At 56.7% G+C, this 57208-nt stretch carries 55 protein-coding genes (1 of these 55 cut by a window edge); 26 read left to right on the top strand and 29 right to left on the bottom strand.

Features of this window, described 5'->3' with window-relative positions:
* Positions 1-415 carry the 5' portion of an acyltransferase gene (locus tag N879_RS13275; protein WP_021447103.1) on the bottom strand. Its footprint begins 596 nt before the window's first position, so the window shows 415 of its 1011 coding nt (coding positions 1-415); its start codon is at positions 413-415; its stop codon lies off the left edge, out of view.
* Positions 416-693: 278 nt separating this feature from the next.
* Here N879_RS13275 and rmuC point away from each other — a divergent pair, with 278 nt between their 5' ends.
* The gene (gene rmuC / locus N879_RS13270) at positions 694-2061 is read left to right on the top strand and encodes a DNA recombination protein RmuC (protein WP_021447102.1); all 1368 of its coding nucleotides are present in this window, start codon (positions 694-696) and stop codon (positions 2059-2061) included.
* A 6-nt stretch (positions 2062-2067) separates the two neighbouring features.
* Here the strand turns inward: rmuC and N879_RS13265 are convergent, their stop codons facing one another.
* From N879_RS13265 to N879_RS13255, 3 genes are all read right to left on the bottom strand, one after another.
* Positions 2068-2439 (bottom strand): helix-turn-helix domain-containing protein, encoded by a 372-nt coding sequence (locus N879_RS13265; protein WP_021447101.1) that lies wholly within the window; start codon positions 2437-2439, stop codon positions 2068-2070.
* A gap of 2 nt (positions 2440-2441) precedes the next feature.
* Positions 2442-2744: a type II toxin-antitoxin system HigB family toxin gene (locus N879_RS13260; RefSeq protein WP_009460162.1), complete on the bottom strand. Its 303-nt coding sequence runs from the start codon at positions 2742-2744 to the stop codon at positions 2442-2444.
* A 61-nt stretch (positions 2745-2805) separates the two neighbouring features.
* Entirely contained in the window at positions 2806-5361 is a 2556-nt protein-coding gene (locus N879_RS13255) for an EAL domain-containing protein (protein WP_235484308.1), read from the bottom strand.
* Positions 5362-5553: 192 nt separating this feature from the next.
* Between N879_RS13255 and N879_RS13250 the strand changes: the two genes are divergently transcribed.
* From N879_RS13250 to N879_RS13230, 5 genes are all read left to right on the top strand, one after another.
* A complete protein-coding gene (locus N879_RS13250; RefSeq protein ID WP_009460160.1) occupies positions 5554-5832 on the top strand; it encodes an acylphosphatase in 279 nt (92 codons plus the stop codon).
* Positions 5833-5996: 164 nt separating this feature from the next.
* Positions 5997-6890 carry a MurR/RpiR family transcriptional regulator gene (locus N879_RS13245; protein WP_009460159.1) on the top strand — a complete coding sequence of 298 codons (894 nt, stop codon included), beginning with the start codon at positions 5997-5999 and terminating at the stop codon, positions 6888-6890.
* Positions 6891-6959: 69 nt separating this feature from the next.
* Positions 6960-7958, top strand: coding sequence for a TAXI family TRAP transporter solute-binding subunit (locus N879_RS13240; protein ID WP_009460158.1), 999 nt, complete (start codon positions 6960-6962; stop codon positions 7956-7958).
* Positions 7959-8160: 202 nt separating this feature from the next.
* Positions 8161-10791, top strand: a complete 2631-nt coding sequence (locus N879_RS13235; RefSeq protein WP_039942216.1) for a TRAP transporter fused permease subunit — start codon at positions 8161-8163, stop codon at positions 10789-10791.
* Between the two features lie 100 nt (positions 10792-10891).
* Positions 10892-11818 (top strand): pseudouridine synthase, encoded by a 927-nt coding sequence (locus N879_RS13230; RefSeq protein ID WP_031232796.1) that lies wholly within the window; start codon positions 10892-10894, stop codon positions 11816-11818.
* A gap of 131 nt (positions 11819-11949) precedes the next feature.
* Here the strand turns inward: N879_RS13230 and N879_RS13225 are convergent, their stop codons facing one another.
* From N879_RS13225 to N879_RS13200, 6 genes are all read right to left on the bottom strand, one after another.
* Complete coding sequence (locus N879_RS13225) at positions 11950-12939, bottom strand: asparaginase (protein WP_009460155.1); 990 nt, start codon at positions 12937-12939, stop codon at positions 11950-11952.
* Between the two features lie 63 nt (positions 12940-13002).
* Positions 13003-13686, bottom strand: a complete 684-nt coding sequence (locus N879_RS13220) for an ABC transporter permease (protein ID WP_021447100.1) — start codon at positions 13684-13686, stop codon at positions 13003-13005.
* On the bottom strand, positions 13683-14396 hold the full coding sequence (locus N879_RS13215) for an ABC transporter permease (protein WP_009460152.1): 714 nt from the start codon (positions 14394-14396) through the stop codon (positions 13683-13685). The genes N879_RS13220 and N879_RS13215 overlap by 4 nt, the downstream gene beginning before the upstream one ends.
* Before the next feature lie 18 nt (positions 14397-14414).
* Complete coding sequence (locus tag N879_RS13210; protein ID WP_009460151.1) at positions 14415-15224, bottom strand: transporter substrate-binding domain-containing protein; 810 nt, start codon at positions 15222-15224, stop codon at positions 14415-14417.
* Positions 15225-15313: 89 nt separating this feature from the next.
* A complete protein-coding gene (locus tag N879_RS13205) occupies positions 15314-16093 on the bottom strand; it encodes an ABC transporter ATP-binding protein (protein ID WP_009460150.1) in 780 nt (259 codons plus the stop codon).
* A gap of 159 nt (positions 16094-16252) precedes the next feature.
* Positions 16253-17542 carry a Glu/Leu/Phe/Val family dehydrogenase gene (locus tag N879_RS13200; protein WP_009460141.1) on the bottom strand — a complete coding sequence of 430 codons (1290 nt, stop codon included), beginning with the start codon at positions 17540-17542 and terminating at the stop codon, positions 16253-16255.
* A gap of 194 nt (positions 17543-17736) precedes the next feature.
* Here N879_RS13200 and N879_RS13195 point away from each other — a divergent pair, with 194 nt between their 5' ends.
* Together N879_RS13195 and N879_RS13190 are read left to right on the top strand one after the other, a co-directional pair.
* On the top strand, positions 17737-18441 hold the full coding sequence (locus N879_RS13195) for a YggS family pyridoxal phosphate-dependent enzyme (RefSeq protein WP_031232795.1): 705 nt from the start codon (positions 17737-17739) through the stop codon (positions 18439-18441).
* 133 nt (positions 18442-18574) lie between these two features.
* On the top strand, positions 18575-19543 hold the full coding sequence (locus N879_RS13190; RefSeq protein WP_009460137.1) for a Bug family tripartite tricarboxylate transporter substrate binding protein: 969 nt from the start codon (positions 18575-18577) through the stop codon (positions 19541-19543).
* A 29-nt stretch (positions 19544-19572) separates the two neighbouring features.
* On the opposite strand, the gene N879_RS13185 is transcribed toward N879_RS13190, so the two are convergent.
* On the bottom strand, positions 19573-20259 hold the full coding sequence (locus tag N879_RS13185; RefSeq protein WP_009460136.1) for a Crp/Fnr family transcriptional regulator: 687 nt from the start codon (positions 20257-20259) through the stop codon (positions 19573-19575).
* Between the two features lie 175 nt (positions 20260-20434).
* Between N879_RS13185 and N879_RS13180 the strand changes: the two genes are divergently transcribed.
* From N879_RS13180 to N879_RS13145, 8 genes are all read left to right on the top strand, one after another.
* Positions 20435-22402 (top strand): AMP-dependent synthetase/ligase, encoded by a 1968-nt coding sequence (locus N879_RS13180; RefSeq protein WP_021447098.1) that lies wholly within the window; start codon positions 20435-20437, stop codon positions 22400-22402.
* Positions 22403-22416: 14 nt separating this feature from the next.
* Positions 22417-23202, top strand: coding sequence for an ABC transporter ATP-binding protein (locus tag N879_RS13175; protein ID WP_009460135.1), 786 nt, complete (start codon positions 22417-22419; stop codon positions 23200-23202).
* 11 nt (positions 23203-23213) lie between these two features.
* Positions 23214-24143, top strand: coding sequence for a branched-chain amino acid ABC transporter permease (locus N879_RS13170; protein ID WP_009460134.1), 930 nt, complete (start codon positions 23214-23216; stop codon positions 24141-24143).
* A 12-nt stretch (positions 24144-24155) separates the two neighbouring features.
* Positions 24156-25220, top strand: coding sequence for a branched-chain amino acid ABC transporter permease (locus tag N879_RS13165; RefSeq protein WP_009460133.1), 1065 nt, complete (start codon positions 24156-24158; stop codon positions 25218-25220).
* 137 nt (positions 25221-25357) lie between these two features.
* The gene (locus N879_RS13160; RefSeq protein ID WP_009460132.1) at positions 25358-26626 is read left to right on the top strand and encodes an ABC transporter substrate-binding protein; all 1269 of its coding nucleotides are present in this window, start codon (positions 25358-25360) and stop codon (positions 26624-26626) included.
* A gap of 50 nt (positions 26627-26676) precedes the next feature.
* A complete protein-coding gene (locus N879_RS13155; protein ID WP_021447096.1) occupies positions 26677-27510 on the top strand; it encodes an ABC transporter ATP-binding protein in 834 nt (277 codons plus the stop codon).
* Positions 27511-27763: 253 nt separating this feature from the next.
* On the top strand, positions 27764-29044 hold the full coding sequence (locus tag N879_RS13150; RefSeq protein WP_021447095.1) for a phenylacetate--CoA ligase family protein: 1281 nt from the start codon (positions 27764-27766) through the stop codon (positions 29042-29044).
* A gap of 89 nt (positions 29045-29133) precedes the next feature.
* Positions 29134-30150 carry an amino acid ABC transporter substrate-binding protein gene (locus N879_RS13145; protein WP_021447094.1) on the top strand — a complete coding sequence of 339 codons (1017 nt, stop codon included), beginning with the start codon at positions 29134-29136 and terminating at the stop codon, positions 30148-30150.
* 245 nt (positions 30151-30395) lie between these two features.
* On the opposite strand, the gene N879_RS13140 is transcribed toward N879_RS13145, so the two are convergent.
* The 3 genes from N879_RS13140 to dprA form a co-directional block, all read right to left on the bottom strand.
* Positions 30396-30863: a hypothetical protein gene (locus N879_RS13140; protein ID WP_009460130.1), complete on the bottom strand. Its 468-nt coding sequence runs from the start codon at positions 30861-30863 to the stop codon at positions 30396-30398.
* Complete coding sequence (locus N879_RS13135; protein WP_009460129.1) at positions 30863-31783, bottom strand: hydroxymethylglutaryl-CoA lyase; 921 nt, start codon at positions 31781-31783, stop codon at positions 30863-30865. Before N879_RS13135 ends, N879_RS13140 begins: the two co-directional genes overlap by 1 nt.
* A 106-nt stretch (positions 31784-31889) precedes the next feature.
* Entirely contained in the window at positions 31890-33044 is a 1155-nt protein-coding gene (dprA, locus tag N879_RS13130; protein WP_009460128.1) for a DNA-processing protein DprA, read from the bottom strand.
* A 168-nt stretch (positions 33045-33212) separates the two neighbouring features.
* On the opposite strand from dprA, the gene def reads away from it, so the two are divergent.
* Complete coding sequence (def, locus tag N879_RS13125; RefSeq protein WP_009460127.1) at positions 33213-33731, top strand: peptide deformylase; 519 nt, start codon at positions 33213-33215, stop codon at positions 33729-33731.
* A gap of 5 nt (positions 33732-33736) precedes the next feature.
* Positions 33737-34678 (top strand): methionyl-tRNA formyltransferase, encoded by a 942-nt coding sequence (gene fmt / locus N879_RS13120; RefSeq protein WP_009460126.1) that lies wholly within the window; start codon positions 33737-33739, stop codon positions 34676-34678.
* A 16-nt stretch (positions 34679-34694) separates the two neighbouring features.
* On the opposite strand, the gene N879_RS13115 is transcribed toward fmt, so the two are convergent.
* The 8 genes from N879_RS13115 to N879_RS13080 form a co-directional block, all read right to left on the bottom strand.
* The gene (locus tag N879_RS13115) at positions 34695-35630 is read right to left on the bottom strand and encodes a DMT family transporter (protein ID WP_021447093.1); all 936 of its coding nucleotides are present in this window, start codon (positions 35628-35630) and stop codon (positions 34695-34697) included.
* Between the two features lie 70 nt (positions 35631-35700).
* Positions 35701-37056, bottom strand: coding sequence for an amidase (locus N879_RS13110; protein WP_021447092.1), 1356 nt, complete (start codon positions 37054-37056; stop codon positions 35701-35703).
* A 42-nt stretch (positions 37057-37098) separates the two neighbouring features.
* Complete coding sequence (locus N879_RS13105; protein ID WP_009460123.1) at positions 37099-37782, bottom strand: DUF2848 domain-containing protein; 684 nt, start codon at positions 37780-37782, stop codon at positions 37099-37101.
* A gap of 33 nt (positions 37783-37815) precedes the next feature.
* Complete coding sequence (locus tag N879_RS13100; protein ID WP_009460122.1) at positions 37816-39099, bottom strand: TRAP transporter large permease; 1284 nt, start codon at positions 39097-39099, stop codon at positions 37816-37818.
* On the bottom strand, positions 39096-39716 hold the full coding sequence (locus tag N879_RS13095; RefSeq protein ID WP_009460121.1) for a TRAP transporter small permease subunit: 621 nt from the start codon (positions 39714-39716) through the stop codon (positions 39096-39098). The genes N879_RS13100 and N879_RS13095 overlap by 4 nt, the downstream gene beginning before the upstream one ends.
* Positions 39717-39807: 91 nt before the next feature.
* A complete protein-coding gene (locus tag N879_RS13090; RefSeq protein ID WP_009460120.1) occupies positions 39808-40854 on the bottom strand; it encodes a TRAP transporter substrate-binding protein in 1047 nt (348 codons plus the stop codon).
* 113 nt (positions 40855-40967) lie between these two features.
* Positions 40968-41771: a putative hydro-lyase gene (locus N879_RS13085; protein WP_031232790.1), complete on the bottom strand. Its 804-nt coding sequence runs from the start codon at positions 41769-41771 to the stop codon at positions 40968-40970.
* 98 nt (positions 41772-41869) lie between these two features.
* Entirely contained in the window at positions 41870-42769 is a 900-nt protein-coding gene (locus N879_RS13080) for a LysR family transcriptional regulator (RefSeq protein WP_009460118.1), read from the bottom strand.
* A 124-nt stretch (positions 42770-42893) separates the two neighbouring features.
* On the opposite strand from N879_RS13080, the gene waaC reads away from it, so the two are divergent.
* The gene (gene waaC, locus N879_RS13075) at positions 42894-43895 is read left to right on the top strand and encodes a lipopolysaccharide heptosyltransferase I (RefSeq protein WP_009460117.1); all 1002 of its coding nucleotides are present in this window, start codon (positions 42894-42896) and stop codon (positions 43893-43895) included.
* Between the two features lie 185 nt (positions 43896-44080).
* A complete protein-coding gene (locus N879_RS13070; RefSeq protein ID WP_009460116.1) occupies positions 44081-45406 on the top strand; it encodes a 3-deoxy-D-manno-octulosonic acid transferase in 1326 nt (441 codons plus the stop codon).
* A 155-nt stretch (positions 45407-45561) separates the two neighbouring features.
* On the opposite strand, the gene N879_RS13065 is transcribed toward N879_RS13070, so the two are convergent.
* The 4 genes from N879_RS13065 to N879_RS13050 form a co-directional block, all read right to left on the bottom strand.
* Positions 45562-45771, bottom strand: coding sequence for a cold-shock protein (locus N879_RS13065; protein WP_026483779.1), 210 nt, complete (start codon positions 45769-45771; stop codon positions 45562-45564).
* Positions 45772-46025: 254 nt separating this feature from the next.
* Positions 46026-46856: a UTP--glucose-1-phosphate uridylyltransferase GalU gene (gene galU, locus N879_RS13060; protein ID WP_009460115.1), complete on the bottom strand. Its 831-nt coding sequence runs from the start codon at positions 46854-46856 to the stop codon at positions 46026-46028.
* Between the two features lie 343 nt (positions 46857-47199).
* Positions 47200-48036, bottom strand: coding sequence for a type III pantothenate kinase (locus tag N879_RS13055; RefSeq protein WP_009460114.1), 837 nt, complete (start codon positions 48034-48036; stop codon positions 47200-47202).
* A 38-nt stretch (positions 48037-48074) separates the two neighbouring features.
* Positions 48075-48944, bottom strand: coding sequence for a biotin--[acetyl-CoA-carboxylase] ligase (locus N879_RS13050; protein ID WP_009460113.1), 870 nt, complete (start codon positions 48942-48944; stop codon positions 48075-48077).
* A gap of 57 nt (positions 48945-49001) precedes the next feature.
* Between N879_RS13050 and N879_RS13045 the strand changes: the two genes are divergently transcribed.
* The 5 genes from N879_RS13045 to lipB all read left to right on the top strand — a co-directional run bounded on the left by N879_RS13045 (position 49002) and on the right by lipB (position 52854).
* The gene (locus N879_RS13045) at positions 49002-49652 is read left to right on the top strand and encodes an alpha/beta hydrolase (protein ID WP_021447090.1); all 651 of its coding nucleotides are present in this window, start codon (positions 49002-49004) and stop codon (positions 49650-49652) included.
* A gap of 125 nt (positions 49653-49777) precedes the next feature.
* Positions 49778-51007 carry a D-alanyl-D-alanine carboxypeptidase family protein gene (locus tag N879_RS13040; RefSeq protein WP_031232789.1) on the top strand — a complete coding sequence of 410 codons (1230 nt, stop codon included), beginning with the start codon at positions 49778-49780 and terminating at the stop codon, positions 51005-51007.
* 24 nt (positions 51008-51031) lie between these two features.
* Entirely contained in the window at positions 51032-51904 is an 873-nt protein-coding gene (locus tag N879_RS13035) for a D-amino acid aminotransferase (protein ID WP_009460109.1), read from the top strand.
* A complete protein-coding gene (locus tag N879_RS13030; RefSeq protein WP_009460108.1) occupies positions 51901-52173 on the top strand; it encodes a DUF493 family protein in 273 nt (90 codons plus the stop codon). Before N879_RS13035 ends, N879_RS13030 begins: the two co-directional genes overlap by 4 nt.
* Positions 52174-52191: 18 nt before the next feature.
* Positions 52192-52854 carry a lipoyl(octanoyl) transferase LipB gene (lipB, locus tag N879_RS13025; protein ID WP_009460107.1) on the top strand — a complete coding sequence of 221 codons (663 nt, stop codon included), beginning with the start codon at positions 52192-52194 and terminating at the stop codon, positions 52852-52854.
* A gap of 72 nt (positions 52855-52926) precedes the next feature.
* Here the strand turns inward: lipB and N879_RS13020 are convergent, their stop codons facing one another.
* Positions 52927-53718, bottom strand: a complete 792-nt coding sequence (locus N879_RS13020; RefSeq protein WP_009460106.1) for an enoyl-CoA hydratase — start codon at positions 53716-53718, stop codon at positions 52927-52929.
* A 199-nt stretch (positions 53719-53917) separates the two neighbouring features.
* Here N879_RS13020 and lipA point away from each other — a divergent pair, with 199 nt between their 5' ends.
* A complete protein-coding gene (gene lipA, locus N879_RS13015) occupies positions 53918-54922 on the top strand; it encodes a lipoyl synthase (RefSeq protein WP_021447088.1) in 1005 nt (334 codons plus the stop codon).
* A gap of 221 nt (positions 54923-55143) precedes the next feature.
* On the opposite strand, the gene N879_RS13010 is transcribed toward lipA, so the two are convergent.
* Together N879_RS13010 and N879_RS13005 are read right to left on the bottom strand one after the other, a co-directional pair.
* Complete coding sequence (locus tag N879_RS13010; protein ID WP_021447087.1) at positions 55144-55497, bottom strand: hypothetical protein; 354 nt, start codon at positions 55495-55497, stop codon at positions 55144-55146.
* A gap of 30 nt (positions 55498-55527) precedes the next feature.
* Complete coding sequence (locus N879_RS13005; protein ID WP_021447086.1) at positions 55528-56322, bottom strand: uracil-DNA glycosylase; 795 nt, start codon at positions 56320-56322, stop codon at positions 55528-55530.
* Positions 56323-57208: the final 886 nt, after the last annotated feature.

The following is a 57208-nucleotide window of genomic DNA, read 5'->3' as shown; positions in this document are numbered from 1 at the left end:
AGGGCGTGAACAGGTACAGGAACACAATCATGTACAGAAACCAGAGATGGAAATAAGGCCGACCCTGTAGCAGCCGCTCCAGATAGGGATAGGGGTCCGCGTCCGGCGTCCACCAATGCTGCTTGAAGGCCGTCCAGCCCAAGTAGAAAGCGGTCCAGAACAGCAGCGGAAGCAAGACTCGCGATGCTCGCTTCCGATAGAACAGCTTCATGCCTTCCTGGGGACGAGGCTCGAGCAAGAGTGCGCCGCTGACCATGACGAATACCGGCACACACCAGCGGGTGGCGGCATCGTAAAGGTTGCCACTCCACCAGTTGGCGGTGCCCAACTCGGCGTTCAGGACGGCATAGGCGGCGATATGCAGGCAGACGACAGAGAAAATCGCCACGATCCGTGCATTGCTGATCCAGTTCATGACAAGACAGAAAAATCAGAGACCTCCCCATCCTAACGAGCAGACGTTTCTGATTTGTCCCCCAAATACGGGATTTAGCGTCCAGTTTTATCTGGATGTGACTGTATGGCTGAAGGTGGTATGTGAATGCGGATTGGATGAAATCATCCCGCTCCCTTTCGAGAGAGACTGTAAAAGGGTGTATAAATTACCAGCGTTATACGGTTAAATAGCAGGCTTAGCCAGACAGACCCGCCAGGGCATTCCTGAGCGGGCGGTGCTGGGCAGGAGTACGGTGGATGGAGCTGGATTTGAGGGGCTTGGATGTGCTGATTGCCCTGGTCACCTTGGCGCTGGGTTTGCTGATCGGGCTGTGGCTGAGGGCGCGCATGAGTGCGCCTGTCGAGCAGGCCTTGGCGGATCGCTGCGCACGTCTGGAACAAGACTTGGCCCATGCACAGGAGCAGACTCAGGATGCGCAGGATAGGGCAGTGGAGCTGGACAAAGAGCTGATACGCCGCGATGCCCAGTTGCAGGCTCAGGAGATGCGCAATCAGGCCATACAAGAGGACCTGGAGCATAGCCGCGAGCAGATGCGTTTGCAGTTCGAGTCTTTGGCCCAGCAGATTCTGGAGGCTAAAGGACAGACCCTGCGTCAGGATAGTCAGCGCACTTTGGATGAAATGCTGCGACCATTCCGGGAGCAATTGGCAGGATTCCAGCTGCGTGTGAATCAAGTGCACGATGAATCCGTCAAAGGCCAGACTGCCTTGAGTCTGGAGCTGCAGCGCATGCAGGAAATGGGTCTGCGCATGAGTGCCGAGGCTCACTCCCTGGCGGTGGCGCTGAAGGGCGACAAAAAGACTACTGGCAACTGGGGTGAAACTCAGCTGGAAAAAACGCTGGAAGTGGCCGGTTTGGTACGAGGTGTCCACTTTGACACACAATGGCAGGCCCGCGACGAGCAAGGCCGCTTGCGATACCCTGACTTCGTGGTGCACCTGCCTCAGGACAAGCATCTGGTGCTCGATTGCAAAGTATCCCTGGTGGATTACGACCGCGCTATTCGCGCTGAGACTGACGAGGAACGTCAACAAAGCCTGCAAGCGCATGTGCAAGCGCTACGCAATCATATTGATGATCTGGCCTCCAAGGATTACAGCGCCTTGGCAGGCTTGAACAGCCCCGGCTTCGTGTTCATGTACGTGCCCATTGAAGCGGCCTATATGCAGGCTTTGCAGCAGCATCATGGCCTGTTTGACTACGGCCTGGGCAAGAACGTCCTGATGGTCTCGCACACAACCTTGCTGCCTATTTTGCGTACCGTAGCCAATATCTGGATGATGGTGCGCAGCAACGAGCAAGCCCATGAATTAAGTCAGCGCGCAGGTGATATCTACAACCAGGTATCCATCCTGGCCGAGCGCCTGAAAAAGCTGGGCGAAACCTTGGGGCAGGCGGGCAAACACTACAACAGCACGGTGACTGCACTGGCCGGCCAGCAAGGCTTGTACGGCAAAGTCAGCCGCTTTGCCGAGCTCTCGGCCAGGGCTAAACGCACTCAACCTGGCATTGAGCCCTTGCATACGGATATAGAGCACGAGCGTCTGGATTGGGTCTTGCCGGAGGATGAGGTGCCTGGCCAAAACAAGGAAGCTGATGCCTGATGGTGTTTAGATCAGTGTTTGGGGGCGAATCAAGCTTTCGGCTGGGATACCAAGGGTGGTGTGCAAGCGCCAGATCATTGGCAGTGTCAGGCCACGTTTGCGATTCAGGACCTCGTAGACGCGATTGCGCTTACCGATCATCGGCTCCAAGTCTTTGGCCGTCAAACCACCTTGTTCCATACGGAATTTGATGGCCTCTACAGGGTCTGGCAAATCAATCGGATAGTGTTTGGCTTCATAGGCCAATACCAGTGTGGTTAGCACATCCAGACGATCGCCATCAGGCGTGCCCAGATCTGGGTCAGACTCCATAAGCCGAGAGATTTCTTTCAGAGCCGACTTGTAATCGGCCTCGGTGTGTACGGGGCGGATTTCCATGTTTACTCCATTTCAATAGTTTCGGCGTCGACCTTGTCGTACTCCTCGTGAGTGCCGACAAATTTTATGTAGACGATGCCTAGTTTGAATGCCACTGCAACAATCAGGCGGTAGTTGTTGCCTTTGATGTTGAAGACGACACGCCGATTCTTCAAGATACTGGCACTACGATAGTGAGCCTTGATATCGGTGGGTTGAGTCCATTGCGCCTTAGTCGCTTCATCGACCCATGCTTTGATGGGCTGCTCTGCATCGGGGTGTTTCTCCCAGAATTGGCGAAGGGTGCTGACGGCTATAACTCGCATGATCTGATATTAGTCCCATTTTGGGACTAATGCAAGATTGTTGGAAGGGTGATGCAGGAGCTTACTGCGGCTCCACCGGTCCGCAGTCTTGCTGAATCACTTCCAGCCACTGCTCCACCAATTGCGGTGCACTGAACAGATAGCCTTGCAGCGCATGGCAGCCGCGACGCAGCAGGAATTCTTTTTGCTGCTCGTTCTCCACGCCCTCGGCCACGACATGCAGGCCTAGCTGTCTTGCCATTGCCAGCACCGTGCGCACAATGGCGTTGGCTTCCTGTTCCATGGGTACGCCCAGGATCAGGCTGCGGTCCATTTTCAGCTCATACAGAGGCAGGCGGCGGATTGCGGCCAGGTTGGAATAGCCAGTGCCAAAGTCGTCCATGGAAAAGCGGATACCCAGGTCTTTCAGCTCGCGCATCATGGAGTTGGCGGAGGAAAAGTCTTCCATCAGCACGCCCTCGGTGATTTCAAAGATCAGGCGATGGGCCGGTGCGCCGCTGGTTTCCAGGATCTGGCGTGTACGGCGGGCAAAGTCAGGGCGGCGGAATTGAATCGGGCTGACGTTGATGGAAATGGGGAAGCTGCATTCCTGGGTCTGCAGCAGCAGATCACAGACGGATGCCATGATCCAGTCGCCCAAGGGGGTGATCAAGTCCGTGCTTTCGGCCAGCGGAATGAACAGGTTGGGTGTCAGCATGCCGCGTGTCGGGTGCAGCCAGCGCAGCAGCACTTCGGCCCCGCTGATGCGGTTTTGCTTGTCGTACTGGGATTGGACAAACAGGCGCAACTGATCCGAACCAATAGCAAATCGCAGGTCGTGCTGCAGGCTCAGGTGTTCTTCAAGCGCCTCTTGCATGCCAGGTTCGTACAAGGTGATCTGGTTGCGGCCATTCTCCTTGGAGCGATACATGGCGGTGTCGGCCTGACGCATCAAGTCTTCAGAGGTCAGCGTACTGTCGGTAATCAGCGCCAGGCCGATACTGCTGCTACTCAGGTAGGAGTGGCCTTCGATGCTGTAGGGCTCTTCCAGACGGGTGCGTACCAGTTCAGCAAATTCCAGTGCTTCTTTGTAGCAGTCGCGCACAGTGCCGGGATGCAGGATTTTCAGGATGACGAATTCGTCTCCGCCCAGGCGGGCCACGATGTCCTGGGGATCAATCATCAAGGACAAGCGGCGCGCGACTTTGCGCAGCAAGGCATCGCCAATCGCGTGCCCTCGTGCATCGTTAATGTGCTTGAAGCGGTCCAGATCCAGGAAGTACAGCGCACCGGGTCGTTTGTACGGCTCTATGGTCTGCAGGTGACGTTCCAGACGCTGCAGCAGCAGGCGGCGGTTGGGCAGCTCGGTGAGCGGGTCATAGAAAGCCAGCCGGTAGTTCTCTGACTGCGTGGCTTTCAGGGCCGAGATATTCGTGGAGATACAGTACAGACTGGTCTGCCGGGTCTCGGGGTCTTTGACCGGCATTTTGATGGAAAAGAACGTGGCGCGTATATCGCCTTTCCGGTCGCGTACCACTTCTTCCACGGCCAGGCGTTCACCGCTGTACAGCACCTGCTCGTCGTTATGGCGGAACTCGTTAATAGTTTGTTTGTTGGCGTACAAATCCTGGTCGGTTTTGCCCACAATGCTGACGGTCGTGTAGTTCAGGTCTTCGCACAGCTTGCGGTTGGCGTACTGATAACGAAACTGATCGTCCTTGATGTAGACGTACGCATCAATCGCATCCAGTACCGTATGCAGATGGTGCTCGGTACGGACCAGTTTCTTGCGTTGACGACGCAGGCCAATGCGCATCAGGGTGACGGTCAGCAGGGCAATGGTCAGCAAGACACCCAGTGTCAGCAAGGCGGGGATAATCCAGGGCTTGGTCGGTTTCTCGATCAGGCGCAGGCCCCATTGGTTCAGTGTTTCTGTGTAAAACGGGTCGTTATTGTCTTGCCATTGCTTGATGTGAGTATCAATGGCGGCCAGCAGGTCCAGGTGGCGGTCCTTGGCCGTGACAAAGTAGGTATTGGTTGGCTCCAGCCGGATGGGGGCGGTTTTCAGGCCATGCTCGCCCGCATGGCGCACTCCAAATAAATGGCCGACTACGGCGGCGTCGGCCTGTTTGCTTTGGACCAGTTTCAGGGCATTGTATTGGGAGTCAGTAATAACCAGCCTGGAACCCAACTCCAGTTTCTGCAAAATATTGTAGAGCTGGGTTAGTTGCAGGGTGCCGCTCATGACAGCAATGCGCTTGCCATTCAAGTCGTTCAGTGCACCGATATGGGTGGTTTTACCTGTGAAGATCTGGGACCAGTCCTCGAGCACGGCGCGACTGTGAAAGCTGTACAGGGCGGCGCGCTCAGGGGAATAAGCCAGGCCGGGCACAATGTCCAGCAAGTCATTTTGCAGGGCATTCAAGCATTGCTGCCAGTCGCATTGCACGGCTTCCAGAGTCCAGCCTTCACGCTTGGCAATCTCCAGCAGGAGTTCGCCCATGATGCCGCCGGGCCTGGCTTGGCTGTCCAGCAGCAGTTTGGGTGGGTTTTCGTAAATACCCACGCGCACAATATGCTGCTGGGAATGCGGTGCAGCATGGGCGGCGGGGGCGACGAAACCCAGAGTGGCCAGCATGCCTAGCACGTACATTGCCCTGCGCAGCGATAGAGTAAAAAGGCGGGGCAAATTCATAGGGTAGAGGCTGCACAAAGCAGGTAATCGGGGGCGGGTGCGGTCATGCAACAATGATGCGACTAATTTAACTGAATATTGAGATGCGGGGCGGATGCTGCCACATTTCGGGCACAAATAGCAGGGAGCAGGCTAATGGCGGATTGTGAAACGGTAGAAGTGTGTGTTAAAGGCCGGGTGCAGGGGGTGGGGTTTCGGGCAAGTGCGCTGCGCCATGCTCATCTATACGGCGTCAAAGGTTGGGTCAGTAACGCGGCCAATGGGTCGGTTGAATTGGTGTTGCAGGGCAGTACGGATGCGATTGACCAGATGGTTAGCTGGCTGCATATTGGCCCTGAACAGGCCCAGGTCGAGCAGGTAGATATCCAGCGTTCTTACACAGACAAACGCTACGATTTTTTTGATATACGTTAGCGCGGCAGCGTTGACGGCAGAAGCTGGTGGGGCGCATTTCACCGACAAACAAGTGATTACGTGTCGGATAGTTTGCGGGCAAACCCTAGGAAAACACTTGTTTTTTTTTAGTCGGTTCAGATTACCATTCGTTTTATTTCCAGCAGAACGTCGATGGAAGCCGAATGGAACCTTTGCTGCGACTGCAACGCATTTTGCCAGAACTGACGCCTGAGTTGCTTCGGGCTGCCCAGTGGGTTGAACGCCATCCTGTTGAGGTCAGCCTTTGGTCCATGCGCAGGCAAGCTCAGGCCTTGTCAGTGGCTCCCGCCACGATGCTGCGTTTGGCACGGGCTGCCGGTTATGACAGCTATGACCGTTTCCGGGCGCCGTTTCAACAAGCCTTGCATCGCAATGACGACACCATGGCTTCGCGGGCTCAATCCTTGCAAGGTAGTCGCGCTGCAGAACAGCAGACCCAGGCCTTGGGCCAGCAGCAGGAGGCAGCCGTGGAATCTGTCCTTCGGCTTAACCCGGCGGGCAGTCTGGATGCGTGTGCCAAATCCATTCTGGCGGCACCCAAGGTTGGCTTTCTAGGGGCGGGCGCCAGCTTTGCCTGCGCCTTCCAGATGCATTACGCCTATCAACTGATGTGTGGCAACGGGGTGCTGCTTAACCGAGCCGCAGATGTATTGGTGGAGCTGGAAACTGGCCTGGAAAGTGGTGGTGTGCTGCTTGTGATCAGCCAGGCCCCGTATGTGAAGGCCGTCGTGAACAGCGTTCGCTCTGCGGTGGAGCGTGGCACGACCGTGGTGGCCCTGACCGATAGCGTCTTGTCACCCATTGCACAAGGTGCCAAGCATGTATTGCTGTTTGATCCTCATACGGGCAAGCAGCCCATGGCCAGCTTTTTTCATTCCTTGGTAGGGCCTGTGACCGTAGCCGAACATCTGCTGGCTCGTATCGCTGCACAGGGCGGCAAGACAGTAGTAGAGCGTCTTGCGCAGCTGGAGTCCTCATTTCGCCGTCAGGAGATTTATTGGCAGGAGGGTGATGTTGCTGTCACTAATCCGCCTTGAGCACCACGATAGAAAGTAAACCGGGCATTCCGGCAATTCAAATGGGGTCCACCCCAAGGGAGACAAAAGATGAAGCACACTGCAAAGAAAACAGGTAAGAAACTGGTGTTGGCATCAAGCACAGCCGCCGCTTTATGTGCCATGTTATTGAGTCCTTTGCCGGCCAGTGCCCAGCAAAAATTTGTCAGCATCGGAACGGGTGGGGTGACAGGGGTGTATTACGCGGCCGGTGGAGCTATTTGCCGGTTGGTGAATAAAGACCGTGGGACCGATGGCGTGCGATGCTCTGTCGAGTCTACCGGCGGTTCGGTGTTTAACGTCAATACCATCAAGGCGGGCGAACTGGATCTGGGGGTGGTGCAATCCGACGTGGGATACAACGCCTATAACGGCGAAGGGCAGTTCAAGGACGGCGGTGCCTACACCAAGCTGCGCTCGGTGTTTTCCATCCATCCCGAACCCTTTACGGTGTTGTCGCGCAAAGAAGCCAATATCAGTACCTTTGACGACTTCAAGGGCAAACGGTTTAACGTAGGCAATCCGGGTTCGGGCACACGAGCATCGATGGATCAGTTGCTGCAGGCAATGGGCCTGGATAACAGCTTTTTCTCGCTGGCCTCCGAGCTGCGCCCGGACGAACATGGTCCAGCCCTGTGTGATGGCAAGATTGATGGGTTCATCTATGGAGTCGGGCACCCTTCGGCCAATATTCAGGACCCGACCACATCTTGTGGCGCCAAGCTGGTTCCTCTGACGGGGCCTGCTGTAGAAAAACTGGTCGAAACCTATCCTTACTATGCCAAGGCCGTCATTCCGGGTGGTCTGTATCCTAACAACCCAGACGATGTCCAAACTTACGGTGTTTTAGCGACCTTTGTGACGTCAGAGGATGTCCCTGAAGAGTCCGTTTATAACGTCGTCAAAGCCGTGTTCGACAACTTTGATGATTTCAAGCGTTTGCATCCTGCATTGGCAAACCTGAAAAAAGAAGACATGGTCAAGAACGGCCTGTCTGCTCCTTTGCACAAAGGGGCTGAAAAGTACTTCAAGGAAAAAGGGCTGCTGTAAGGCGGCCTGATATTGACCAGGCTGGCTACGCTGGCCTGGTCGCAAGTGCCACCGCACCGGCTGTGGTCTTGCTTCTGGTTTGGAGTTCCTGGGCTGCCTGGCCCAGGTGATCGGTGCCTGGTCGTTTGACCCGGCTGCATCGGCGCTTCAAACCAGGCTTTCCTGGAGACATATGCAAATGACACAACAAGAACAGAAGAAAATGGGGCCGGACGTCGCCCTGACACAGGATGAAACGGCAGAACTGGAAAAGCTGGTTGCAGACGTAGACAGGGGCGGGCGCACTGTTGCGGGCGCAGCGGGCATGGTTTTGTTTCTGGCGGCCATAGGCTGGTCCTTGTTCCAGCTTTGGTACGCTTCCCCGCTGCCCTTTGCCCTGAATATGGGCATTTTCAATGACACTGAGGCGCGTGCCCTGCATTTGGGCATTGCCATGTTTCTGGCCTATCTGGCTTTCCCTGCCCGCAAAAAGTCGGCTCGGGACCGTATTCCAATTCATGACTGGGTCCTGGCCCTGATCGCTGCTTTTTGCGGCTCATATTTGTTCTTTTTCTATAAAGAACTGGCCATGCGTCCAGGCATCCCGACCACAATGGATGTGGTCGTGGCCAGTGTTGGCCTGGTGTTGTTGCTGGAGGCTACACGTCGCTCTTTGGGTGCGCCGATGGCCGTATTGGCACTGATCTTTATCGCTTATATTTTTCTCGGCCCCTGGCTGCCGGATGCCCTGTCTCATCGTGGTGCTTCATTGCAGCGCCTGGTCTCGCATATGTGGCTGACTACCGAAGGGGTTTATGGGGTCGCACTGGGCGTTTCGGTTTCTTATATCTTTATTTTTGTATTGCTGGGCTCCTTGCTGGATCGTTGCGGGGCGGGCAATTACATGATGCAGGTCTCGTTTGCCTTGCTGGGGCATTTGCGTGGTGGGCCTGCCAAGGTTGCCGTGGTGTCCTCGGCGGTGAATGGCATTGTGTCTGCGTCCTCCGTTGCCAATGTGGTGACGGGCGGTATTTTCACGATTCCCCTGATGAAGAAAGCCGGTTACGGCGGTATTCGGGCCGGGGCCATTGAAACGGCGTCTTCCGTCAATGGCCAGATCATGCCGCCTGTCATGGGAGCGGCGGCCTTCCTGATGATTGAGTATGTTGGCATTCCCTATACCGACATCATTCGACATGCGCTGCTGCCCGCGGTCATTTCGTATATCGCGTTGTTTTATATCGTGCATCTGGAAGCGCTCAAGCTGGGAATACAGCCGATGATGTCATCGGGCAAACCCAGAACGTTCATGCAGAAGCTGGCCGGCTGGGGCATGGGCACGGCGGGTACTTTAATTGTGATGGGACTGGTGTACTGGATAGGCATAGGGGTTCAGGCGGTAGCTGGTGCCGCCGCTATCTGGATTTTGTTGTTCCTGCTGCTGGTTCTGTATGTGTTTTTGCTGAAAGTGGCTGCAGACCACGAGGACCTGCCCACCGATATCAATGTCAACACACCGGTGCGCCCCGAACCGTGGCCAACGGTGCGAGCCGGTTTGTATTTTCTGATCCCTATCGGCATTCTGGTCTGGTGTCTGACGGTAGAAGTGATGTCTGCGGGCCTGTCGGCCTTCTGGGCCGTTGTGGCCATGTTGTTCCAGATGGCAACCCAGCGTCCCATCATTGCCTGGTTCCGCAAGCAGGCGACAGCTCAGCCATTGCGCCAAGGCGTCGGTGAAGTCTGGGTGGGGCTACAGGAAGGTGCCCGCAATATGGTGGGCATCGGCATTGCTTGCGGGACGGCCGGCTTGATTGTGGGTGCTATCACCTTGACGGGTCTGGGCCTGCGCATGACAGCTTTTGTGGAGCTGGTCTCCATGGGCAATGTGCTGGTCATGCTGTTTTTTACCGCCGCTGTGTGTCTGGTTTTGGGCCTGGGTATGCCTACCACTGCCAACTACATTCTGATGGCGACCTTGATGGCGCCGGTGGTGGTGGAGCTGGGGGCGCAAAGCGGCATGATCATTCCGCTGATTGCCGTCCATATGTTCGTGTTTTATTACGGGATCATGGCGGACATCACCCCGCCTGTGGGCTTGGCCACTTTTGCAGCCGCTGCCATTTCAGGGGAGGACCCGATCAAGACAGGGGTGCAGGGCGTGACCTATGCCATGCGTACGGCCGTGCTGCCCTTCATGTTCATCTTCAATCCCATGCTCTTGTTGATCGGCATACATGGTGTCTGGGAGTTGATTATGGTCGTGGTGGGAGCGACCGTGGCTTCCCTGACATTTGCGGCGGCAACCATGGGATGGCTGCGCATCAAAACAAGCTGGCTGGAGACCGTCTTGCTCCTGTTGGTGACGTTCATGCTGTTCCGACCGGACTGGTTCATGGACCATATCAGCGAGAAGTACCAGAGTCGCCCCGCGTCAGAGTTGATGCAGATTGTTCAGAACACGCCAGACGGAGGCAATCTGGTGGTGCAACTAGCGGGGATGAATCTGGAGGGTAAAGACTTGCAGAAAACAGTGGCTGTATCATTGCCCGGCTTGCCGCAAGGAGATGAGGTGACCGGCTTGGCAGCGGCCAGCAAGCGTTTGTCTCAGGCAGGGCTGACGGTGATGGCTTTCGGCGATACGGCGCAAATTGCCTCGGTGGCTTTTGGCAGTTCAGCGCGGCGGGCCGGATGGGAGCAGGGCTGGGATATTCAACAGGTGAAAGTGCCACATCCAGATCGTCCTTCCGAGTTTTGGGTTTATATTCCTGCTTTTCTGATTCTGCTCTGGTTGTGGTTAAGGCAAGGCCGCCGGATCCGTCATGATGCCGCCCCACAAGGTGCTGTCCAGAGTTGAGCGAGCCAGCAGCCTCGGCGGCGGCTGGTAGTACACTGATGCCACTGGATGGCTGGCCCGCTGCAATAGCGGGCCATTTTCTATCTATTTTGTTTTTGTAATGACACCAATAACAAGTGTGCCGCCCCTGCCTTCGCGCAATGGGGTCAGCCCCAGCAAGGTATGGTGCCCACGCGGGCCCTGGATTTTGCTGGAGGAGTTCTTGCTGGAACGCTTCCCCCATGTCAGCCCCGAGGTCCTGCTGGACAGACTGGCACGAGGCGACATTCTGGATCAGGAAGGAGTGGCACAACAGCCAGCCTCGCCTTATCAGCCCGATCGCTGGCTATGGTACTTCCGCATGGTAGAGAATGAAGCGGCCGTGCCATTCGAGATGCCTGTTCTCTATGCGGACGAGCGCCTGATTGCGGTGGACAAGCCGCACTTTCTGGCTACAACGCCGGGAGGTCGCTACTTGTACGAAACCGCGCTGACTCGTCTGCGACGGGACTTCGGAGAGGATGGCATCAGCCCCATTCACAGGCTGGACAGGGAAACGGCGGGTATCTTGCTGTTTTGTCGTGATCCTGCGGCTCGCGGGGCCTACCAGTCCCTGTTTCAGCAGGGCGGGATCGAGAAAGAATATGAAGCGGTCGCGCCGTTTCAGGAAAAGCTGGCAAATGGGCTGCTGTACAGCAGCTGCATGAAAGAAGTGCCCGGCAAGTTTGTCATGTGTGAGGTTGAGGGCGAGGCCAATAGCAGCACCGAAATTATTTGCGAACGCCACTGGCAGGCTGAGCAGGGTCAGGAGCTGGCCTTGTACCGCCTGCGTCCCAAAAGTGGCCGCAAGCACCAGTTACGCGTGCATTTGAGCAGCCTGGGGGCACCTATTATCAATGATGTGTTCTACCCTGAGCTTTTGCCGGAGCGTGACGCGGACGACTTCAGCCAGCCCTTGCAGTTGCTGGCTCGGCACATTGCCTTTGTGGACCCCATAACGGGTGAGCAAAGACGCCTCAGCAGTCAGCGGCAGCTGGAATTGGCTTGAGCCTATTGGCATTGCGCTTGAGTACGCTATTGTCGAACAGCCACAGCCACAGCCACAGCCACAGCCAGTCTTGCTGCTGGTGCCCTTTATCTAGCCAGCTAGTCCAAGGGACGACGGCGAAAGCCCGAACCTTAATAGTCGCGGAAAGCCGCCTCTATCTCATCGTGCTCCAGTTGAGCAGCCAGACACAGCATTAATAAAATTCGGGCCTTTTGAGCAGGCAAGTAATGCGCGGCAATGGTGTTGTGATCCTGGTCATACGCACTGTCTGTCACAGGTCCTGCATGGATGCGAGAAGCCCGCACACACACCACGCCTAGTCGGTGTGCCCGGCTGACACCTTCCAAGGCTCCGGGGGTCAGGCTGCCGTTGCCAGTCGCCGCCACCACAATGCCTTGCACACCGCTTTGTGCGGCGTGGCGGTACAGTTCGGCCAAAGTATCGGGGTGATCGTAAAAAATCTGCACTTTAGGAAGGCTGTGCAAAGAGCGCACATCGAACAGGCTGCTGTGCGTATGGGGCAGCAGCGTACGCATCATGAAGCGCGGCTGCCCGCCTGCAACCAGACCCAAGGGGCCGGCATCGGGTGAACCGAAGGCGCTGGTCTGAGTGGTGTGTTGTTTGCTCAGGAAACGGGCGCTGTGTATCTGGTCGTTCAGCAGTACCAGTACACCTTGATCCTGTGCCAGCGAAGAGCAGGCTACTTGCACGGCCTGATACAGATTCAGCGGACCGTCGGCACTCAAGGCCGAAGCCGGGCGCATCGCCGCCACCATAACCACGGGTTTGTCGGTTTTCAGGGTCAGGTGCAGGAAAAAAGCGCTTTCTTCCAGCGTATCGGTGCCGTGGGTAATGACCGCGCCGTTGATGTCCGGTCGTGCGAGCAGAGCATTGAGCTTGTGGGATAGCTCCAGCAGCATCAGCGAGCCCATGGCCCGGCTGTCCACGTTGAAAATCTGATGGCACTCCAGATCGGCCAGCTCGGTGATACCGGGCACGGCTTGCAATAGCGTTTCTACGCCCTGGGTGATGTCGTAGTCCGTCAGACCAAGATTGGATTGGGTTGTGGCGGCAATGGTGCCGCCGGTGCCTACCAGGGCCAGTTTGGGGCGAGTCGGCATGTGAGGGTGCTCCGCGTCCAGTTGTTGCGCTAGGGGGTGCGGAGAGCCTGGGGTGGCGCCGGTTTAACGGCGCACTTTCAACCAGCGCTCGACCAGGTGCACCACCGATAGCAGGGTAAAGTTGATCAGCAGGTACAGCAGACCCGCAATAACAAAGGTCTCGATGATGGCGTAGTTCTGGTTCATCAAGCGTTTGGCATGACCGGTCAGGTCCATGACGGCAATGGTCGAGGCCAGACTGGTGCCTTTGATGGCCAGCACAATTTCATTGCTGTATGCGGGCAAGGCCTGGCGAATCGCCAAAGGAAACGCCACGCGACGAAAGCGCATCCAGGCGGACATGCCGATGGACTTGGCTGCCTCGATCTGGCCCACTGGCACAGCCTGAAAACCGCCCCGGAAGACTTCACTGACGTAGGCGCCACTGTTCAGACCAATGGCCAGAATCGCGCAGCGCATGCCGTCGCTGAACAGCCACCACAACGTGGGTGAGTCCTTTACAAAACTCAGGGTGCCCACACCGTAGTACAGCAGGAACAACTGCACCAGCAATGGGGTGCCACGAAATACCGTGCTGTAGCTAAAGGCAAAGCTGCGCAAAATGCGGCTATGGGACTGGCGCATCAGGGCCAGTGACAGGCCGATGAACAGCGACAGCACAATGCCCCACAGACCGATATAGACGCTCATGCCGAACCCCTTGAACAGGGTTTCAACGGTGGTATTGAATAATTCCAGATCAATCATGCCTGGGCTCTCATGCCTTTGCCGGTATAGCGTTCGGCCAGCAAAAACAGGGCCTGACTACAGGCACCAATCAGAAAATAAAGCACGCCTGCAATCAGGTACATGGCCATGGGTTCGCGCGTGTTGGCGGCTCCCAGGGTCGCGGCCCGCATGATCTCGACCAGACCCACCAGGGAGATCAGAGCCGTGTCTTTCAGTGCGGTTTGCCAGACGTTATTGGCGCCGGGCAGGGCGTACCAGAACATTTGCGGCAGGATAATGCGGCGCAGGCGCTGCCAGGGGGACATGCCAATGGCTTTGGCGGCCTCGATCTGGCCTTCGGGAATGGCTTGCAAGGCACCGCGAAACACCTCCACGCTGTACGAGCCTGCAATCAGGCCAATGGCCAAAATGCCGACCAGTGCGGGGAACCAGCGCGTCATTACATCTTCCATGCGCATGAAATCGGCCAGATCGGAGACGACTTGGACCGAGCCAAAGAACAGCAGGTAGATGATGAGCAGCTCGGGGATACTGCGAACCACCGTGGTGTACAGGCTAACGGGGCCACGCAGCCAGCGTGGCCCGTTGGTCTTGATGCTGGCTCCTGTAATCCCAATGACTACGCCCAGGGCCATGCCCAAAACGGAGATCAGCAAGGTCATTGCTGCTCCGCGAAGGAACATCCAGCCCCAGCCTTCGCGCAGCACATTAAAAATGGTCTCTAGCATCAAGTGGTACTTCTCGACTTATTTCTTGCAGATCTCGTAGTTGGCGATGTCGATGTCAAACCACTTTTCGCTGGCGGTCTTGACGGTGCCATCGTCGATCAGCTTGCACAGGGCAGCGTCAACCTTGGCTTTCAGTTCTGCATTGTCTTTGTGAATACCGACGGCAATGCCATAACCCAGAGTTTCAGGGTCGGAGGAGCCTTTGATGACCAGCTTGGACAGGGCAAAGTTGTCCTCGCCGACTTTATGCAGGAACTTGGACTGGGAGGTCAGGTCGGCAAAGGTGCCGTTCAGACGACCGGCGTCCAGATCGATTTGCATCTGGTCCAGGGTCTCGTAGTTCTTGACGGTGGTCTTGGGGGCTTTCTTGGACAGGAAAGCGCCGTGAGTGGTGCCACCTTGAACGCCAATGGTTTTGCCAGCCAGGCCATCAAAAATAGCTTGTTCGTTGTCGGCACCGACCAGTTCACTGTTCTTGGGCAGAACGAAAATGGCGTCTTCAACGGCGTAAGGAATACTGAAATTCACGCGCTTGGCACGCTCGGGGGTGTAGGACATGCCCGAGATGATCAGGTCAAAGCGTTTGGCATCCAGCGAAGGAATCAGGCTGTCAAAGGCTTGCACGATGAATTTGCAATCGCTGTTCAGCTCCTTGCACAGGGCAGCGCCCACGTCGGCGTCAAAGCCGGTGACTTTACCGGCTGCGTCCACCATGCTCCATGGTGGGTAACCGCCTTCGGTACCGATTTTCAGGGTGTCTGCCATTGCAGCCTGGGAGCCCAACAGGGCCAGGCTGGCACAGATCAGGGTCTTGCTGAGGAAACTCATGGTCTGGCTCTCCTTTGTGGATAGGCTGGTCAGAGCCGTATTGGCCCTGCTGGTTTTCCAGCCGGTGTCGTATTCACGAAGCGATGATCTTACTGCATTGGTTGTAGAAACTGCTGTAGACGCTCGGATTGTGGCCTATCGAACAGATCTTTGGGATGGCCACGTTCTTCAATCAGGCCGTTGTGCATGAAAATGGTCTCGGAAGAGACGTCACGCGCAAAATTCATTTCGTGGGTGACCAGGATCATGGTGCGGCCTTCCTGGGCCAGCTGGCGAATCACACGTAGTACTTCGCCCACCATTTCCGGGTCCAGCGCCGAAGTCGGTTCGTCAAACAGCAGGACATCCGGGTCCATGGCCAGGGCACGGGCAATGGCCACGCGCTGCTGCTGACCACCGGACAGTTCGGCCGGGTAGGCATCGCATTTGTTGCTCAGGCCCACCTTGCCCAGCAGTTCGCGGGCGTATTCAGCCGCTTCACGGGCCGGGCGGCCTTTGACATGGATGGGGCCTTCGGTGACGTTTTGCAGCACCGTGCGGTGCGACCACAGATTGAAGTTCTGAAACACCATCCCCAAGCGGGCGCGGACTTGTTCCAGCAGGCGCGGATTGTCTGTCTGGCAAATGCCCTTGCGATTGCGATGGCTGCGCAAAATGTCATTGCCGATCTGGATTTCGCCCTGATCGGGGACGACCAGATGGTTAATGCAGCGCAGCAGGGTACTCTTGCCCGAGCCGGAGGCTCCAATAATGGAGAGCACGTCGCCCTTGTGAGCTTGCAGGGAAATGCCCTTGAGCACCTCGTTGGTGCCAAAGCGTTTGTGGATGTCGCGTACCTGGACCGCCGCGTTCAGGTCATTGTTATTCACAGCAACGTCCTTGCGGTCAAAGAGAAAGGGGGTAAGGGTTTCATACGGGTGTCATATCCTGGATGCCCCGATTCTACCGCTTTCCCCCTGTTTTTTTTGCACAAGCGCTGTATTTTGCTCATAAAAAGCGGCATAAACCGGGTACGCCGCCTTATGAGTTTATGGATACAGGCCGCGTACTTGACGAGATTCCAGAATGCGGGCGCAACCCACGATAAAGGCAGCCGTACGCAAGGTGACGTTGTGCTCTTTGGCAACCGCCGCCACCGTGGTGTAGGCCGAGCGCATCATCATTTCCAGACGGTTGTTGATCTCGTCCTCGGTCCAGAAGAAGCTGGAGAAGTCCTGGACCCATTCGAAGTAGGACACGGTTACGCCACCGGCGTTGGCTACCACGTCCGGAACAATGATCACGCCCTTGTCGTTCAGGATGTCGTCGGCTTCCGGGGTGGTGGGGCCGTTGGCGCCTTCGATCACGATGCGGGCGCGGATGCGGTCGGCATTGCTCTTGTTGATCTGGCCCTCCAGCGCGGCCGGGATCAGCAGATCGGTTTCGATATGCCAGAAGTCTTCGTTGGAAATGGCCTCGGCATTGGGCGCTCCGGCCAGACCTTTGTGCTGTTCCATGTGGTTCAGCAAGGCCAGTACGTCCAGACCGTTGGGGTTGTATACCGTGCCGGTGTGATCCTGTACGGCCAGCACCTTGGCACCGGCTTCCTGGAACAGGCGGGCAGCGGTGCCACCCACGTTACCGAAGCCTTGCACAATGACGCGGGCGCCATTCAGGTCGATACCGGCGTCGCGGGCCGCTTCACAACCCACGGTATACACGCCGCGGCCAGTGGCTTCCACACGGCCCAGGCTACCGCCCAGGGAGACAGGCTTGCCGGTGACTACGCCGGTGCTGGTGCCACCGACATTCATGGAGTAGGTGTCCATCATCCAGGCCATGGTCTGGGCGTTGGTGTTCACGTCCGGGGCTGGAATGTCCTTGTTGGGGCCAATAATCACACCGATTTCGCTGGTGTAGCGGCGGGTGATGCGCTCCAGTTCGGCCTGGGAGTGGTTGCGCGGGTCAATACGAATACCGCCCTTGGCACCGCCAAATGGCAGGTTCACGGCAGCCGATTTGATCGACATCCAGGCAGCCAGAGCCATCACTTCGGACAGGGTGACATCCTGGTGGTAGCGCACGCCGCCCTTGCCTGGGCCACGGGAAGTATTGTGCTGAACGCGGTAGCCCTCGAAGTGGGCCACGGTGCCGTTATCCAGTTCAATGGGTACGTCGACAATCAGCGTGCGCTTGGGGCGCTTGAGTGTTTCAACCCATCGGGACAGTTTGCCCAGATACGGAGTGACTCGCTCCACTTGTTCGAGATAAATACCCCACGGGCCGACGTCGTCGGCGTTCAGGTATGACGGCAAAGCATGGGTGGGACGATCTGTCATGAGCTCCTCGATAAGGTTGGGGAAACGGGATACGAGTACACAGTGAAGACGTGTGATTGCGCACAGACGCAGAACCTGGCAAACACGCTGTGGATGGGCTTAGCGGTGGCCGTGTGCAACAGTTATGCTATCGGAAATGGCCGCTGTTGTGTTTGCAGCGTTTGCGATGGTTTTATCTGGGTGCGTGTGCATTGATGGCTTCTTCTGACTCTTCCCTTTCTGGTCGCTTGGCGCAATTGCGCCAACGTATCGAACAGGCTTGCTTGCAGGCCGGCCGCCCTGCTGATGCGGTGGCTCTTTTACCGGTAAGCAAAACCTTTCCTGTGCCCGTGCTGGCTCAAGCCCTGGATTTGGGCCTGTCGCGAATGGGCGAGAACAAGGTTCAGGAGATTCGAGACAAGCAGGCAGAGCTGGCCGATCGCGCGGTGCAGTGGGTGATGATAGGCCATCTGCAGAGCAATAAGGCTAAAGATATTGCACGCTTGGCCAGCGAAGTACAGTCTTTGGACCGTTTGTCCCTGGCTCAGGCCCTGGATCGACACCTGCAAAACGAGCAGCGTAGCCTGGACGTGCTGATCCAGGTCAAGACCTCGCCCGAGCCCAGCAAATTTGGTTTGGCCCCTGAAGAACTGCCCGCCTTCATGCAGTCCCTGCGTTCGCTCGATACCTTGAAGGTCCGTGGTCTGATGACCATGGCCGTCAATAGCGATGACCCCCAGGCAGTTCGCGCCTGCTTTGCCAGCCTGCGCCAGTGGCGCGATCGTCTGGTGGAGTTGGGCCATGAACAGGTGCAAGGCCTGTCCATGGGCATGAGCGGTGACTTCGAGCTGGCGATTCAGGAAGGTTCCACTGAAGTGCGAGTGGGTTCGGCCCTGTTTGGCGCACGCGATTACAGCTAATCGATATCCGCATCGTTACTAATGCCCTGTGCAGGGCTGTCCGCGCATAATGTCTCTGCGCATCCCGGACGGGATGCTTAAAACTTAAAAAAATAGCGCCAAAAGCGCTGTCTACACGCATGGAGGAGACATCATGCATTGGAAGAACTTTGGAGCCGGTGTGCTGTTGCTAAGCGCCAGCCTGACAGGAACGGCCTTGGCAGCAGACTGGCCCCAGTCTGCCGTCACCTGGGTAGTCCCTTATCCTGCAGGCGGCGGTTCAGATGTGATTGCCCGGCTGGTCGCCAAGCAGCTGGAAAGCAGCCTGGGCCAGACCTTGATTGTGGAAAACAAACCGGGGGCCGCCACCATTATTGGCGCAACCTACGTCAGCAATGCCAAGCCCGATGGCTATACCGTAGGCACGGCTGATTCAGGCACGCTGGCCTTTAACTCCTCTTTGTACAGCAAGCTGCAATACGACCCGGCTGCCTTCACCTATGTGGGCGGTCTGGCCCGCTTCCCCCTGATGCTGGCAGTGCCACAGGAGTCGCCCTATAAAACCGTGGCCGATCTGTTGGAAGCAGCGCGTAAACAACCTGAAAAGCTGACGTCCTCGTCCGCTGGCAGTGGCTCTCCACACCATTTGGCTTTGGAGATGTTCAAGCAGCGCACGGACACCAAGATCGTGCACGTGCCTTACAAGGGAGCCGCACCCGCCATTCAGGATTTGCTGGGCGGTCAGGTGGATATGTCCTTTGTGGATTCCGCCGCAGCGCTATCCAACATCAAGGCCGGCAAATTGCGGGTGCTGGCGGTTGCCACGCCCGAGCGTAGTAGTCTGTTGCCTGATGTGCCAACCATGGCCGAAGCGGGTATTGCCGACTTCTACGCCTATGCCTGGCAAGGTTTGGTGGGCCCACCCAAGATGGACGAAGGCGCCCGTCAACGCTTGAGCCAGGACTTGATGCAGGCCCTGAAAACGCCCGAGCTGGATCAGCGTATTCGCGAGATGGGGGTGGAACCCATGCCCATGACGCCCGATGAATTCCAGGCTTACGCCCAGCGTGAACGCGCTGAATGGGCCACGGTTATCGAGCGTGCGGGCATCCGTATGGATTGACCTTGATGCGGCCCACAGTGGCCGCATAATCAGGCGGCATATTCATCGCCGTAACGTTTCAGACCGTCCAGGTCCAGCACCTGGACGCCACCATACTTGATCAACAACAGCCCTTCGTTTTCCAGTTGGCGCAGGGCCTGGTTGGCTCGTTGGCGCGACACACGCGCCAGGTAGCCGATCTCCTCCTGGGTAATGTCCAGGCGCAGACCTTTTCCGGGGTAGAGCAGCGGGTTGAACAGCTCTGCCAGACAGCGTGCCACGCGGGCATCGGGGGTAGACAGGCTGTTGTATTCCGCCTTGCCGATAAATTGCGCCACACGTTCATTGAGCTGATGCAGGAGGTAGCGGTTGAAAGCAATGCTCTGGTCCAGCAAATCGTTAAAACTGTGTACGGGCAAGCGGGCCACCTGGCTGTCGCGCAAGGCGACCACATCGTATTTGCGCTCTTCGTTTTTCAGCAAGGAGCCTTCGCCTATCCAGCCACCGGCGGGTACCCCGGTCATGGAAGCGATCTTGCCTTCGGAATTTCCCACCGACACTTTGAGCAAACCCGAGAGCACGCCAATCCACGCGGTGGCGCGTTCTCCCTTGCGTTCGACGATGGCCCCGGCCTCGTATGCGGTGATCAGTGTGTCGCGGCGGACACGCTCTTGCAGCTCGGGTGTCAACAAGCGAAACCAGGCGGCTCGCTCCGATAAAGCATCTACAACATGCATGAGGATTAACCCTCGATAAAGGTCGAATGTCATGTCCGTGACAATCTTCGGGACGGGCAACCGATAACTTGATTATTAACAGGCTGCAAATAGCTTGAGGGCATAACATCTGCCTTCTGCCGCAATCATAAGCAGCCTCCTGGACCATAACAAGCCGGGAAAATTCGGAGGAGACATGGTTGTGCGGATGGATAAAGAGCAGGTAGCGGGTTTACCCGGCACCTTCCCAGCCTGGATAGAACACCATGCCCAGGTGCGCGGCAACAAAGTTGCCATGCGCGAAAAAGACCTGGGAATCTGGCAGACCTGGACGTGGCAAGAGCTGGCTGAACAGGCCGAGCAACTGGCTGCGGGCCTGGCCGGGCTGGGTGTCAAAGACGGTCAGCACGTCGCGGTGATCGGTGAAAACCGCCCGCGCCTGTACCTGGCCATGATGGCGGCGCAAATGCTGGGCGCTGTGCCCGTGCCTTTGTATCAGGATGCGGTAGCCCAGGAAATGCTGCACGTATTGCTGGATGCCAGCATACGCGTGGCCGTGGTCGAGGACCAGGAGCAGGTCGACAAGCTGCTGGAAGTCTGGGACCAGTGCCCCGATCTGGATGCGCTGATCTATGACGACCCACGCGGTCTGCGCAATTATCAGCAAGAACAGCTGCAATACATCGAGCAGGTCATGGAGCAGGGCCGCCTGCAATTGGCGCGGGATCCGGACTGTGTGCGACGCATCTGGAAGGCCATTACGCCTGACCATGCCGCCGCCATGTTCTACACCTCCGGCACCACCGGCAAGCCCAAGGGTGTGGTACTGACTCACGGCGCGCTGGTGGATCGTGGCCTGGCCATTCAGGAACTGGAATCGCTGACCGATGCCGAGGAAGTGCTGGCCTATCTGCCCCCCGCCTGGATCGGGCAGAACATGTTTTCCTACACGCAGTTCCTGGTCACGGGCTTTACGGTGAATCACCCTGAGTCACCCGAAACCGTGTCCATCGATCTGCACGATATTGGCCCGACCTATTACTTTGCGCCTCCCCGCGTGCTGGAAGGCTTGCTCACGCAAGTGACTATCCGCATGGAAGATGCCGGTGCCCTGAAGCGCGCCTTGTACAAGCGTTTCATGTCTCTGGCGCACCGTGTGGGTGTGCAGATTCTGGACAAGCGCCCCGGCGTGGGGATGTGGGATCGTCTGTGCTATGGCGTGGGCAATATCCTGATCTACGGCCCCTTGCGGAATGCCCTGGGCATGAGCCGCGTGCGTGTGGCTTACACCGCCGGTGAAGCTATTGGCCCCGACCTGTTCGACTTTTACCGTTCCATTGGCATCAACCTGAAGCAGCTCTATGGCGCTACCGAGACCTCGGTATTCGTCTGCGTCCAGGAAGACGGCCATGTGCGTGCCGACACCGTAGGCCCACCTGTGAAAGGCGTGGAAATCCGCGTGGCCGATAACGGTGAAATTCAGGTGCGCAGCCCCGGCCTGTTCAAGGAGTACTACCGCAACCCCGAGTCCACCGCCGAGTCCTTTACCGAGGACGGCTGGTACCACACGGGTGATGCCGGTTATCTGGATACCGATGGTCAGTTAAAGATCATCGACCGTGCCAAGGACGTGGGCAAGCTGGCTGATGGTTCCTTGTTTGCACCCAAGTACATCGAGAACAAGCTCAAGTTCTTCCCCTTCATCAAGGAAGCCGTGGCTTTTGGCGATGGTCAGGAGGAAGTGTGTGCCTTTATCAATATTGATCTGGAAGCCGTGGGTAACTGGGCCGAACGTCGCAACCTGCCCTATGCCGGTTACACCGATCTGGCGGGCAAACCCGAGGTCTATGCCCTGATTCGGGACTGTGTGGCTCAGGTCAATGCTGATCTGGCGAATGATCCCAAGCTAGCCGGATCTCGCATCAGTGCCTTCCTGATTCTGCACAAAGAGCTGGACCCCGATGACGATGAACTGACCCGTACCCGCAAAGTACGTCGCGGCTTTATCGCGCAAAAGTACAAGGTTCTGGTCGACGCCCTGTTCAATGGCCTGGACAGGCAGTTTGTGGAGACAGAAGTGAAGTTTGAGGATGGGCGCAGCGGTCGCATTTCGGCAGACCTGCACATTGAGCGCATGACAGACGCAGCAGCAAGGAGCGCATGATGAGTGAGGCGCAAATGCCGGGCCGTCGCATTGGCCCAGTGGTACTGGATTTGAAGAATATTTCGCTGTCCTTTGGTGGTGTGAAAGCGCTGACCGACATCTCGTTCAACATCCGTGAGCACGAGATCCGCTCCATCATCGGCCCGAACGGCGCAGGCAAAAGCTCCATGCTGAACGTCATCAATGGCGTGTATGCACCACAACAAGGCGAGATTGTCTTGCGTGACCAGAGTTATGCCCGCATGAACTCGCGTCACACCGCCGAGCAGGGCATTGCCCGCACCTTTCAGAACCTGGCTCTGTTCAAGGGCATGAGTGTGCTGGACAACATCATGACCGGCCGCAATCTGCACATGAAAAGCGGGGTGTTTGCCCAGGCTTTCCGACTGGGTGGTGCCGAGCGTGAAGAGATTCGCAACCGTGAATATGTGGAAGGCATCATCGACTTTCTGGAAATCCAGGCCTACCGCAAAACGCCGGTAGGACGCTTGCCTTACGGCCTGCAAAAGCGGGTTGACCTGGGGAGGGCACTGGCGATGCAACCGAGCATTCTGCTACTGGATGAGCCCATGGCGGGCATGAACATCGAAGAAAAGCAGGATATGTGTCGCTTCATTCTGGATGTGAACGAAGAGTACGGCACCACGATTGTTTTGATTGAACACGATATGGGCGTGGTCATGGATATTTCGGACCGTGTGGTGGTCCTGGACTATGGCAAGAAAATTGGTGACGGAGTACCGGACGAAGTACGACAAAACCCGGACGTCATTCGCGCCTATCTTGGCGCTGGCCATTGAGGGGAACGGACATGGCATTTTTTCTTGAAACCTTGCTGGGCGGGCTGATGAGCGGGATGTTGTACGCCCTGGTCGCGCTGGGCTTTGTGCTGATCTTCAAAGCATCGGGTGTCTTTAACTTTGCACAGGGCGCCATGGTGCTGGTGGCCGCGCTGGCCATGGCCCGTCTGTCCCAGTGGATTCCGCAGTTGCTGGGCATGGAGCCGGGCATCCTGGGCAATGTGCTGGCTTTCATTGTCTCGGCCATCTTGATGTTTGTGCTGGCCGTCGTCATTGAGCGCTGGGTGCTGCGCTATCTGGTGAATCAGGAAGGCACAACCTTGCTGATGGCCACGATCGGTATCAGCTATCTGCTCGACGGTCTGGGTCAGATCGTGTTTGGCAGCTCCGTGTATTCCATTGATGTGGGCATGCCCAAAGACCCGGCTTTCATTCTGGAGTCCATGTTTGAAGGCGGTGTGCTGGTCAGTCTGGAAGACTTGAGCTCGGCCGTGGTGGCGGCCTTGCTGGTTGTGGCCCTGGCCATCTTCTTCCAATACACCAGCGTGGGCCGCGCCCTGCGTGCGGTGGCGGACGATCATCAGGCAGCGCAATCCATTGGTATTCCCTTGAACCGTATCTGGGTGGTGGTCTGGACCGTAGCCGGTTTGGTGGCTCTGGTTGCCGGCATTATCTGGGGCTCCAAATACGGGGTGCAGTTCACCTTGTCGACCGCAGCGCTGCGCGCCTTGCCGGTGGTGATTCTGGGTGGTCTGACCTCGGTGCCCGGCGCTATTGTGGGTGGCCTGATTATCGGTGTGGGCGAGAAAGTGTCCGAGGTTTACCTGGGCCCTTATGTAGGTGGCGGCATCGAGATCTGGTTTGCTTATGTGCTGGCCCTGGTGTTCCTGCTGTTCCGACCACAAGGTCTGTTCGGCGAGAAGATTATTGATCGCGTCTGAGGTGGAGTCGATATGATTTACCGCGAAAATGGTCAGTTCAAAAGCAGCTATCGGGCTGACCAGCAGATTTTTCCCATCCGCCAGGATCGCTATGTGGTGTTGGGCTTGTTGCTGGTGGCATTCCTGCTGGTGCCAGCCATGGCATCCAACTACTTCCTGCAAGCTATTCTGATCCCCTTTCTGATCCTGTCTTTGGCAGCGATTGGCCTGAACATTCTGGTGGGCTATTGCGGCCAGATTTCCATCGGTTCGGGTGCTTTCATGGCTGTGGGTGCGTATGCCGCCTGGAACTTTGGTGTCCGTATTCCGGAGCTGCCACTGGTCCTGCAGATCCTGCTGGGCGGCGTGTTCGCCACCTTGGTAGGCGTGGCCTTTGGTATCCCCAGCTTGCGTATCCGTGGCTTGTACCTGGCCGTCACGACCTTGGCCGCACAGTTCTTTGTGGATTGGGCTTTCCTGCGTATTGCCTTCTTCACGAACTACTCGCCTTCCGGCAACGTGTCGGTGCCTGCCTTGAGCGCCTTTGGCTTGCCGGTTCAAACCCCCATGCAGAAGTACCTGTTCGTGCTGATCTTCGTGGTGGTGTTTGCTCTGCTGGCCAAGAATTTGGTGCGTGGTGCGATTGGCCGCCAATGGATGGCCATTCGTGACATGGACGTGGCCGCAGAAGTGATTGGTATTCGTCCGGTCTACGCCAAGCTCACCGCCTTTGCCGTCAGCTCTTTCATCATCGGTGTGGCCGGTGCCTTGTGGGCTTTTGTGCACCTGGGTTCCTGGGAGCCGCTGGCCTTTGACCTGAACCGCTCCTTGCAGTTGCTGTTCATCGTCATCATCGGTGGTCTGGGCTCGATCGTAGGCAGCTTTTTCGGTGCCGCGTTCATGGTCTTGCTGCCCGTGTTCCTGACCAACGTGCCGCACTGGTTTGGTGTGTCTATTGGCGTGGATACAGCCTCGCATATTGAACACATGGTATTCGGTGCCCTGATCGTATTTTTCTTGATTGTGGAGCCGCACGGTTTGGCTCGACTCTGGAGTATTGGTAAGGAAAAGCTGCGCTTGTGGCCCTTCCCCCATTAACAGCAGGTAGGCAGTTCATTACAACAACAGCCCCGCCAATCGGGACGGGGTACTTAGACAAATGGTACTTATCGGAGGACCAGGAGATGACAACACGACTGAAACGCGCTGTGCTCGGTTTGAGTGCTTGCGCTGCAATGCTGACCATGAGTACAGCCGCTGTAGCAGCCGAGGAACAGTACATTCCCTTGCTGACCTACCGCACCGGCTCCTTTGCCCCACTGGGTATTCCATGGGCGGATGGCAAGCTGGACTATCTGGCTCTGGTCAATGAACGTGACGGCGGTGTGAATGGCGTCAAGCTGGTATACGAAGAGTGTGAAACGGCGTACGCCACCGACCGTGGCGTAGAGTGCTACGAGCGCATGAAAGGCAAGAACGGGGGGGCGTCTGGTTTTGACACCCAGTCCACGGGCATTACGTTCGCGCTGACCGACAAGGCCTTTGTGGATGGCGTGACCATTGAGACCATGGGCTACGGCCTGTCGCACTCGGCTAACGGTGCGGTATTCGAGTGGAACTTCCCGCTGCTGGGTACCTACTGGACTGCGGCTGACGTCATGATCCAGGACATCGCCAAGCAAGTGGGCGAGGACAAGCTGAAGGACCAGCGCATTGCTCTGGTTTATCACGACTCGCCGTACGGCAAGGAGCCTATCGCCCTGTTGCAAGCACGCGCCAAGGAACAAGGCTTCAAGCTGGATCTGTACCCTGTGACCGCCCCTGGCGTGGAACAGAAATCCACCTGGCTGCAAGTGCGCAAGAACCGTCCTGACTTCGTCCTGCTGTGGAGCGCCGGGATCATGACGCCTACCGCCATCCGTGAAGCTCAGGCTGTGGGTTACCCACGCGACAAGATCTACGGCATCTGGTGGGCTGCTTCCGAGAGCGATGTGGTCGATCTGGGCCAGACCGCCAAGGGCTACAAGGGCATCACCATTCACAACAGTGCTGGGGACGGTCCGGTGCATGACGCTGTGCGCGAGATGCACGCCAAAGGCAAAGGCGCTGAAAACGGTGACAAGTACGTCGGCACGCTGGCTCACACCCGCGGCATGATGATTTCCATGATGCAGGTTGAAGCGATTCGCACCGCACAAGAGAAGTTCGGTAAAGGTCAGCACATGACCCCCGAGCAAGTGCGTTGGGGCTTCGAGAACCTGAATCTGGACGAAGCACGCCTGAAAGAGCTGGGCTTTGAAGGCATCATGCGTCCCGTCAAAACCTCGTGCAACAACCACATGGGTGATGACTGGGCCCGTATCGTGCAGTGGGACGGCAGCAAGTTCGACGTCGTGTCCGACTGGTATCAGTCCGACAAGAAGTTTGTCGATCCTTTAGTCAAGGAAATGTCGGCTAAATACGCCGCCGAGAAGAAAATTACGCCTCGCACCTGCGAAGGCTAAACCCAGGCGCCCAGGGTTCGCCCTGGGCACTGCATTGCGTGGGGAAGATTATGAGTGAGACCGTAGGCCAAGTGGATGAGACGCCCATCTTGTTGGACGTCAATGGCATCGAAGTGATTTACAACCACGTCATTCTGGTGCTCAAGGGCGTGTCCTTGCGTGTGCCAGAGGGGCGGATTGTTGCCTTGCTGGGCGCCAACGGTGCCGGTAAAACCACGACCTTGCGGGCCGTATCGAACTTGCTGCGCGCCGAGCGTGGCGATGTGACCAAAGGCCAGATCCATCTGCGTGGCGAACGTATTGATCAGCTGACTCCGGCGGATCTGGTCAAGCGCGGCGTGGTGCAGGTGATGGAGGGGCGTCATTGTTTTGCGCACCTGAGCATTGAAGAGAACTTGCTGACCGGGGCCTATACCCGTTCCTTGTCGCGCGGTGACCTGAGCGCCGAGCTGGACAAGGTGTACCAGTATTTTCCGCGTCTGAAGCAGCGCCGTACCAGTCAGGCCGGCTATACCTCGGGCGGGGAGCAGCAAATGTGTGCCATTGGCCGTGCCTTGATGGCCGACCCGGGCATGATCTTGCTGGATGAACCCTCCATGGGCCTGGCACCACAGGTGGTGGAAGAAATTTTCGAGATCGTGCGTGACCTGAATCAGCGCGAGCGCGTCAGCTTCTTGCTGGCCGAGCAAAACACCAACGTGGCCCTGAAGTATGCCGACTACGGCTACATCCTGGAAAACGGCCGCGTCATGATGGATGGACCCTCCCAGGCCTTGGCCGAGAACGAAGACGTCAAGGAGTTCTATCTGGGTGTGTCCGGGGGCGAGCGCAAGAGCTTTCGCGACAATAAATTTTATCGACGACGCAAGCGCTGGCTGGCTTAACTCCCAAGGATTTCCAATGTATCAGCAGGGCCTGGCCTGTATTGAAAGCAGCAGGATCAGCACAGGAGCAGGCCACCGATCGGGATGCACACAAGGTGCCGCCCTGACCCCTTTTGACGTTTTTAGTTTTGGGCAGCTTCTGGCTACACGGGGTGTGGTAGCAGAGCTTGGTATCGACACCTGTCTGTCTGCGGACAGAACGTCGGCTGGGCGCGGGAGTGTTTGAATGCCAATTCATCCCACTGGAGGAGAGATGAGCGAATATTACGACGAGCGCGAAACCCTGGAGCCGGACGAGCGCGAAGCCGATTTACTGTCCCGTTTGCCGCAGGTCTTGCAAGCGGCCGCGCAAGGGGCCCCTGCGATTGCCAAGCAACTGGGTTCGGTTGATCTGGCCGCCGTGCGCAGCCGCGAGGATCTGCTGGCCATTCCGGTGTTTCGTAAAAGCGAGCTGCTGAAAGCCCAGCTGGAAGCGCGCGAGCAGGCTCGCTCCGGGGCGCCGTCTGCGGATTACGCGCAGTCCGTATTCGGGGGCTTTTCCTCCATTGCCTGGGGTGCGGCCCGCAAGGTGTTTGCCTCGCCCGGTCCCATGTACGAGCCAGAAAGCCGTCGTCCGGACTATTGGGGCTTTGCACGTGCACTGTACGCGGCCGGTTTCCGCCGCGAGGAACTGATTTTCAACTGCTTCTCCTACCACTTCACCCCGGCTGGTTCCATGATGGAGACCGCCGCACATGCCCTGGATTGCACGGTGTTTCCAGGAGGCGTGGGTCAAACCGAACAGCAAGTACAGGCCATGGCCGATTTGCGCCCGCATGGTTATACCGGCACCCCCAGTTTTCTGAAGATCATCATGGAAAAAGCCCAGTCCATGCAGATTGCGCTGCCAGGGCTGAGCAAGGCCTTGTTCTCCGGCGAAGCCTACCCGCCTTCCTTGCAAAAATGGTTCAGTGAGCACGGGGTGGCAGGCTACCAGGCCTACGGCAGCGCTGATCTGGGCATGATTGCCTACGAAACCCAGGCCCGCGAAGGCTTGGTGCTCAATGAAAACCTGATTCTGGAAATTGTGCGTCCTGGTACAGGCCAGCCGGTTGCACCGGGCGAAGTGGGCGAGGTGGTCGTGACCTCCTTTAACCCCGACTATCCGCTGGTGCGTTTCGGGACAGGAGACTTGTCTGCTGTCATGCCCGGCCAGTCTCCCTGCGGTCGTACCAACCAGCGTATTCGCGGCTGGATGGGGCGGGCTGACCAGACCACCAAGGTGCGCGGCATGTTTGTGCATCCAGGGCAGGTGGAGCAGATTCGTCTGCGTCACAAGGAACTGGGCCAGGCGCGCTTGGTGGTGCGTGGTGCCAGTGGACAAGACCAGATGGTGTTCCAGGTAGAAGTCGCGTCCAAGCCTGAGGGTTTGGAAGGCGCTTTGGCCGACTCGATTCGTGAAATTACCAAACTGCGTGCCCAGGTGGAGTTCATGGAGCCAGGAGCCTTGCCTCGGGATGGTAAAGTCATCGAGGACCAACGCAGCTACGATTAATTAGCCATGTAGATATGCACACAAGTAGCAGTCGGGCTGCGGTACTATGCTGGAAAATAGTCAATACCTATATCTTTGAGGAGAGCCCGATGCGTTTTGTGCCAGTTTCTGCTGTAGTCCTGGCCTTGATGGCCAGCATGCCTGCTGCCCAGGCCGATACCCTGGACAACGTCAAACAGCGCGGTCACGTGCTGTGTGGTGTGACCACCGGATTTGCCGGTTTTTCTGCCCCTGATGACAAGGGCACGTGGACGGGGCTGGATATCGACGTGTGTCGCTCGGTAGCCGCCGCCACCCTGGGCGACGCCAGCAAATTCAAGGCGGTGCCCTTGAACTCGCAGCAGCGCTTTACGGCTCTGCAGTCCGGTGAGATTGATCTGTTGGCTCGTAACACCACCGTGACTCAGCAGCGTGACACTGCTGTCGGTGCGATCCACGCCGGTATCAACTTCTACGACGGTCAGGGCTTTTTGGTGTCCAAGAAACTGGGCGTATCCAGCGCCAAGGAATTGAACGGTGCCACGGTTTGTATGCAGACTGGCACGTCTAACGAAAACACCATGGCTGACTGGGCCCGTGCCAACAAGGTTGAGTACAAGCCTGTAGTGATCGAGCAGTTCAACGAAGTGGTTAACGCTTTCGTGGCTGGCCGCTGTGATGTGTTCTCTACCGACGCTTCCGGTCTGGCGTCGATCCGTATCTCCAAAATGGAGAACCCGGACGACTACCTGGTGCTGCCTGAAATCATTTCCAAAGAGCCGCTGGGCCCATTCGTCCGTCAGGGTGATGATGCATGGCTGAACATTGTGAAATGGTCCATTCAGGCCAGCTTCAACGCCGAAGAGCTGGGTGTGACCGCTGCCAACGTGGACGAGAAGCTCAAGAGCAATAACCCCAATATCCAGCGTTTGCTGGGCGTGACTCCCGGTGCCGGCAAAAACCTGGGCCTGGACGAAAAATGGGCTTACAACATCATCAAGCAAGTTGGTAACTACGGTGAGTCCTTCGAGCGCAACGTGGGTAAAGGTAGCCCGTTGCAAATCGAACGTGGCCTGAACGCCTTGTGGATCGACGGTGGCCTGATCTACGGTCTGCCTATTCGTTAATTCTTTCGGGATTTGCGATATGCAAAAAGCAGCTCTCTTTGAGAGCTGCTTTTTTATTGACTGTTCGATCTGGGGGCGATGACGTTGATATGCTTTTTGCCTCGCCCGGCGATATGGGCTGCCCTGAACCTTCGGTGTAGGTATCACCATGTATTGGAACACGGCGATAGATAGGCTGCTTAACTGCAACGCACGGTTCTCGGTTTATCCCCATATGGTTAGCCGTATGGGGCAAACAGAGAGACTTAGCTCTTGCGCCGCAATACCAGCGAAATCTTGGCAAAGGCCACTTGCAGATCCTGTGTGGCACCCTGAAAAATCACAGGGCGGCCACGCCGGGTAAAGCAGATCAGGCGCTTGGAGTTGAATAGAGGTACAAATTTGGCAAAGTGAATATCCTGCCATTGCACCTCCCGTTTCATGATCCAGTTCTGGCGTATGCCATTCTGGTCAATCGTGGTGATGCCGTGCCACATATGCCAGGCAATCAGAATCAGGCCGGTAAACAGCAGGACCAGGCAGCCCGCCAGGACGGGGCTGATGGCGGCCCCTTGTGGGGAGCTGGCCACCAGCGCGAAACGCACGCCGATCAGGGCCAGCACAATCCAGGCGCTGGCTGCTACCCATTTGGGCCAGGAACGGCCTTGAATGGGAAGCGAGCCCAGATCCTTCAACATGGCATCAATTTCCTCTTTCGAGGGAGCTTGGCTCATCAGCACGCGGCGGCCCCTTGCTTGCGGGCGGCCAGAGCGTTACCGGCGTTGCTGGCCGATTTGCGCTTCAAATGAGCCGAAATCCATTGTCCCGTGTCTACCACGGCGTTCAGATCAATGCCGGTTTCAATATCCAGCCCTTGCATCAGGAACAGCACGTCTTCGGTGGCGACGTTGCCGGTTGCACCCTTGGCGTAGGGGCAGCCGCCCAGACCGGCTACGGAGCTGTGAAAGATATGGATGCCAGCTTGCATGGAGGCAACGATATTGGCGATGGCCTGGCCGTAGGTATCGTGGAAGTGGCCGGACACATGAGCCGGGTCAATGTGCTCGGTTACCATGCGCATGACGTCATACACCTGGCGGGCCGTGCCTACGCCGATGGTGTCGGCCACATCGATCTCGTCACAGCCCAATTCGATCAGGCGTTTGCCCACTTTCAGCACATTGGAGGGAGCCACAGCGCCTTCATAGGGACAGCCGAAAGAACAGCTGATGGAGCCGCGCAGACGCAAACCGGCTTCTTTGGCAGCCTGGGCAACCGGGGCAAAGCGCTCCAGCGATTCTTCGATGCTGCAATTGATATTGCGCTGGGAAAATGCCTCACTGGCGGCGGCAAAGATCACCACTTCGTCAGCCTTGGCGGCCAGGGCACCTTCAAAACCACGCATATTGGGTGTCAGAACCGAATAAATCGTACCGGGACGTCGGTCGATAGCAGCCATTACATCTGCGCCGTCCGCCATTTGCGGCACCCATTTGGGCGAGACAAAGGACGCGGCTTCCACGTTCACAAAACCGGCGTGGGACAAGCGGTTGACCAGTTCGACCTTGATGTCGGTGGGGATGAATTCTTTTTCGTTCTGCAGGCCGTCCCGAGGGCCGACCTCCACAATCTTGACGCGCGATGGGTATGACATGAAGTTTCCTGAAGGGGTAGATGGCTGGGGCTGGAAGGCCCTTACGTAATCGTCATGATACCTCTTGAAGGCCTGGGCTGGCGTCCTAGGAACTGCCCTATGGTCTTTAAGGTTTCAAGCGTTGAAAGCGTCCGTCCGCCAGGGGTTCGATGCAGCCTGCCAGCTCCAGTTCAGCCAGAACGGCAGGCAGTTCGGTCGCCAGCAGACCTGTGCGTCGCATCAGCTGTTCGGGGCTGAGAGGTGCAAAATCGATACGCTCCAGAATAGGGCGCAATTCCTCGGGCAAGGCTTCATAAGGATTGGGTTTTGAACCAGTTTGTGGAGCCCTATCCAGATTGAAGTCGCCTTGCACATTGCCCAGTTCGTCCAGAATATCCTGGGCGCTTTCCACCAGTTTGGCACCTTGGCGTATCAAGGCATGGCAGCCGCGAGCCAAGGGGGAGTGAATGGAGCCGGGAATGGCAAAAACTTCTCGACCTAATTCTCCGGCCAAACGAGCCGTGATCAGGGAGCCACTTTGTTTGGCCGCTTCAACCACCAGTACGCCTTTGGCCAAGGCAGCCACAATGCGATTACGGCGTGGGAAGTGATGGGGCATGGCCCGGGTGCCCAAAGGAAACTCGCTCAGCAATAGACCGTCAGCGCTGATCTGATGAGCCAGATCGCGGTGTGCTGCCGGGTAGACCAAGTCCAGCCCCGTCCCCATCACGGCAATAGTGCCTGCGGAAGAAGGGCCGGCTTTTAACGCTCCTTTGTGTGCCGCCTGGTCGATGCCGCTAGCCAGGCCGCTGATGATGCACCAGCCTCTGGAGGCCAGAGTAGCTGCAAAATCTGTCGCGATTTCCTGGCCGGATTGGGTGGCATTGCGGGCTCCCACAATAGCCAGTCCTTTGCGTTGCAAGGCTCCCAGATCGCCGTTGGCATATAACAGCAAAGGAGCGTCGTGCAGGTCCAGCAAGGAGGCGGGATAGGTGGGGTCAGCCAGCGTCACGATATGGTGATTGGCTTGCTTGAGCCATGCCACCGCTTGTTCAATCTGCGCCTGCAGCTCGTCCAGTGGTTCCTGGCTTAGTTGCACAGCCAGTTCGGCCGGAAGATGGCGCGACAGGGTTTGAACCGAGCTTTGATAGATTTGCGGTGGAAGCCCACAGGCAGCCAGCAATTGCCGGGCCTGGGCGGGCGCAAGCTCTGGCTCCAGCGACAGGCGCAACCAGGCACGCAATTCTTCCGAGATTTCATCCGAGCTAAAATGATCAGGCATAAGGTAGTGTGGCACGAAACCGATCTTTGTTCTGTGTGGCCCGGACGTTTGTATCCAGTGTGACTGCCGCTTCGGGGGCTAGGGCTTCATATGCTGCCGGGGCAATCGGGTGCCGCCCTGAAACTTGTTTTATTATATCGACTTATCGCTTTTTCTTCGGACATGACAATGGCTTTGCTTCCTATCCTGAAATTTCCTGACCCACGTCTGCACACGGTTGCCAAACCCGTGCAGGAGGTCGACGACCGTATTCGCAAACTGGTCAAGGATATGGCCGAGACCATGTATGACGCGCCCGGCGTAGGGCTGGCCGCGACGCAGGTTGACGTGCACGAGCGCGTGGTGGTCATTGACGTATCGGAAAGCGGCAATGAATTGCTGGTGCTGATCAACCCGGAAATCACCTGGAAAAGCGAAGAGCTGAAGGTCTACGAAGAAGGCTGCCTGTCTGTACCTGATACCTATGACAAGGTTGAGCGCGCCGCCAATATTCGCTTCAAGGCCCAGAATGAAAAAGGCGAGTGGTACGAGAAAGAAGCCGATGGCCTGCTTGCCGTGTGTGTTCAGCATGAACTGGACCACCTGGATGGCAAGGTGTTTGTGGAGTACCTGTCCGTGCTCAAGCGTGAGCGTATCCGCAGCCGTCTGCGCAAGCAGCAACGTGAAGCACTGAAGGCAGGGCAATAGTCGCCATGCGTATTGTTTTTGCCGGCACTCCGGATTTTGCCCGTATCGCCCTGGAAGCCCTGTTAGCACAGGGCTTTGATGTTCCTTTGGTCATGACGCAGCCAGACCGTCCAGCTGGCCGTGGCATGAAGCTCAGTCCCAGCCCGGTCAAGCAAGCCGCTGTGAACGCTAATATCCCGGTGCTGCAGCCGCACAGCTTGCGTCTGGATGGCAAGTATCCCGAGGAAGCAGCCCAGGCCCGCCAGACCTTGCTGGATTTACAGCCGGATCTGATGGTGGTGGCAGCCTACGGTCTGATTTTGCCCAAGTGGACTTTGGAGCTGCCGCGCTATGGTTGCTTCAATATTCATGCCAGCCTCCTGCCTCGTTGGCGCGGTGCGGCACCGATCCAGCGTGCGATTCAGGCGGGTGATGCGGCCACGGGCATTACCATCATGCAGATGGATGAAGGCCTGGATACCGGCGATATGCTGGTGCGCAGCGAGCTGGCGATTCGTGATGATCACAGTGCCGCAACCCTGCATGACGATTTGGCGCAGCTAGGTGCACAGGCCTTGCTGGAAGCCTTGCAGCAAGTGCGTGATGGCACCTTGCAGGCGACTCCCCAGCCAGAAGAAGGCGTGACCTACGCCGAGAAACTGTCCAAGGCCGAATCAGTGCTGGAGTTAGGCCAACCGGCCAAGGAGCTGGAGCGCCGTATTCGCGCGTTTGACCCAGTGCCTGGCTCCACCCTGTCCCTGCCCGGTTTGGAGCAGCCCGTGAAGGTTTGGCGCGCTCAGGCGCTAGAGCAGAAGCATTCAGCAGAACCTGGTCAGGTTCTGAACGTCAGTGCCCAAGGCATTGACGTGGCTTGCGGTGAAGGTGTGTTGCGTTTGCTGGAGCTGCAAAAAGCCGGTTCCAAGCGTCAGCCCGTCGCCGTCTTTGTGCAGGGCTGGCAGTCTCGCTAAGCCTTGCCACCTGGACTCAGGCGCCAGACCTGTTCTGGCGCCGCCACTCCAGAGTCCCAATCACAATGCCGCTGGTACACACCACGGCAATCCCGATCCAGGTAAAGACATCCGGGAACTGACCCCAGATCAGCCATCCCAGCGCGGCTGCGGCCACAATTTGCAGATACACAAACGGGGCCAGCAAAGACGCCGAGGCGCGTTGATAGGCCTGTATTTGCAGCAGATGGCCCAGACAACCCCACAGTCCGGTCGAAATCAGAATCAACCATTGGAAAAAGCTCAGCTCTTTTAAGGCAGGCAGGGCGGCGGGCAGTAAAAAGGGTAAGGCAATGGTCAGGCAGATGCTGCCGACTGCACCGCTCCAGATCAGGGTGGTCAGCGAATTGTCCACGGCCACGCGACGTGTTGCGATAAATTGCGTGGCGAACAGACAGGCGGTCATCAAGCCAAACATCACCCCTATTGGGTGCAGGCCAGCGGTAGGTCGGATGATGATCAGCACGCCCAGAAAGCCGACTCCGGCAGCTACCCAGCGACTGATGCGCGGTGGCTCTTTCAGAATCCAGGGGGCAACAGACAGCACCAGCAAAGGGGCCAGAAAGTTGATGGAGGTGGCTTCGGCTTGAGGCAGATAGCTCAAGGCGTTGAAAAACGAGAAGGTGGACAGCATCATCACTGTGCCACGCAAAATTTGTGCTTTGGGGCGGGAGCTGCGCAGGATCTTTCGGCCCTTGACCGGCAAGACCAGCGCCAGCACCAGTCCCAGGTGGACGACGTAGCGAAACCAGCACATCACCAGCAGGGGCACACCAAAGCCCATGATCCATTTTCCGCTGGCATCCAGACCCGACAGGGCCCAGGAAGACAGAATCAGAATGAGCACCCCCGCCAAGGGAAAGACCGTGGGCGTCATGGTCTGGGGCAAGGAGGAGGACTGGGGTGTGCTCATGACAGGCTCCTGACGAAAAGCACAAGGACGGCCGGATGGCCGTCCTGGAAGGAACGTAAATCTTACTGGATTAGCGTTTGCGCAGGGGTAATACCCGTTCGATTGCTGAACCTACTGCCAGCAGATGTTCGTCGTGGTAGGCAGGAGCTGCCACCATCAGGCCCACAGGGGCTTCATCAGCGGCATGGCAAGGCAGCGACAGGGCGCAGCCGTCCAGGAAGTTGATCAGGGTGGGGTTGCGCAGGACCAGGCCGTTAGTGGCGAAGTAGACTTCGTCCGACTCTTTCAGATCGGCAATGCGGGGAGCGACAACGGGCACGGTAGGCATCAGGACGGCGTCGTAGCGCTCCAGACGGCTTTCCACCGCGCTGATCCAGGCCTGGCGGGTGTCTTGCAGTTCGATGTAGTCGGCGCAATCGATGTCCTTGCCGCGCAGAATGCGGGAAGCCACGCGTGGGTCGTATTGCTCGCCCTTGCTTTGCAGGGTGTCGCGGTGCACGGACCAGGCTTCGGCGCAGACAAAACCGCCTTTGCGGTTGATCTGCGGCAGTTGGTCAAACTCGGGCAAGTTGATTTCCTCAACCACAGCGCCTTGCTCACGCAGCAGGGCGATGGCACGGTCAAAGGCGGCGCGCACGGTTTCATCAATGCCGTCAAACACAAAGGTCTTGGGCACAGCCAGACGCAAGGTGTCCAGGGCAGGTGTTGCCACGGGCACATAAGGCTGATCGGTCAGGATGGAGTCCACAATGGCACAACACTCTACCGAGGCAGCCAGAGGGCCATTGGAGTCCAGGCTGCGCGACAAAGGCATGGTGCCTTCGCTGGGAACGCGCTCGGCGGTGGGTTTGAAACCGGTCAGGCCGTTAAAGGCCGAAGGAATACGGATGGAGCCGCCCGTGTCGGTACCAATGGAGAAAACCGACATGCCTTGAGCGACGGCCACGCCGGCGCCGGAGGACGAACCACCCGGGATGCGGGCATTGTCACGGTCCCAAACGGAACGAGGCGTACCGTAGTGGGGGTTGATGCCCAGACCGGAGAAGGCAAACTCGGTCATATTGGTGGAGCCGATCAGAATGGCACCGGCGCGCAGCAGGCGCTCCACAATGGTGGCGTTCTGTTCGGCCGGTTCGGCGTCTTTCAGTACAGCCGACCCACCCAGAGTGATGCAGCCCGCGATGTCATGCAGGTTCTTGACCGACATGGGCAGACCTTCAACCAGCGAGCGGCTCAAACCGGCGGCGCGCAAAATGTCGGAGGCTTTGGCGGCGGCCAGAGCCTGTTCAGCAAACACTTCGATGAACGTGGCAGCGCCGTCACGGCTTTCGTCCTGGATACGGTCCAGGGCTTGCTGGGTCAGTTCGACCGAGGTGGTTTCGCCACGATCAAGAGCACGTTGCAGTTCGGTAATAGTCGCTAGCATGGGTCACTCGCAAAATAAATGGGTGGGGCGGGCTGGGCCAGTTTAGGCTACTTCAGGCAGGATTTCGGTTACGTAGGTATGACGGATGCTGCGTTCGCGGCGGGGGTCATACAGTTCCATGGTGAACTGGGTAGCAGGGCGAATGCCACCAATGGCACCCACGGTACCGCAGGTCATGCCAAAGCCTTCAGGCATGGTGGTGGACTGGAAGTAGCCTTCGATCAGCTCCAGCGGGTTCTTCAGGGTGGACAAGGGACCGTCCTGGTACAGAACTTCCTTGCCGTCTTCCTGAATGTAGGCGCGGATGATCAGCTCGTCCCAGTAGTCGGCCACGTCGCTGAACAACCAGGCTTCGCGAGCAACGGGCTTGGCGCAGATCTGCTTGGACAGGGCCACGCTGTGGGCTTCCAGTACGCGGTCCGTGTGGTCCGAGGCCAGGCTGACCAGCAGGCGGCCCTGGTGGTTGAACACAAACACTTCGGTCTCGCCGGACGAACCGGAGCCCACGACCTGGATGTCGGCATCCTGGATCATCTGGTTGGCGGCGATGCGGTAGTACAAAGGCACCGAGCTAGGGCGCGGTACGCCCAGTTCGGCCAGCTCTTCAATATGGTGCTCGATGGCAGCCAGATCGCGGCCAGCCCAGCCGGCCACGATGCAGTGCTGCAAATCAGCTTCGATGATTTCAGTGTGGGTGGCCTGGGCCAGTTCAAAGGTCAAACGCATAGCAGTACTCGTTTACTCAAAGACAGATTGGGATTAACCGAACAGGCGTGGCAGCCACAAAGCCAGATCCGGGAAGATAGCCAGCAGGCCCACCATGGCCAGCAGCATGATCACAAAGGGCAGGCTGCCCATCATGACGTCATTCATGCTGCCGCTCTTGCGCAGGCTCTGGACCACAAACAGGTTCAGACCAACCGGCGGAGTGATCAGCGCCACTTCCACCAGAATGATGATGGCAATACCCAGCCACACCGGATCAAAGCCCAGGGCGATCATGATGGGAGCCACGATAGGGATGGTGGTGATCATCATGGACAGGGTTTCCATGAAGCAGCCCAGCACCAGGTAGAACACCACGATGATCATCAACATGACCATGGGCGAGACACCCAGGCCCGTGATGGCGTCGGTCAGCGCATTGGTCAGGCCAGTGGCGGACATGACAAAGTTCAGGAAGGCCGAACCGATCACGATCAGCATGATCATGGCGGTGGCTTTCATGGTGCCTTCCAGCACTTCCTTGATCATGTTCCAGCTCATACGGCCCGAGAAGGCAGCCAGAATCAGAGCACCGACCACACCCAGGGCAGCAGCCTCGGTTGGGGTGGCAACACCGGCGTAAATCGAGCCCACGACCAGCAGGAAAATGCCCAGTGGTGGAACCAGGTGCACCAGGCTGGCAAAACGCTGGCCCCAGGAGGCCTTGATCTTCGCACCGCCCCATTTGGGTTTGACCATACATGCAGCAGCAATTGCCAACATGAACAGCAAGGCCATGCCCAAACCGGGGATGATGCCGGCCAGGTACAGCTTGGGCACCGAAGTGTTGGTCAGTACGCCGTAGATCACCAGGTTGATCGAAGGCGGAATCAGAATGCCCAAGGTACCGCCAGCGGCCAGACTACCCAGGAACAGAGGCTCGTTATAGCCTTGTTTCTTGATTTGCGGCAGGGCCACGGTGCCCACGGTGGCAGCAGTGGCCACGCTGGAACCGGAGGTGGCGGCAAACAGGGCGCTGGCACCAATGTTGGCGTGCATCAGGCCGCCGGGCAGCCAGGACAGCCACAGGCTCATGGCGTTGTACATACGTTCAGCCATGCCCGAGCGCAGCAGGATCTCGCCCAGCATGATGAACAGGGGAATGGCCACCAGCAGGAATTCGTTGCTGGTGCCCCAGGAAATTTCACCCAATGCGCCGGTCAGGGGCAGCATGGAGTACAGCGGGTCCAGAATCAGGCCCAAAACACCCAGGGCAGCGCCCACGGGAATGCTCAGTCCGATCAGAACGAGCAAGAGAGTCAGTGCGGTTGTAATCATTTGGCGTCTCCTTGCACCATGCGTTTGCCAGCCTCGGCTTCTTCAGAGGCTTCTTCCTGGGTGCTGCGGATACCGCACAGGGATTGGATACCGGCCAGGTCACCTGTAATCAGGGCCAGGCTGGAGCGCAGCAGCATCAAGGCCAGAACGACGCATAACCAGATCAGGCCGCCCACCCACAGGAACTGGGGAATCCACAAGGGAGTGCCCATGGCGGTGTTGGCGGTGGACTGGTTGGTCCAGGACAGGCCGGCCACGTCGGTGGCGTACAAGGTCAGGTAGACAATGAAAACAGACAGGGCCACCAGAGCAATCCAGTCCAGCAGGGCAGCCAGACGAACAGGCAGGTGCTGATAGATGGCGTCGATACGGATATTGGCCCGTTGCAGGGTGGCAAAGGACAGTGCCCAGGAAATGCTGATGGCAAAGGCATAGCCGGACAGTTCATCCGAGCCGCCCAGAGAGCTGCCACTGAATTTGCGGAACAGGACGTCCGCGGTGATGTAGAGGGCGCTGATCAATGTCAGGCTGCCTGCGAACCAGATGGCGACGCGCGACAGGGATGTGGCGGCGGACAGCAAACGGTTCAGCATGGCGAATTTTTCGGTATTTTCCATGATGTCTACCCCGTACAGGGTCTAGGAGGGAGGGGCCTGGGGTACAGGCAGCCTGCCACCGTGAGTCTGGTGGCAGGCAGGACGTACAGATTTACTTCTTGGCTTCGAAGCCCAGGATCGGGCTCAGGCTGGTGTTGAATGCAGCCACGGTGTCGGCGGCGCTACGCTCGGCCCACTTGGGAACCACGGTCTCGCTCATGACTTTCTTGAGCAGTTCACGGTCAGCGTCGGTAGGCTTGACCAGAGTCATCTTGCCTTTGACGGGCTGCGTGCAAGCGTCGGCGCCCGTGTTGCAGTCATAGCCTTCCTGTGTTTCCTTGGCAGCGGCAACCCAGATTTCTTCGGTCATGGCCTTGATGTTGCTGGCCAGGAACTCTTGAACTTTGGGGTCCAGCTTGTTCCAGGTGCCCAGGTTGGCAGCGTGAATCTGCTGGTTCCAGTTGATTGGCATTTCGTACAGCTTGGAGCTGACTTCGTACCATTTGGCCGAGTAACCGGACATGGAGCCGGTAATGGCGCAATCGACCACGCCGTTTTGCAGTGCGGGAACCACTTCACCGAATGGGATGGTCACGCTGTTGCCGCCCAGAGCCTGAACGAATTCAGCCTGAGTACGGCTGCTGGTACGCACCTTCTTGCCTTTCAGGTCGCTCAGGCCATTGAAGTTGCCATTGCAAAACAGAACTTGGGCAGGGTAGGTGGAAAAGCCCAGAACCTTGACGTTGCTCTTGGCGTAGAACTGTTCGTAGGCGGGAGTGAACGCGTCGGTCAGCTTCTTGGCCACTTCAATATCGGGAGCCAGACCAGCCAGGTCGATCGCCTCGTTAATGGAGTTGTCGCTGGCAAAGTAAGCCAGGGTGGCGGTACCGAAAGGAATCACACCTTGGCTGATCAAGCGCATGATTTCAGGACCTTTCAGGCCCATGTCGTTAAAGCCCTTGATATCGGCCGTGATCTGGCCGCCGGACAGCTCAGGTACTTTCTTGGTCCAGAAGGGCTGCTCGGTGTTCTGGTAGGCGGTCAGGTTGCTCAAGCCACCGACAACTTTCAAAGAAGTCTTGGGCAGTTCCTGGGCCATGGCAGCAGAGCCCAGGGCCAGCGAGCCCAAAGCCAGGGAGGTCAGTACGATTTTTTTCATAAGGTGCTCCTAATAGCGGTTCAGCTGTATGGTTGATAGAGTGCGCTCCCTGTTTGAAGGGGCTGCATATTGAAACCAAAGGGGTGACCGGTTTTGTGTCGGTCAAAACTTGCTTAAAGCGCGGCCAGCCGTGTGTTGGGCAGATCGGTAATCAACATATGGCCAGGGGCATGCGTGATACAAAGCTGCGGCTTGGCCTGGGCGGCGACGGCTTGAGGGGTAACGCCGCAAGCCCAGAAAACGGGTAATTCGTCGGAGCCGACTGGCACAGCATCGCCATAGTCGGGTTGTTGCAGGTCGCTGATTCCAATCAGGGACGGATTGCCAATATGAACCGGGGCACCGTGCACGGACGGAAAGCGCGAGGTGATCTGAATGGCGCGAATGGCATCGGCCGCACGCATGGGGCGCATCGATACCACCAGCGGGCCAGACAGGCGCTGTGTGCCCTGGGTCTGGATAGAGCTGCGATACATGGGCACATTCACGCCCGCACTGATATGGCGTACATCAATGCCGTCGGCCAGCAGCGCTTCTTCAAAGGAGAAGGAGCAGCCAATCAGAAAGGACACCAGATCATCGCGCCAGACATCTTCGATGTTCAGTGGCTCGGCGCTGAGCTCGCCGTTCTGCCAGACACGGTAACGAGGGAAATCCGTGCGCAGATCAATCGAGCCACCCAAGGTTGGCACCTGAAACTGACCGGGTTCCGTCACGGCTAATAAAGGGCAGGGTTTGGGGTTGCGCTGACAAAACAGCAGGAACTCATCGGCCCAGTCTTTGGGCAGAATCATCAGGTTGGCCTGCACATAGCCTGCGGCCAGTCCTGCGGTAGGACCAGTATGAGTTTCTTGACGGATCAGCTCGCGGCATTTTTCAGCCTCGGGCGCCAGCACAGGCAGGGTTTGCAGGTTCATGATGACCACTCGCACAAAGGGGGTTGATCACAGCCTCGGATTGCAACCGATCAGATAATTTGTGTCCAATCGTATGTTTGAATCCTAGGCCATAACGATTACTTATCGGACTGCACGTATTGTTGGGCGATTTCTTGGGCGTGATTGGCCACGACGCGGGCAATATGACTGTCCGGAGAATCCATCCAGCAGGCAAAAAATTCGATGGCCGGCAGGGGTTGATCCACCTTCAAAAGGCGCAGTTTTCCCTCGGAAAGCTCGTCTTTTATGACCTCGGGAGCCAGCACGCTGGGGCCCATGGCATGACGCGTCATTTGCACGATTGTGCTTAGCGATGCACTGCCAAAAATACGTGGGGATTTGACGCCGGCACGCAGCAAAGCTTCGCGTGTGGCGAGGTAGGGAACGCTACCGGATGGATAGGTGATTACAGGGTAAACCCCTAGCTCGGAAACGCTGACTTTGCGGCCATGCAACTTCAATTCGGGACTGGCGACCCAGCCTAACTGATAAGCGCACAGTCGAATGCATTGTTCTTTGGGATCCTGGCCTACGCCCACAATCATGGCCATATCAATCTGGAAGCTGGCCAGTTGCTGGCGCAGCACGCTGGTGGTGTCGACATGAATCTCGATGACCAAAGCCGGGTATTCCTGATGCAGCTTGTCGATCAGCTCATGCAGCCAGGTCTGCACAATGGTTTCAGCCACCCCCAGACGCAGCAGGCCGCGGATGGCGTTCTGCTCTTTGGCGGCGCGCAGCATCTCGGTACGCAGATCCAGCATGCGCTGTGCGTGCGACAACAACTCCTGGCCTTTATCGGTCAGCTTGATGCCCCGGGCACCCCGATCAAACAAGCGCAGCTCCAGACTGGATTCCAGTCCGGCGATACGCTGAGAAATAGACGGTTGGGTCGTGTTGAGTTTTTCGGCAGCTGCCCGGAAACCGCCAAGCTCGGCAACCCATACAAAGGCTTCGATCTGTTTGAGATCAATCATGTTTCCGGTCCAGAAAATAGGCAGTCTTATTATGCCTGATGGCAATTGGCGGGCATAAGTAGAGCAGGCGGATATTTTTCTGCATCTTTGTTTGATTGGACGCGGCCACCACTATAATTCGCCCATGACTTGCAAGATACTGATTGTGCGTACGTCCTCTTTGGGAGATCTGGTGCATATGCTGCCAGCAATCTCGGACATTGCACGCCATGTGCCCGGTGCACAAATTGATTGGCTCGTAGAAGAGAGCTTTGCTCAGATTCCGGGCTGGCATCCGGCAGTAAATGAAGTGATCCCGGTGGCGCATCGGCGCTGGCGCAAACAGTGGTGGTCTGCCCATACACGCCAGGAACGCGCCGCCTTGCGCGAACAACTGCAATCACGCCAATACGATGTTGTGCTGGATATGCAGGCGCTGATGAAATCCATCTGGCTGGTACGGCAGACTAAAGGCTGTCGTCATGGGCTGGATTGGAAGTCGGCGCGTGAACCCCTGGCCTCGCTGTTCTACGATGTGCGTCATCGCGTCGGTTTCTGGCAGCCTGCTGTGTTCCGTCAGCGCAGCTTGGCCGCGTCTGCCTTTGGCTATCAGTTTGAAGGCGCTCCTGATTTTGGTTTGCAGGGTTTGGCCGCGCAAGCCCCCAAGGACGAGGATCCGTACGCCATCATCATGCCGTCGGCCAGCCGCGACGATAAGCTCTGGGAGCCGGAGAACTGGCAACAGGTCTTTGATCGCCTGCAAGGGGAAGGGATGGCACTGCGCTTGTTGGCGGGCAGCCCTGCCGAGTCTGCCCGTGCCGAGGCGCTGATTGTCGGTCGCAGCCAGGCTCAGGTGATGCCACGAATGGAGTTGACGCCTATCGCTCTGCAATTGGCTGGAGCGCAAGTCATGGTGGGTCTGGACAGTGGTCTGACGCATTTGTCAGCCGGTTTGGGTCGTCCTACTATTGGTATCTATAAAGCCTCGACCCCTGTGCGTACCCCCCTGGAAGGTTCCGCCTACACCGCCAGCCTGGGTGAGCGTGGGCATCCTCCTTCAGCGGAAACGGTGCTCTGTGCCATCGATCAGGCGCTGGGGCGGACAGGCGTGCCGGAGGCGGCCTTGTTGGACGCGCCAAAAGGCTAGTTCGGGTCTGATCGCCAATTCGTTTTTTTGTCAGCTGGCTTTGTGCTTACAATACGCGATGCTAAGGGGCCTGCAGCCCCGCCTGGGCGCAGGCCCTTTGTCTGCCTGACATTATTTTCTATTCGTCTTCCTGGTAGCGCCGAGCGTGGCTTGGCTGCTGCTGATTTCGTACTGAGGCTAAGCGGGTGAACCGATTCTTCTATACCGCCTCTATTCGCATATTGGCTCCAGCCTTGATGGCCTGGATGGGCTTGCGTGCCCGTCGAGCTGGTGGCGAATGGCAGGTGTTATCGGGTGCCCGCTTTGGTTTTTATGGTTCGCTGCCTGCGCCCAGAAAAGCCCCGGTGTGGGTGCATGCGGTCAGCCTGGGTGAAACGCGTGCGGCGCAGCCTTTGATTCGTGCTTTGCTGGATCAGGGTGAGACGGTCCTGTTAACCCATATGACAGTTACGGGCCGTACAGAAGGTGCGACTGCGTTTGCGGCTGAGATTGCCAGCGGGCAATTGCTGCAACAATGGCTACCCTACGACTTTCCGGGCTCGGTACGACGTTTTTTTGCCCATTACCGGCCATGTGCCGGGGTGCTGATTGAACGCGAGGTATGGCCCAATCTACTGGCTGCGGCACGCCGGCAAGGTGTTCCCATGATGTTGGCCAGTGCCCGGTTCTCGGAAAGTGCATTGCGTACCAGCCTGAAAGCAGGTTCGGTCATGCGAGAGGCCTACCGCTCCTTCAAGTTGATCTATGCACAAAGCCTGGCTGATGCACAGCGGCTGGAGTTGGCGGGCGCACAAGGCGTGCGCGTGTCAGGGAATCTGAAGTTTGATGTGGTTTTGCCACAGGACAAGATTGCACGTGGCCGTGGCTTTGCCAGTGACCTGGGACGGCGTGTGGTGGTGATCGCCAGTACGCGCGAGACTGAGCATGTCGATTTCATTGATGCCATTGCCCATTACCTGCGCCGTGAACGAGAGCATGGTAGCGAGCTGCATAGCCCAGTCCTGTTTGTTGTGATTCCACGTCACCCGGAGCGGTTTGAAGAAGCGGCAGATTATCTGAATCAGCTAGGTTTGCGTTCCGTGCGGCGTAGCGAGTTGCTGGAGCAGGGCGATACCAGCACCAGTGCTCTCAAGGCTTGTCGTGAAGTGGATGTGCTGCTGGGCGACACCCTAGGTGAAATGCACTGGTATTACGGCCTGGCACGAGTCGCCATTGTGGCGGGCAGCTTCCAGCCCTTGGGCGGGCAGAACTTTATCGAGGCCTGCGCAGTGGGTGTCCCTGTGATTGTGGGCCCGCATACTCATAATTTTGCCCAAGCCATGCAAGATGCCATGCAGGCCGGCGCTGCGATACGTGCGGGTACGCCAGCCTTGGCGTTGCAGCAGGCACTGGAGCTAGTAGATGATCCAGCACGCCATCACAAAATGGCTGATGCGGGTTTGCATTGGGTTCAAATGCACGAAGGCGCAGTGCAGCGTGTACTTTCTGGATTGGCACAAATCCGCGATTAAATACGTAGCTGTTTATTAGCTAATAAGTATTTAGTTTTACGCGTTTTGGAATTTGTGGCGATTTGAGGGCAGCTCGTCTTGATTTGGATCAAGTTAAATAAAAAAGCCCGCATTTAGCGGGCTTTTTTGAGATCTAAAAACTAATCGAGATCGATTTACAGTTTTTGGATGCTCTTAGCTTGTGGACCCTTTTGGCCTTCAGCCGACACGTACGAAACGCGCTGGTTTTCTTCCAAGGATTTAAAGCCCGTGCCCAAGATGTCGGAATGGTGAACGAAAAGATCTTTGCCACCGTTGTCGGGGGAGATAAAGCCGTAGCCTTTTTCGTTATTGAACCATTTCACGATACCGGTTTCTGTTTGCATTTCCTGCATTCCCTAAAAATGACGAGCAATCTGCTCAAAAAAGATTGTCAAGATGTAAAAATCAGGGCAATGAGTATTAGAAACAATACCGTATTGAACAAACTTCGACGAACTTGAAATCCTGCACCGCCAATCGTAGGGGGTATTTAACCTGTAAGTCAAGCTAAATCGACCCTCTGCGTGGTTTTAAGGCAGTGTTTGATCAACAATTGCAACCAAGCTTGTTATCGTAACGGACCCCTCTGCGCCCCTCGTTAAAGTCCGTGGTATTTACGACCAAATTCAAGCGTAGCATGAAAGAAACCGGACTTGCTACCACAGTCGTAACGTGTGCCTTCATATTCATATGCATATACCGCACGACTTTCCAAAAGACTGGCAATTCCATCCGTTAATTGAATCTCTCCACCTACCCCTGCTTGAGTGCGTCGCAGGTGGTCAAATATTTCCGCTTCCAATACATAACGGCCTACAACGGCTTGTGTAGAAGGGGCTACTTCGGGTGCGGGCTTTTCAATAATTCCATTAAGTCGAGTTGCTTTTGAGTCGACTAAATTACCCGAAACAATTCCATATTTATTTGTTTCATTTCTATTTACATTTTGAGTTGCCACAATACTTCCGTTGTATTGATGCGCAGCCTCAACCAGTTGCCGCGATACAGGTGTGGTGGCGTCGATCAGGTCGTCCGCCAGCAGGACCAGGAAGGGCTCGTTGCCCACGATGGGTGCAGCGCACAGCACGGCATGGCCCAGACCCAGCGCGCGTGGCTGGCGGGTGTAAATACAGCTGACATGGCTGGGAATGATGTTTTGAACGGCATCCAGCAATTCCAGCTTGTTCTTGCCTTCCAGTTCGTGTTCCAGTTCCGGGATGCTGTCAAAGTGATCTTCAATGGCTCGCTTGTTGCGGCCAGTGATAAAGATCAGTTCTGTGACTCCAGCGGCGACAGCCTCTTCGACAGCGTACTGAATCAGTGGTTTGTCGACAATTGGCAACATTTCCTTGGGCATGGCCTTGGTGGCGGGCAGAAAACGTGTGCCTAGACCGGCGACGGGGAAAACTGCTTTGCGTATGGGTTTCATAGTGTCGTCAATCGAGGATCAAGGGGAAGCCGGCGTTGGATGGGCCGGGGTTCCAAGTTGAATGGCATCTTGGTTACGCTGCGAAAACTGTCTAGGCTCACGGCCTTGTTCGCTGGGGGGCGTGCCAAAAAAGCCTTGTCCAAAAGCCAGCAAGGCAAGGTTTGCCACCAGGATCAGTATGAAAAGCAGTCGCATCGCAAATGCCCTGAAAAATACAGTTCAACCCAAGATTGTACGGGTAGGGGAGTTTAAGTTCATCCGTTTTAATGCCAATCGTATCTATGGGTCACCGGCAGTTCACAGGCAAGAGGGGGCAGAGGGACGGTTATAAGCTCGAATCGACTTACGGGTGCGCCGCAAACAGCGACAGACCCCGCAAGGCAGGAGTTTCCAGCTCGTGTAGATGGGGGGGCTCTATATTGAGCAAACGGCAATGGTGACTTAATTGTTCTAACAGTTCTTGCTGGGCCAGTGCGCGGCCACCGCCCGCCAGAAAGACCAATGGGCTGTGTCCCAGATGCTGACGGCCTTTCTCCCATTGTCGCAACACGGCTCCAGCCTGTGCGGCAGCCACCCCGGTACTGATAGCTTCTTGAGTATTTCGTGGGAACGCCGCAGTTTGCCCATACGCCTCAGGAAGCTGCGCCGTATTTTGCTTGAGTGAAGCCAGCATCAAGCTGGGACCGGGCAGAATGGAGCCACCTAAAAAGTGACGCACTCCATTTTGTGCAGGTCCCAGCAAGTCAATCGTGGTAGCAGTACCAAAGCTGATCAGCAAGGCGCCTTGGTCGACCGGGTATTCCTGGGTTAGCAAATCGCTTAACCCTAATAAGGAGGCCCAACGGTCGGCACCCAATTGGCCAGCCTGTTCATAATCGTTGTGCAGCCCAAAAGCCTGCTCTTGGGCCTGCAACCAGCGTACCGAGCCCAAGCCCAGACGGCTGACGGCTGCATCAATTTGCGCTTGGACCTGTGGCCCGGCCACATTCACCCCTAGTGCTTGTACACCTTTTTGTTGGGCGAATTCTTGCAGCGGGGCCTGGCCTGCCTCCAGCCAAACCGCCAATTGATCCAATTGGTCGGCATGCACGCTAACCGGCTGGCTTTCGCGCGCGCCGCTTAAAGGATGACACCACCCTAGTTTGATACGGGTGTTGCCAGAGTCGATGAGCAGGGTCATGCCGGATCGTTAGAGCTAAAAAGGGTGCAGTATAGCGATCAGCGGTGAGCGCGAACGGAAACTTCGCCCACTGTGACCGCACGTTCGGAACCATCGGGGTGGCGCAATAATAATTGCCCCGAGGTATTGATGCCCGTCACGATGCCTGTATGCAGGACTTGGCCATTGTCAATAATATGGACTTGCTGGCCAATTAGTGCGTCAACTTGCGCGTAGCGTGTAGGCAGATCAGCAAAACCGTGGGCTGTGACATGGTTCAGGCTCAGGTACAGGCTTTGCGCGACTTTGGCCACAAGGTCCGAACAGCGTGCCAGAGATGCTTGCTGGGAGTGCTCAGCAATGCTGGTCCAGTCTGCAATGGCGCGTTGCGTGTTCTGGCTGATGGTCTCTGCCTCACGCAGGTTCAGGCCTATGCCGATAATCACCACATGATGGTCACTGGAGCTGGGCGCTGCACTGGCGCGGGTCGCCTCAACCAGAATGCCGGACAGCTTGGCCTGATCCCATAGCACGTCATTCGGCCATTTCATGGCCAGACGATTACGCACTGCCGGTTCCAGAAACTGGCGCAGTGCTTCCGTTGTTGCCAGACCGGACAGCGGCGAAAGAGTAGGCAGCTGCCGCGCAGGCAGAAAAATATCAAAGGCACAGGAAAACATCAGGTTTGCACCGACGCTGTTCTCCCATGTGCGTCCGGCACGCCCACGACCACGACTTTGCAGATGTGCGCCCAGCAACCAGGGACGCACACGCGGCCCGGATTCCTGACGAGCCAGGGCAAGCAAGTCGGCGTTGGTCGATTCGGTCGAGTCTACCCAGCGTATCTGGGGAAAATGTGGCAAGCGCGTACGCAGCTCTGCCACCATATCGCGCGGGCTGGGTAGGGTGAATGCAGAAGAGGTATTCATGACAATCCGGTACACTGGATGAGTTAAACGTAATCTTATGTGATATTTGATCTGAGCATGTCTGAACGCGTAGATACAATCCAATTTTCCGGCCAGGCCGGTGTTATTGACTGTGCTCTGGACTGGCCAGCGGGCGAGCCCAAGGGTTGGGCCTTGTTGCTGCATCCTCACCCTTTGCATGGTGGGGCACGTAACAACAAAGTGGTGACAACCTTGTCGCGCAGTGCCACTCAACATGGTTTGCTGGCAGTACGCCCGGATTTCCGTGGTGTCGGAAAGTCTGCCGGGGAGTTCGATAGCAGCCGCGGCGAAACTGCCGATATGCTGGCTTTGATTGAGCAATTCCCATCACATTTCCCGCAGTGGAGTTCCGGCCCATCCATGTTGGCCGGGTTTTCATTTGGCACTGCAGTCGCTGCTCAAGTGTATGCCAGCCTGCAGGAAGCCCAGGCACCTTTGCCCGGCGCCTTCATCCTGACTGGTACTGCGGTCAACCGCTTCCGCTTCCGGGATGTCAGCCCTCCTGCCGATACCTTGCTAGTGCACGGTGAAACCGACGATGTCGTTCCCTTGTCGGAAGGCATGGACTTTGCGCGTGAGCATCAGTTGCCCATGGTTGTGCTGCCAGAGGCCGGCCACTTTTTTCATGGCAAGCTGATTCAGCTGCGTGAGTTGGTCAGCCGTCATTTGGCCGGGCTTGGAACCTAAGCCGGGTTTTGCTTTCAAAGCGTTGCGTTTTCCTGTTCAGACTCAGGGGCCTTGCCCCTCACAGGCCCAGATGGCTCTGCCATAATGGGTTCTTTCCGCCACTGTCAAAGCAATCGATTTTTTCCATGACTTCTATTCAAAAATTTGCATCTCCAGTCCTCTCTCGTTGTGTGGTGGCACTTGCCCTGGCGCTGCCTATGGTGGCTCAGGCACAGACTCAAACCCCTAACCCGACAGAATCGGCTCAAGTGCTTGGCGCTCAGACGCCTGCCTTGCCAGGTGATTTGTCTGTTGTACCCGCACCTAGCCTGACGGCACGTGCCTGGTTGTCCATGGACGTTAATAGTGGCCAGATCATCGCGGCAGAAGGGCTGAACGAACAGGTCGAGCCTGCCTCCCTGACCAAGCTGATGACGGCCTATCTGGTCTTTGATGCTTTGGAATCCGGTCGCCTGAAGCTGGATCAGACCGTTGTGATTTCGGACAAGGCATGGCGCACCGAAGGTTCGCGCATGTTCGTGAAAGTTAATTCGCAAGTGGCCGTGAATGATCTGCTGCAAGGCGTGATCGTGCAATCGGGTAATGACGCCTCTGTTGCCTTGGCCGAAGCCGTTGCGGGTAGCGAAGGTGCTTTTGCCGCCTTGATGAACGAAGAAGCCGCCAAGCTGGGTTTGACGGCTACGCATTTCAAGAACTCCACCGGCTTGCCTGATCCCGAGCATCTGACCTCGGTACGTGATCTGGGCGTGTTGTCCGCTGCGCTGGTTGCCCGCTTTCCTCAGTACCTGCACTACTACAGCCAGAAAGAGTACACCTATAACAATATCAAGCAGCCCAACCGTAACCGCCTGCTGTGGCTGGATAACACGGTTGACGGTCTGAAAACCGGCCACACCCAATCGGCCGGTTACTGCCTGGTGTCGACCGCCTTGCGCGATGGCCGTCGCGTAGTGTCGGTTGTGGTGGGCACGGCAAATGACGCCGCTCGTACAGAAAACAGCTTGAAGCTTCTGAACTGGAGCTTCCAGAACTTCGAAACCGTGAAGTTGTACGACGCCAGCAATCCTGCTGTTACCGCCCGTGTTTGGGAAGGTGAGGTCGAGAATGTAGGCCTGGGTACAGAAGGAGCCTTGTGGCTGACGGTTCCGCGCGGCAAGTCTTCGGAAATCAAGCCTGTCGCCAACTATACCCAGCCCTTGCTGGCTCCGTTGAGCAAGGGTGACAAGGTCGGTACACTGACTTTGTCCCTGGATGGCAAAGTATTGGCAGAACAGCCTTTGCTGGTGCTGCAAGATGTGCCCGAGGCAGGCTTTTTCGGTCGTATGGCTGACAAAGTGCGCTTGATGTTTGAGTAATTCATTGGTGCGAGGCTGAACCCTATGATTGCAGGCATTGACCCCGACAGCATTGTTTATTTGAACGGCGATTTCGTGCGCCTGGGCGAAGCGAAGATCTCGGTACTGGATCGTGGCTTCATCTTTGGCGACGGCATTTATGATGTCGTGCCTGCTTATCACGGGAAACCTTTCCGTATAGATGGACACCTGGGGCGCTTGGAGCGCAGTCTGGCAAAAGTGGGCATTACCAATCCTTTCACTCGACGTGAGTGGGAAAAGCTGGTGCTGGATATGCTGGCACGTTCAGGCCGGGGTGCCGACTGCATGGTCTACATTCAGGTGACGCGCGGTGTTGCCAAGCGCGACCATGCCTTCCCCAGCAATGTGCCGCCCAGCATCTTCATCATGGTCTCGCCCTTCAAGCGTGTGCAGCAAGAACGCGAAACGGGTTTGAAGGCAGTGGCTATTGAAGATGAACGCTGGCTGCGTTGCGATATAAAATCCGTTTCTCTGCTGGGCAATGTGTTGGCCAAGCAGCAGGCGGTTGAAGCCGGCGTGGACGAGGTCATTCAGTTCAGAGACGGTTTTCTGACCGAAGGGGCCTCCTGCAATATCTGGATTGTGCGCGACGGCACTTTGCTGGCACCCATGCGCAACAATTTGATCCTGGAAGGGATTCGCTACAGTTTGATGGAAGAGCTGGCCGCCCAGGCGGGTATAGCTTTTCAGGCGCGTCAGATCTCTCGTGAAGAGGTCGACACTGCCGATGAAATTATGATGACGTCAGCCACCAAAGAGGTGCTGCCCATCGTTGTATTTAACGGTCAGCCCGTCGGTGACGGACGACCCGGCCCTGTCTTTGCCAAATTACGTGAGGGCTATGACAAGGCCATCAAGGCTGCGGAGCAAGCATGACAATTTCCCCCGAAGAATCGTTGATCGAATACCCCAGTGACTTTCCTATCAAAGTCATGGGACAGACTCACGAAACCCTGCAAGACGAATTGCTGGCTATCGTGCTGGAACACGATCCAGGTTTTGACGCTGCCACCATTGAGGTGCGTCCCAGCAAGGCAGGCAACTACACGGGCCTGACTTTCACGGTGCGCGCTGTCTCGCGTGAGCAGTTGGATAACCTTTACCGTGCCCTGCATGCGCATCATCTGGTGCGTGTGGTGATGTAAAGCAGGGATCAGGCGTTCATGTCCGACTCAGTTCGTATCAAGTGGTTTGAGCGGCCTAGCGCCTATGAACCCATCTGGCAGGCAATGCGCGACTTTACCGAGCAGCGCGGGCCAGAGACTGCTGATGAAATCTGGCTTGTCGAGCACACGCCTGTCTACACTCAAGGGCAAGCCGGCAAGCCGGAACATCTGCTGAACCCCGGTGGCATCCCCGTGGTGCAAACCGACCGGGGCGGGCAGATTACCTATCACGGCCCTGGGCAGTTAATGGTGTACTGCCTGTTTGATCTGCGCCGGGTAGGCCTGTACGTCAAAGAATACGTACGCCTTTTGGAAGAGGCTGTTATTGCCTGTCTGACGCATTTTGGTGTCGAAGGGGCTTGCTGCAAGCCAGGGGCACCGGGTGTCTATGTACCGCAAGGGGTGGCAAGCCAGGATTTGGCCAAGATTTCCGCATTGGGGATCAAGATTCGCAATGGCCGCTCTTACCATGGACTGGCCTTGAATATAGGCATGGATCTAAGCCCATTTAGCGGTATCAATCCCTGTGGCTATGAAGGGCTGCAAACAACGGATATGCGTTCGCAAGGCGTCGTGGTCCCCATGGACGAGGTTGCACAGTATTTGTCTAATTATCTATCGCAAGCGATGGCTCTGCGCCTACAGGCAGCGGCAGCTTAAATAGTGCAGCGATAAAGCGCCGCATGTGGCGGCGCTCATCTTTATATTGTTATTTATTCGTCAAGTGCCGCCTCAGGTTCCGCTCCAGTGCGGCGCGCGTTTCTCGATAAAAGCATCAATACCTTCGCAGGCATCATTGCTCATCATATTGTCAGCCATGACCTGACCGGCGTAGTCGTAGGCTTGTTCAATAGCCAGGCTGCGCTGGCGGTAGAACATGGCCTTGCCTGCGCGGACGGCGACCGGACTCTTGGCCATGATGCTGTCGGCCAGTTTCTGTACGGTTTGATCCAGCTGGTCTTCGGCTACCGCGTAATTGATCAGCCCCAGCTCTTGAGCTCGTTGGGCGCTGATGAATTCGCCAGTCATCAACATTTCCATGGCGGCCTTGGGTGGCACGCAGCGTGACAGGGCAACAGCAGGGGTGGAGCAGAAAAGACCAACATTAATGCCTGATACTGCAAAGCGAGTGGACTCGGTGGCAACAGCCATATCGCAGGTAGCAACCAGCTGACAGCCCGCTGCGGTGGCCAGCCCTTGCACACGAGCAATCACCGGCACGGGCAAGGCCAGCACACCTTGCATGACGCGGCTGCAGCGGCTGAACAGATCACGGTAATAGTCGTGTTCGGGTTTGGAGCGCATCTGTTTCAGATCGTGCCCGGCACAAAAGGCCTTGCCTTCCGCCTGAATGATGACGCACTGCAAGCTGGGGTCCTGGGCCAGCTTGTCCAGAATGTGTTGTAAAGAGTCCAACACTTCTTCAGACAGCGCGTTGTACTTGGCGGGCCGGTTCAAGGTGATGCGGGCCAGTCCCTGATGCTGTTCCAGCAGGACGGGATCGGCGAGGTGCTCTTGTGACATGCAAGTCTCCGTACTTATAGTATGTGCAGGTTTTATTTTCGGGTGTTGCTGCATCGTTAAGTCGACCTCTATATTAGAGGGGTCTGGTGCAAACTATCGCCCTTGTTCTAGGCGCTTGTAAAGCGAAGGGGCTACAATTGACCACTGCGCCCATCGTTTAGTGATGTTGCCCGCACGCTGTTTTTCTATTTAGACGCCTATGACCACCCCTACAGATACGTCCGTCGATTCCAAACCTACTGTGCGCCCTCGCGTTGTCGAATACGACGCAACGCAAAAGCAGAAGGCCGAGGCCAAGACCTCGCGCATTCCCATTAAGGTCGTGCAGGCAGAGCGTTTGAAAAAGCCTGATTGGATTCGGGTGAAGGCGGCTGCACCGAATTCCCGTTTCTACGAGATCAAGGAAACTCTGCGCGAGCACAAGCTGTTCTCGGTGTGCGAAGAAGCCTCCTGTCCCAATATCGGGGAGTGTTTTGGCAAGGGCACGGCCACCTTCATGATCATGGGCGACAAGTGCACACGTCGTTGCCCATTCTGTGATGTTGGCCATGGCCGTCCTGACCCGCTGGACGAGAATGAACCCGCCAACCTGGCCAAGGCCATTGGTGCCATGAAGTTGTCCTACGTGGTTATTACCTCCGTAGACCGTGACGATTTGCGTGATGGTGGCGCTGCCCACTTTGTGGAATGTATCCGTCAGGTGCGCGAGCATTCGCCAACTACGACCATTGAAGTGCTGGTGCCGGACTTCCGTGCACGTCTGGACCGTGCGTTGGGGATCCTGAATGCCTGCCCTCCAGATGTGATGAACCACAACCTGGAAACGGTACCTCGCTTGTACAAGCAGGCGCGTCCTGGTTCGGATTACCACCACTCCTTGAAACTGTTGCAAGAGTTCAAGAAGTTGCATCCAAACATTCCAACCAAATCTGGTTTGATGGTTGGCTTGGGTGAGACCAACGAAGAGATTCTGGAAGTGATGCGCGATATGCGTGCTCACGATATTGATATGCTGACCATTGGCCAGTATTTGCAGCCATCCGGCCACCACTTGCCCGTGATGCGCTACGTGACGCCTGATGAATTCTTGATGTTTGAGCGCGAGGCCTATGCAATGGGCTTTACCCATGCGGCGGTTGGTGCCATGGTGCGTTCGTCCTATCATGCAGACCAGCAGGCGCATGCAGCAGGTGTGCAACCTTAAAGATAAGAGAGCAGGTCTTTGTAAGACTTGGCTTTTATTTGAAGAACCCGGCCTTGGCGCCGGGTTTTTTATGACTTCCGGGTTTTCCGGTGTTGTTGATCCGCGTCTGCCTGTTTTTTACAGGTTCCAGGACAGCCAGCGAGCCGTTAGCGGTTTTTGGGGCATGTATCCCTGGCTGCCTGTATCCCTGGCTGCCTGTATCAATGCTTGCCGGTGTCTATTTATTCGGACGGTGGGCTTTCTACTGCATCACTCTGGGCCAGAGCCTTGGTAGACAAGCTCTCTATATAAGGCTCCAGCACTTCGTCGTAATCTTCGACGCCCAGATACCAGGCCGTCAGACCTTTGCTGTCTTGTTTGAGATCAGTCCAGCAGAATAAAGAGCGATCAAAAGAGTCCTTGATGGTCTCGTTCACAAACTTGAACAATTCATCCAGCAAGGGCAGGCTGCTTAAGGGGACGGCAAATGGCGTTTCTCCCTGAAATTGCCAGCCATATTGTTCGAGCAGTTCGTTCGACCAAAGAGCATGTTGTTCTTGAGAGCTTAATTCTGGATTGGCAGGGCTTAAAGGCATGGTTCTGGATCAGGTAAGGGGAACGGATGGTCAAGCGCCGGTGGCAAACCATTGTATGGGAGTGACGCCTTGCTCTTTGAGCCACTCATTGGCTTGCTGGAAATGACCACAGCCAATAAAAGGAACAGGGGGGCGGCGAGCAGCCAAGGGGGAAGGGTGATTGGCCTTCAAAATCAGGTAAGGATGCTGGGAGTGCTGCTGAATCAGTGCTTCTTTGGCTTGGGCGTGAGCACCCCACAACATATAAACAATAGGGCGTGTAGTCTGCTGGGCCAGGTTCATCAGCAGGGAGTCAGTAATCTGCTCCCAACCTTTCTTGGCGTGAGAGGCAGGCAAACCATCTTCTACAGTCAGTGATGTATTCAATAGCAAGACACCTTGTCGACCCCAGTTGCTCAGATCATGACTGCTTGGCAAGGTGGTGTCGGGATATTCCAGCTCCAGCTCTTTAAAGATATTGCGCAGACTGGGTGGGGCCGGGCAAGTGTCAGGCACGGAAAATGACAAACCCTGCGCCTGATTGGGACCGTGATAAGGGTCCTGGCCCAGAATCACGACGCTGACTTTCTGCAATGGCAGCAGTTCCAGTGCGCGGAAAGGGGCGGCCGGGTAAATAGAGGCGCCATCCTGGCACTCCTTGTCCAACCACTTGGCCAGAGTTGCCAATATGTCTTGCAGCTCCGGGCGATCCAATGTTGCACGCCAGTCGCTGGGAAGGCGGGCAATTTGATTCAGGATGTTCTCGGTCAGGAGATTGCCGGAGAGTATTTCTTCGCCAATCAGGCTGAGCTGTGCCGCAGGGGCTTGAGAAGATGAGCGGGCCATAGTCTGCATACAGAGTTATTTGTCCGCCTATTGTAATAGGGGAGATGTGGCTTACCTATCTGCCTGGATGGGGTGTCTCTATATAGAGAGGGGTTTGTCGGTCAAAAGTAGGGCGATTGGTATGCCTCTATATATAGAGGGATGACCGGCGCTCTATATATAGAGTGTTGTAGACCAGGTTCTAGATTAGCGGCCCATGGTGATAGCCGGGTCTTTGTGTAGCCTTCCCCAGGATTGCAACTGCATTCTTATCTTTTCTGTCTGTCTGTCTGTCTGTCTGTCTGTCTGTCTGTCTGTCTGTCTGTCTGTCTGTCTGTCCGCGAAAATACGTTTCGGGCGGGAGTTCAGCGCGAAACAAGAGAATCGATGCTGAGCTGGAGAGAAAAAGCCTGGAATCGACCTGTTCTGCGATGGGGCATCCTGGCGTTTCACCTGCCAGTTCTGGTGTCTCTCCAGCTATAAACGAGATATAGTCATTTGAGTATCATTTGGTTTCATTTAAGTTTTGTCATATATAACAATGATCTAAGTGGGAAATCACTGTAAAACGCCTCTTTTACATGCAATGTTGAGGTAAAAAACTTGCAAAGCGGAAAATCCTCGTGCTATAGTTCTTTTCTCGCTGCAGCACACACAGGGTTTTCCCTGAAGCGCTACAGAGAGCAGTTAGACAAGTTTCACCGCCTTGGCCAAGAGGCCCGCACCGAAGCTTGAATGGCTGGTCAGGAAACTGACAGGGTGTAAAACCCGGAGCTTGACAAATCAGAAAATTCTGTGTTAAAGTTCTAGGTTCTGCTCCAGAGAACGCAACGTTAAGTTTTTAAGCGGTTTTGCAGGTTGAAACGGTTTTGAAAATTTACCCTTGTTTGTGAAGTTGGATAGTTAA

The organism is Alcaligenes sp. EGD-AK7 (assembly GCF_000465875.3).
Classification (GTDB): domain Bacteria; phylum Pseudomonadota; class Gammaproteobacteria; order Burkholderiales; family Burkholderiaceae_B; genus Alcaligenes; species Alcaligenes phenolicus.
Note: the sequence above shows the minus strand (reverse complement) of the source record. Positions and strands in the feature narration are given on the sequence as shown.

Bases quoted from the DNA above. Each gene is read 5' to 3' on its own strand.
- rmuC (WP_021447102.1), top strand. From the start codon at position 694: ATGGAGCTGGATTTGAGGGGCTTGGATGTGCTGATTGCCCTGGTCACC.
- N879_RS13265 (WP_021447101.1), bottom strand. From the start codon at position 2,439: ATGGAAATCCGCCCCGTACACACCGAGGCCGATTACAAGTCGGCTCTG.
- N879_RS13260 (WP_009460162.1), bottom strand. From the start codon at position 2,744: ATGCGAGTTATAGCCGTCAGCACCCTTCGCCAATTCTGGGAGAAACAC.
- N879_RS13255 (WP_235484308.1), bottom strand. From the start codon at position 5,361: ATGCTGGCCACTCTGGGTTTCGTCGCCCCCGCCGCCCATGCTGCACCG.
- N879_RS13250 (WP_009460160.1), top strand. From the start codon at position 5,554: ATGGCGGATTGTGAAACGGTAGAAGTGTGTGTTAAAGGCCGGGTGCAG.
- N879_RS13245 (WP_009460159.1), top strand. From the start codon at position 5,997: ATGGAACCTTTGCTGCGACTGCAACGCATTTTGCCAGAACTGACGCCT.
- N879_RS13240 (WP_009460158.1), top strand. From the start codon at position 6,960: ATGAAGCACACTGCAAAGAAAACAGGTAAGAAACTGGTGTTGGCATCA.
- N879_RS13235 (WP_039942216.1), top strand. From the start codon at position 8,161: ATGGGGCCGGACGTCGCCCTGACACAGGATGAAACGGCAGAACTGGAA.
- N879_RS13230 (WP_031232796.1), top strand. From the start codon at position 10,892: ATGACACCAATAACAAGTGTGCCGCCCCTGCCTTCGCGCAATGGGGTC.
- N879_RS13225 (WP_009460155.1), bottom strand. From the start codon at position 12,939: ATGCCGACTCGCCCCAAACTGGCCCTGGTAGGCACCGGCGGCACCATT.
- N879_RS13220 (WP_021447100.1), bottom strand. From the start codon at position 13,686: ATGATTGATCTGGAATTATTCAATACCACCGTTGAAACCCTGTTCAAG.
- N879_RS13215 (WP_009460152.1), bottom strand. From the start codon at position 14,396: ATGCTAGAGACCATTTTTAATGTGCTGCGCGAAGGCTGGGGCTGGATG.
- N879_RS13210 (WP_009460151.1), bottom strand. From the start codon at position 15,224: ATGAGTTTCCTCAGCAAGACCCTGATCTGTGCCAGCCTGGCCCTGTTG.
- N879_RS13200 (WP_009460141.1), bottom strand. From the start codon at position 17,542: ATGACAGATCGTCCCACCCATGCTTTGCCGTCATACCTGAACGCCGAC.
- N879_RS13195 (WP_031232795.1), top strand. From the start codon at position 17,737: ATGGCTTCTTCTGACTCTTCCCTTTCTGGTCGCTTGGCGCAATTGCGC.
- N879_RS13190 (WP_009460137.1), top strand. From the start codon at position 18,575: ATGCATTGGAAGAACTTTGGAGCCGGTGTGCTGTTGCTAAGCGCCAGC.
- N879_RS13185 (WP_009460136.1), bottom strand. From the start codon at position 20,259: ATGCATGTTGTAGATGCTTTATCGGAGCGAGCCGCCTGGTTTCGCTTG.
- N879_RS13180 (WP_021447098.1), top strand. From the start codon at position 20,435: ATGGTTGTGCGGATGGATAAAGAGCAGGTAGCGGGTTTACCCGGCACC.
- N879_RS13175 (WP_009460135.1), top strand. From the start codon at position 22,417: ATGCCGGGCCGTCGCATTGGCCCAGTGGTACTGGATTTGAAGAATATT.
- N879_RS13170 (WP_009460134.1), top strand. From the start codon at position 23,214: ATGGCATTTTTTCTTGAAACCTTGCTGGGCGGGCTGATGAGCGGGATG.
- N879_RS13165 (WP_009460133.1), top strand. From the start codon at position 24,156: ATGATTTACCGCGAAAATGGTCAGTTCAAAAGCAGCTATCGGGCTGAC.
- N879_RS13160 (WP_009460132.1), top strand. From the start codon at position 25,358: ATGCTGACCATGAGTACAGCCGCTGTAGCAGCCGAGGAACAGTACATT.
- N879_RS13155 (WP_021447096.1), top strand. From the start codon at position 26,677: ATGAGTGAGACCGTAGGCCAAGTGGATGAGACGCCCATCTTGTTGGAC.
- N879_RS13150 (WP_021447095.1), top strand. From the start codon at position 27,764: ATGAGCGAATATTACGACGAGCGCGAAACCCTGGAGCCGGACGAGCGC.
- N879_RS13145 (WP_021447094.1), top strand. From the start codon at position 29,134: ATGCGTTTTGTGCCAGTTTCTGCTGTAGTCCTGGCCTTGATGGCCAGC.
- N879_RS13140 (WP_009460130.1), bottom strand. From the start codon at position 30,863: ATGAGCCAAGCTCCCTCGAAAGAGGAAATTGATGCCATGTTGAAGGAT.
- N879_RS13135 (WP_009460129.1), bottom strand. From the start codon at position 31,783: ATGTCATACCCATCGCGCGTCAAGATTGTGGAGGTCGGCCCTCGGGAC.
- dprA (WP_009460128.1), bottom strand. From the start codon at position 33,044: ATGCCTGATCATTTTAGCTCGGATGAAATCTCGGAAGAATTGCGTGCC.
- def (WP_009460127.1), top strand. From the start codon at position 33,213: ATGGCTTTGCTTCCTATCCTGAAATTTCCTGACCCACGTCTGCACACG.
- fmt (WP_009460126.1), top strand. From the start codon at position 33,737: ATGCGTATTGTTTTTGCCGGCACTCCGGATTTTGCCCGTATCGCCCTG.
- N879_RS13115 (WP_021447093.1), bottom strand. From the start codon at position 35,630: ATGAGCACACCCCAGTCCTCCTCCTTGCCCCAGACCATGACGCCCACG.
- N879_RS13110 (WP_021447092.1), bottom strand. From the start codon at position 37,056: ATGCTAGCGACTATTACCGAACTGCAACGTGCTCTTGATCGTGGCGAA.
- N879_RS13105 (WP_009460123.1), bottom strand. From the start codon at position 37,782: ATGCGTTTGACCTTTGAACTGGCCCAGGCCACCCACACTGAAATCATC.
- N879_RS13100 (WP_009460122.1), bottom strand. From the start codon at position 39,099: ATGATTACAACCGCACTGACTCTCTTGCTCGTTCTGATCGGACTGAGC.
- N879_RS13095 (WP_009460121.1), bottom strand. From the start codon at position 39,716: ATGGAAAATACCGAAAAATTCGCCATGCTGAACCGTTTGCTGTCCGCC.
- N879_RS13090 (WP_009460120.1), bottom strand. From the start codon at position 40,854: ATGAAAAAAATCGTACTGACCTCCCTGGCTTTGGGCTCGCTGGCCCTG.
- N879_RS13085 (WP_031232790.1), bottom strand. From the start codon at position 41,771: ATGAACCTGCAAACCCTGCCTGTGCTGGCGCCCGAGGCTGAAAAATGC.
- N879_RS13080 (WP_009460118.1), bottom strand. From the start codon at position 42,769: ATGATTGATCTCAAACAGATCGAAGCCTTTGTATGGGTTGCCGAGCTT.
- waaC (WP_009460117.1), top strand. From the start codon at position 42,894: ATGACTTGCAAGATACTGATTGTGCGTACGTCCTCTTTGGGAGATCTG.
- N879_RS13065 (WP_026483779.1), bottom strand. From the start codon at position 45,771: ATGCAAACAGAAACCGGTATCGTGAAATGGTTCAATAACGAAAAAGGC.
- galU (WP_009460115.1), bottom strand. From the start codon at position 46,856: ATGAAACCCATACGCAAAGCAGTTTTCCCCGTCGCCGGTCTAGGCACA.
- N879_RS13055 (WP_009460114.1), bottom strand. From the start codon at position 48,036: ATGACCCTGCTCATCGACTCTGGCAACACCCGTATCAAACTAGGGTGG.
- N879_RS13050 (WP_009460113.1), bottom strand. From the start codon at position 48,944: ATGAATACCTCTTCTGCATTCACCCTACCCAGCCCGCGCGATATGGTG.
- N879_RS13045 (WP_021447090.1), top strand. From the start codon at position 49,002: ATGTCTGAACGCGTAGATACAATCCAATTTTCCGGCCAGGCCGGTGTT.
- N879_RS13040 (WP_031232789.1), top strand. From the start codon at position 49,778: ATGACTTCTATTCAAAAATTTGCATCTCCAGTCCTCTCTCGTTGTGTG.
- N879_RS13035 (WP_009460109.1), top strand. From the start codon at position 51,032: ATGATTGCAGGCATTGACCCCGACAGCATTGTTTATTTGAACGGCGAT.
- N879_RS13030 (WP_009460108.1), top strand. From the start codon at position 51,901: ATGACAATTTCCCCCGAAGAATCGTTGATCGAATACCCCAGTGACTTT.
- lipB (WP_009460107.1), top strand. From the start codon at position 52,192: ATGTCCGACTCAGTTCGTATCAAGTGGTTTGAGCGGCCTAGCGCCTAT.
- N879_RS13020 (WP_009460106.1), bottom strand. From the start codon at position 53,718: ATGTCACAAGAGCACCTCGCCGATCCCGTCCTGCTGGAACAGCATCAG.
- lipA (WP_021447088.1), top strand. From the start codon at position 53,918: ATGACCACCCCTACAGATACGTCCGTCGATTCCAAACCTACTGTGCGC.
- N879_RS13010 (WP_021447087.1), bottom strand. From the start codon at position 55,497: ATGCCTTTAAGCCCTGCCAATCCAGAATTAAGCTCTCAAGAACAACAT.
- N879_RS13005 (WP_021447086.1), bottom strand. From the start codon at position 56,322: ATGGCCCGCTCATCTTCTCAAGCCCCTGCGGCACAGCTCAGCCTGATT.